We start from the raw sequence: 57671 nt of genomic DNA, 5'->3' as shown, positions 1-57671 counted from the left end.
AACGATCACAATGGGAGATCAAATGCTCGGTTTAATCAATTCAGTCAGATAATAAGAAAATGGGCGTTTTTCAATCAGCCGCGCATGATAAAAAAAGCGGCTTTTTCGAAATCGTCCTTTTTTTTGTAGTATTCCGTAATATCTTCTAACAGCACTTCTAAATCCACCCACGCCTCGATTTTTTCTAATTCAAGCACATATTCGAGCAGCTGCTCATAGGGATCTTCCACTGAGGTGTAGAGGGCTTCAAGCGTTTTTAATTTTAAATAAATGGTTTGAATGTCTACCTTTTCAGATAATTCTTTTCCTTTATGAAGGACGGCTTTAGCTTCTGTGATGTTCCCTGTTTTAAAAAGCGCTCTGACAGACTCGTACACACAATGAAGATATGAGACTGGTGAATTCATTTCAAATTCTTGATTCTTTAATACTTTTCTAAAGTAAAGAAGCGCTTCCTGGTCTTTTTTCTCGGTCGCTTTTAAAAAGCCAAGGTTATAATAAGCGTGGCATAGCAGGTTTTCGTCATGTAGTTGCTGGGTTTTCTTAATGATTTCTTTGAAAAGCTGTTCAGCTTTTTCATAGCGTTCTTGATCAATATAATTCACGGCGAGCAAAAGTTTACAGGTGATTACCTTTTTGATATAGCCGAATTGGTGCAAATAGATGTGTAATGCTTTTTTGACGTATTGGATGGAAAGCGGCGGTGATTTCATCAAGTAATAGGCGCCGGCGGTTTGATAATATAAATCAGCGGCTTCAAACGTATTTTGAATGGCGGCCAGGTACTGTTCAGCTTTTTTAAAATGATGTACTGCATGTTTCGGAGCTGTTTTTACCATCTCGTATAACCCAGAGAAAAAATACAGATAATATTTCAATTCATCATCCATTTTGTCTTCCAGGCCATATAGGTCATCGAACAATGAATCGAGTCCGTTCTGGTTTTCAAAAAGCAGCTGATGGCGGGCCTGAAACAATTGATAACGCATCCAAAGTTTTGTGTTTTTTTTGATCTTCGGAAGGTGCTGGTCAATTTTCTCTTTCAGTGTGCAAACGTGATTCATTTTGCGTTTGCTCATTGCGGAATACCACTCGTCTAACATGTTTAGCATTCTTTTTTCAATAAACTTCGAAATCATTTTCCTACCTCTTTGCTATTGGTAAAATCTATAATTATCATATCATAACTTTTGACGGCTCTCATTGACAGTTGGTTACATTTTAGCGCGGTTGAAAAAGAGATTAATTCATAATATACTTTTCAAATGTACAGATTGGATCTTTGATGATTGCTATACATACTAATGCAGATGAAGGAGATGTCAAGACAATGCTTGATACTCAGCAAATTAAAGAAATTATTCCTCACCGTTATCCGTTTTTGCTTGTGGATCGGATTACGGAAGTTGAAGAGGGCAAACGGGCAAAAGGCTATAAAAATGTAACCGCTAATGAAGAGTTCTTTAACGGACATTTTCCTCAGTACCCAGTTATGCCCGGCGTATTAATCGTAGAAGCACTCGCTCAAGTCGGAGCTGTTGCGATGTTGATTAAAGAAGAAAACCGCGGCAGACTGGCTTTTTTTGCAGGCATTGATAACTGCCGCTTTAAAAAACAAGTCAAGCCTGGTGACCAGCTTCACCTTGAGGTTGAAATCATTCGTGCCCGCGGCACAATCGGGCGCGGAAAAGGCGTTGCCACAGTTGATGGCGAAGTCGTTTGCGAAGTAGAACTGACTTTTGCCCTCGGAGAATAATTAAAAAAAGGCAGATGGCCAGCGGCACATTTGTCTTTTTTTCTTTACAAATATAGAAAAGCAGGTGATTGTATGTGGAATGAATTTAAAGCCTTTGCCATGCGGGGGAATATCGTAGACCTTGCGATTGGTGTTGTGATAGGCGGCGCTTTCGGAAAGATCGTCACATCTCTAGTAAATGATATCATTATGCCTTTGGTCGGTTTGCTGCTGGGAGGGCTTGACTTTTCAGGCCTGTCGTTTACGTTTGGCGATGCTGTAGTGAAATATGGAAGTTTTATACAGACGATTGTGAACTTCTTAATTATATCGTTCTCCATTTTTATCGTCATTCGGACTTTGAATGGGTTAAGGCGCAAAAAAGAAGCAGCAGAAGAAGAGGCTGCGGAGGAAGCGGTGGATGCGCAGGAGGAGCTGCTGAAAGAAATCAGAGACCTGCTGAAGCAGCAAGCAAAGTCGCCGGAATAAAAAAGATGCCGTTAGAAACGGCGTCTTTTTTTATCTCAATTTTCGTTTAGGTTCGTTCTGTGTCCTTCAGTTCTGCAGGGCTTCCTGTTGTTTCAGCGAGATGAATGAGCATTGAGACAGAGGTGCCTGCATCCGGAGTGCTGCTGATCATCAACTCGCTTCCGCAAAAATGTTTCAGCCGCTGATTGATATTTTTCAATCCGACGCTGCGATCAAAATCCGTTGATAAGAGATCTATTTGTTTTTCCGGAGTTATCCCGGGACCGTTATCCTCTACTTTGATGTGATACTCATTTTTGCTTTGTTTTTTAGCTGTCAGTTTGATCCATCCTCCGCCTCTTTTCTTGCTGACACCATGAAGAACGGCATTTTCCACCAAGGGCTGAATCATTAAAGGCGGAAGGATAAAGTCAATGTCTTCATCTATATCGAAAAGAACCTCAAGCCGATTACCGAATCGCGTTTTTTCTATAGAAAGATAGGAATTGATAATCGAAAGCTCATGTCTGAAGGAACTGATGGCTGATGTATTTTGAAAGTCAAAACTCATTCTTAAATAGTTAGTAAATTCCTCTGTTACCTCTCGGGCCTTTTCAATATCCAAATGAGTGAGAGAAATAATCGTGTTTAATACATTATAAAGAAAATGAGGCTTGATTTGCGATTGGAGAAATGCCATTTCCATTCTAGTGGCTTGATTTGCTGTATGTTTCATCATGATCAGGTTTTGAATACGCGCCATAAATTCAGAGTAATGATAAGGTTTTTGCAAAATGTCATTCGCTCCGGCATGAAAAGCCTTGTATTTGTCATGGCCGATAATGGCAGCTGTAATGATCAGAACCGGAAGATCAACCATGCTGAATCGTTCGCGAATTTTCATACAGACTTCGAAACCAGTCATATCCGGCATCATCAAGTCCAAAATAACCAAATCAAGCTTCGTGCAAGAGATGATTTCTAATGCTTCCTTTCCGTTCTTCACAGCAATCACATTGTAGGGCACACCTTCAAGCATATCGCTCAGTATTTTTAAACTGTCAATGTTATCATCGACAATCAGGATGGTTGGAGCGTCAATATGCTCAGAGTAATAAGGCGTGCTAAATGAGATATCTGATAGATCTCTCTCGGATTGTAATTCAGGAAGGCGTTTTTTTGTTTCAGATACAGGTTCATTTTGGGCGATCGGCAAGGTGAAATGGAATGTCGAACCTTTTCCTTCTTCCGATTCGACCCAAATGTCTCCGTTATGGAGCTGAACCAGCTGTTTGACAATGCTGAGGCCAAGACCGGCACCATCGTCTTTATTCTTTTCGGCTTGCTGAAAAGACTCAAAGATGGTTTGGCGATCGGCTTCTGAAATGCCGCTTCCTGTATCCGCTACTGTCACTTTGATCATGTTGTCGTTCAGTCTTGAAGCAGAAAGTGTGATTTGGCCCTCTTTTGTATATTTGATTGCATTGTCTACTAAATTGGTTAATATTTGGCGGAAGCGGTTTTCATCTGCGAGCACTAAAGGAAGATCGTCAGGGATATGGTTCATCATATTCAAGTTTTTATGTCTCGATAAAAGATTGTAGAAATTCATTTCCGAACAAACTAAAGTATAAATATCAACAGGAACCGGGTGGATTTGAAGCATGCCCTGCTTTATTTTTTCTAAATCTAGAATGTCATTTACCAGATTGGACAGCCTGTAGCCCATGCGGATGACGAGCTGCATATTTTCTTTCTCTTCTTCTATCGTTCTTTTTCCTTTGCCGGCCAGCAGGGTCTGGCATATATTAATGATGCTGTTCAGCGGTGTTTTGAATTCATGTGATGTTTTGGCGATAAATTCATCCTTTAGCCGGTCAATTCTGAGCAATTTCCACGACAGCACTTCATTTTCACGGAATGCTCCGGCAAATTGCTGCGCCATCAGCAGAACGATCGCCAGTAAAGCGATAACTGTTGGCAGTGAATAAATCGAATTAAAGGAAAAAGCCGTTTTGCCGCTATAAGCTGAAATGGTGGTTAAAATGACAAAAGCACTCATTGATATAGATGCAATAGTAAGATACAGACTTCCTTCCATTTTGCGGATCGCAGCAATCGTAAAAATATATGTAATATAAACCAGAGTCGAGACGGCTAGCACAGAATGTAAGATGTACGAGGTATGGCCGATAAAACCCACGGTTAAAAAATCTGTGACTAAGACCAGCCCGGAAGAAACAGTGGCAATGCGAATAAAACGCTTTGAAACAATCTCTCTGTAAGCAAAAAAGAGATAGAGAAAAACCGCAATGCTGACGAGCACTGTAGAGATTGCCCTCAATGAATTTAGCAGTGAAAATGAAATTGACGGAAAGAGGAGAAATATAATCCGCTCTTTTCCGATCATCAGAATAATGAACGAAAACAGAAGACACATAACAGAAAAAAACAACAAATGTTTATCTTTTTTTCTTTGCAGGAAAAAGCCCAGAAAATATAATCCGGTAATGAAAAAAGCTGTAATCATGATTGTATCATTAAGAAAGGAAATTTTATTTTCCCGCACTATTTGCTCCTGGGTGCCAAAAGTAATTGGCTTTGCGATTCCCCATCCCGGCGTTTTTCCGAAGTTCGAAAATTGTACGACAAGTTCATTGTCACCCTTATGAAGCGTAAAAAAGCTCGTATATGGGCGGTTTTGTGCCGCAAAATCAGGTTTATTTGAAGGGTTGCCGCTTTGGCCAATGAATTGTCCATTAAAATAGATGCGATTGGCACTGTAAATAAACGACGTGCTGATCCCAAAAACCTGATTGTCTTGCTTTGATCTGATGGTCAGCTTATACGTTCCGTAATCCACATTGATACCCTGCTTGGCTAGCTTCACATTGCTGGGGACATCAACGAAGAGAGGATCTTTTCCTTTTGCTGAGGCGATCTCTTTTGGTGACAGAATCTGATTTGGATACAATGTCCATTCTCCGTTCAGCTGTACATTCCCATCCTTCTGAAAATCCCACTTCTCCAGGTTCATGACCCCATGCCTTGCCGCAGGAAGCGTTGTTCCGGAAAAATGGTCAATGGCAATGAAAACCATAAAAAATGCAGCGTAACCGAAAATAATTGAAGTAAAGATGAATTTTTCTTTCATATTATAGCTCCTTTATTCAAGCAGGCTCATTCTAAATTCCTACCTTTTTATAAATATTGTAAGTGCAAAATTTCAAAAACTACAATAGAAAGAAAAAGAATCCAGATAAAGGGGTTATTTGTCATGATATAATAGAAGTTATTTACTGATATCTCGATTTTACATATAGGGTGGGATGTTTTGTGAAAGCGTTAATTGTTGATGATGAGCACTTGGCATTGCTTCATTTTAAGAAAATGCTTGAACGAACAAACGCCTTTCAATCTATTATGGCGTATCAAGATCCAGTTGAAGCCTTAGAGCATCCTGAGACTCCTGCTGTAGATGCGGTGTTTCTTGATATTGAAATGCCGGGGGTAAACGGCATTGAGCTTGCTGAGGCGATTCAATCGATGAATGAAAACATCCAAGTCGTTTTCATCACGGCTTATAATGAGTTTGCTATCAAAGCGTTTGAGCTGAATGCCATTGATTATTTGCTGAAGCCTGTCATATACAAGCGGCTTGAGACAACTGTTGAACGAATCAAAACGAATAATAAGCTCAGACAAAATGCAGAAAATACCGAGGCGCATTTTTCCATCCAATGCTTTGGGAGCTTGCAGTTTCATCAAACCTTAAAGGATGTCAAAACAAGCATTCCAGTCAAGTGGAGAACGTCGAAAGCACGTGAAATATACTTATTTTTGCTTCACAATCAAGGCCATGTGGTCAGTAAAGACATGCTAATCGATCTTTTTTGGCCTCATTACGATGTTTCAAAAGCAAGCACCCAACTTTACTCCACCATTTACCAAATACGAAAATTATTCAGCCAGATCCCTTTCAGCCAAACTATCGAGAAGACTGATACTGGGTATATTCTTCGGCTTTCAGGCGCAAAAATCGATGTTGTCGAATGGGAAAAATCACTAAAAGGGGCGCCGCCGCTCAATACGGCTACATTACATCTGCACATGGATATTTTCATGTCCTATCAAAATCATTACCTAATGGAGCACGGTTATCTTTGGGCAGAACCGGAAAAGACGCGTCTTTCCCAGCTTTGGCTCGGAAAGGCCTATGAACTGATCGATTATCATATTCATGAAATGAACGATCATCAAGCGATGGACATTTGCCTGCAAGCCGAGAAAATTGAGCCATGCGATCATAAAATTATGCAATACAAGCTGCAGCTATTCAACAAAAACGGGAAGGTAGAAGAGGCGATAAAAGAATATCAGCGTTACAAACAAATGAAGGATCAAATTAATTAAAGAACTCCAAACCAGTATGTGTCGATTGCCTTTCGATGCACACTGGTTTTTTTGTGCACTTAAAGGGAAGGCCCTCGCCATATGTCTCCTGGGTGAAACTTCAACTCTCTCCAATTCACTTCAATCTTACATGATTTCTGAGTTGTACAGAAATTGTATAGTTCCATTTCATACAATGTAGTTTGGTTCGGATGGCAAATCTTAGTTTTGAAACTCATTCGGCATTAGCAGTTCTTTTTGGGGGATGAGACATGATGTTATGGTCTCGCGGATCAATCGGCAAGTGAAAGATAGATAAGAAAGGGAGGAATGAAAAGTTGAGAACGAGGAGTTTTCCCTTAGGGCTGAAAAAAAGCGGGCGGATCGTTATGATCATAAGCCTTGCCATCTTTTTCTTCTTCAGCCAGATCGCCAGCTATACTCTTACAGCACAGGCTGTGGACGTAACGTCAAGTGACAGCCAATTCTTCGATTCGGTAACAGTTAAGGACGCCAAGGGCCAGATTGTTGACGGATCAAAAGGAAACAAACCGGCACTAACACCGGGGGACGAAGTGAAACTGACATATGAATGGTCATTGAAAAAAGACAAAAAAGCAGATAGCGAACAGGATATCAATGTGGAGATACCTAAAAGCTTTACATTTGATAAAGGTGCAGAAGGTGAGATCAAATCTGCTGATCAGGTCATCGGCAGCTATCAAGTGCCGGCGGGCGGCAGCACCATGACAGTAAAATTAACAACTGCATCCGCGGATTCTCCTGATGCCAAGGGGACCATTACACTACCAGCTAAGTTTACTGCAGATGTAAAAGGCGATGAACATACAGCAGCAGCCCTTTTTCAGCTAGGGGGAGGCAAAACCCAGCAGGTGATCATTCCTGTTAAGAAAGAGGAGACACCAGATGCCGAGGCGGAAGAGCCAAAAAACGACTCTTCTGATACTGCGGGTGATCAGGAAGGGAAAGATGACAAACCTGCACCTTCAGTCAGCAAGGATCAAAAAGAGGAAGAACAGCAGCCGTCAGATGACGATAAGAGCGGCGAAGCCTCTAAGAGTGATGATTCAAAAAAAGTGTCATCCTCAAGTCAATCAGCTTTCAAAAGCTTGCAAACTGAAGAAAAACAAATCACGCAAAATATTTTAACTGGCGTGACGTTGACGGACGAAAACGGAAAGCCATATGACAAGGGCAATCGCGCCAATACGAATTCTCCGGTGAAAATTTCAATTGATTGGGCCATTCCCGACAATTTAGGAAAAACAATCAATTCCGGCGATAAATATGAATTTGATTTGCCTAAAGAATTTATTATGCATAATGACATTGTGAACCTGCCTTTAAGCGCCGGAGACACCACATACGGGACATTTTCTATTGATACGAACGGACATGTGGTAATGACATTTAACGGCGAGGTAAAAGACAGTTCTAATGTCAAAGGCACATTGGTTATCAATACGCAGTTCAACGAGAAAAAAATAACGGGTTCGACAACACAAAAGATTCCATTTCCTGTGAATGCCGATACTCCTGAAACAACAGTTTATTTTAAACCCAATGTGAGTAAAACCATTGATAAATCAGGTGTGCTGGATAAAGGCATCAACCCTGGTAAAGTAACATGGACGGTCGATGTCAATAAAAAGTTGGATCAAGTCAAAAATGCCAAACTCACGGAAAGCCTTCCAGATGGCGTAATCTACCGTTCAGTTAAAGTGTATGAACTCAATGTGAACATTGATGGTTCTGTCAGCAGAGGAAATGAAGTTTCTTCCGGCTACAGTGTTGATTCAAAAGGAAATGTCACATTTGACGGGACAATTGATTCAGCATACCGCCTTGTATACGAAACCGACATTGACAATAGTGCGAAGCCGAGTGAAGGCGGAAATGTAACGCTGACGAACAAGGCGGCATTCAGCGGAGACAACCTGGAACCCATTTCTGCCGAAGCCACTGTTGCAGCCAAATATGGAAAAATGATCGCGAAATCATCGACCGGCTATGATGGAGAATCTCAAACATTCAGCTGGGCTCTTTCATACAATTACGGTGAGAAACAGATCGACCAATCCAAGGCCAGCATTAAAGATGCTTTTGGAACTGGCGATTTGCATCTTGTGAAAGATTCTTTGAAGGTTATTCCTATTACCTTTGGACAGAACGGCAGTGAGCAAGCGGGAACGCCTTTAAAGGAAGGCGAGGACTATACGCTGATCGATAATGGAAGCGGATTTGAAGTCAAATTTAATAAAACCATTACCAGCGCGTACAAAATCACATATCAAACAAAGGTCAACAGCGGAGTGATCATTGATAAATCGACAACATACACCAACAGCGTTGTGACCGGAACAGGGGATTCAAAAGAGGCTTCCGGAATAGCCATTCAGCAAAACCTCATCAAAGGATATTCAAACGTAGATTATGAGAAGAAGACGGCTGATTGGACGATTACAGTTAATAAAAATAAATACTTGATGAACAATTGGACTTTGAATGATCAATTTGAAAGCGGCGGAATGGTTCTGCTTGATGAATCGTTCAAGCTTCAAGACACAACGAACAACAAAACATTGCAGAAAGACAAAGACTACACGTTAATAAAAAAACCGGATCATAAAGGCTTTACTTTGGCATTGATCGGGGATTATGCAAAAACAGACAGTCAATTTAAGATCACTTATACGACAACGTTCAATGCCGATTATTCTAACGAAAGCGTTAAGAATACAGCTCAGTCGACATGGACTGATCAAAACGGCAATGAGCGCACGAATAAGGTATCAAGCGGTTTTACGCCGAATCATCAGACTTCAAATAATGGTTTCAAAAACGGATCATATAACGCGGTTTCAAAGGAAATCACGTGGAAAATCGGCGTCAACTATAACGGCGAGCCGACGAAAAACCCTTATATCAAAGATGCCATAACAGATCCTCAGCAATTTGTGCCGGGTTCCGTTGTCGTTAAGAGTTATACGATCAATAAAAACGGCTCGATCACAGAAGGAGACGCGCTTGATCCTTCCAAGTATGATGTCGAAGAGCCTTCTGCAAAAAATGAACGCACGCTGACGGTACACCTTAAAACAGGCGATTCTGTACCATATCTGATTGAGTTTAAGACATCACTCAAAGGACAGGTCATTGATCAGAATCAGTACACAAACAAGGCAACCTACTATAATGACGGTTATGCAGACCGCACACTGACGGGCTCTGTTTCAGTTACGAACGGAGGAAGTCTGGTTTTCAAAGGCGGTAAACAAAATGGAAGCTATATCGATTGGAACATCAATGTCAACTCCAGCCAATCAACGCTGGATGACGTCAAAGTTACTGATACGCCGGATGAAAATCAAATATTAGATGCGGATTCTTTTAAAGTGTATCAAGCAAAATATGATGAAAACGGAGTGGTCAAAGACAGCAGTGGAAATCTGACTGCGGGAGATGTCGAGCTTCAAAAAGACAAAGACTACACGTTAGACATCAAAACGGACAATACAACAGGTGAACAATCGTTTGTCCTGAAATTCATAGGCAGCTATAAACAAATTGACCGCGCCTATGTGATCAAATACCGGTCACTGATTAACATAGCCGGCACGAACGGCCACGTTAAAAATAAGGTGTCCATTTCAGGAACAAATGTGAAGGAGCAGACTCAAGAAAACAGCAGCTCGATCTTTGTTGCCATTTCAAGCGGCGACGGTTCCGGATCCGGAGAAAAAGGAAGCCTGACGATTTTTAAGACTGGAGAGGACGATAAAGCTCTTGAAGGAGCAGAATTCCAGTTATGGTCTGAGGACTCCAAACAGCTCCTCCGCACTGGTACGACGGATGCCGGCGGGAAGCTTACATTCGGAAATATTCGCTACGGTTCCTATGTATTAAAAGAAGTCAAAGCGCCTGACGGATATACCATCAGTGATGCTTATGCAAAAGGAGTCTCTGTTAAGATAGACAGCAACTCCTCCAAGACAGGAGCGCTGCACAAAGTCATAAATCAACAGAACAAGGTGACGCTTATCAAACAAGACGAACAAAACAATCCTTTGGCGGGTGCTGTTTTCAAGCTGGAGAAAAAATCAAATGACGGCACCTATACTCTCATACGAACAGATATAAAATCTGATAAAAACGGAAAAGTAGAAATGAACGGTTTGCCGGCGGGCTACTATCGCTTGACAGAAACACAAGCTCCTGAAGGCTTTATCGTAAATACAAAAGCGATTCACTTCTCAGTCGCAAAGAATGAAAAGAATCAAGTGTCTGACGTTAATTTAGGGAAAATGACCAACTATCAAGGAAAAGTCTCACTGACGAAGGAGAATGCTGAAGGCCAGAAACTTGAAGGCGCAGTATTCAACATTGTCGATCAAGATGGAAAGGTCGTTCAAGAGAAGCTGACTTCAGATAAAGACGGTAAAATCGAGGCTTCGGGTCTTGCGCCGGGACGCTACGCCTTTGTGGAAATAAAAGCGCCAGCCGGCTATGTGCTGAATACAAAGAAAAAAGAATTTACCATCTCAGAATCTGCAGCAGGAAAGCCTGAAGCCGCAGATGCCGGAATCGCCGTTAACGATAAAGGCTCTGTTGAGCTGACGAAGGAAGATGCCGATGGCCAGAAGCTTGAAGGAGCCGTCTTTAAGATTATCGACAAGGAAGGTAATACGGTTCAAGAAGGACTGACCTCAGATAAAAATGGGAAAGTCGCAGCTTCAGCACTTGCACCGGGACACTACGCTTTTGTTGAAACAAAAGCGCCAGCGGGCTATGTGCTGAATACAGAGAAAATTGAGTTTGAGATCTCTGATTCCTCTGAAGGAAAGCCTGAAGCTACAGATGCCGGGATCGCTACTAACCATAAAGGCTCCGTTGAGTTGACGAAGGAAAATGCTGAAGGCAAGAAGCTTGAAGGTGCAGTTTTCAACATTGTCGACGAGGAAGGAAATACGGTTCAAGAAGAGCTGACTTCCGATAAAGATGGAAAAGTAAAGGCTTCGGGCCTTGCGCCGGGACGTTACGCCTTTGTTGAAACGAAAGCGCCAGCCGGTTATGTGCTGAACACGGAGAAAATAGAGTTTACCATCTCAGAATCTGCAGCAGGAAAGCCTGAAGCCGCAGATGCCGGGATCGCCGTGAACTATCAAGGATCGGTTCAGCTGATGAAGGAAGATCAAGATGGAAATGGCTTGGCAGGCGCGGTATTCAAAATCACGGACAGCAATGGGAAAACAGTGAGAGACGATCTAGTCTCAAAAGAAGGCGGCAAAATTGAAGTTGACGGGTTAGCGCCGGGAAGCTATCAATTTATCGAAAAACAGGCGCCAGATGGATATCTTTTATCCGAAAAGCCAGTGTCATTCACCATTAAAGCAGAATATGGCGGCAAACCTGAGCAAGTGAAAGCAACAGCGGTTAATACGAAGAACCTTGTTGTCCTCACCAAAGTGGATCAGCATGATCAGCATAAAGTTCTGCAAGGTGCGGAGTTCAATTTGACAGATGCCAACGGCAAAGTGCTGAAGTCCGGTTTGGTTACCGATGACAAAGGACAAATCACGGTGCACGGCCTTAAAGCTGGCGAATATCAGTTTGTTGAAACAAAAGCGCCTAAAGATTATGAGTTGGACCAAACTCCTATATCGTTCAAGATCACAAACACAGACACGAAAACAGTCGAAATCACCGCGGAAAACATATTGGCACCAGGTGACGTAAATGTGAAAAAAGTGGATCAAGACGATAAAAATACCGTTTTGGAGGGCGCTGAATTCAAGTTATTGGACGAAAGCGGCAAGCCTGTAAAAACTGACGGGTATGGAAAAGAGCTTTCTGAACTCTGGAAAACAGATCAAAATGGGCAGTTCACTGTAAAAGGCCTTGCGCCGGGAAGCTACCAATTGATTGAAACGAAGGCTCCCGAAGGTTATAAACTTGACGAAACACCGATTGAATTCACAATTGAAAAAGGACAGTCAAAAGCTGTTGAGATCGTAGTTTCTAATCAAAAAGTGAAAACACCAGCGCCTGATAAACATGATCATCCTGATAAACCTGCACCGGGTGGAAATGGAAAAGATGATGGAGATCATCCGAATACCAATGGTACAGATGGCAGCTCGGATGGTCAGTCGAACACAGACAAAACCCTTCCAAAAACCGGAGATACAGACAGCATGCTGACAGCAATGATCGGTATCCTGCTGCTTATGGCAGGCGGAGGCTTAGCTGTTGCCTCAAGAAAGAAACAAAGAAAAGGATAAAGTTGAAGGCACCTGATCATCGAAGAATCGATCAGGTGCTTTTTTGAAAAGTGAAAGTGACACGGAGCGTTTTTAGAAGGATGCATAAGAAAGGGTTTTTTGCATGTACAAGAAAATGATCATTACGGTGTTCATCCTTTTCGGACTGCTGCTGATCTCTTCTCCTTATATCAAAGGTGGAATTATAGCTTATCTTAGCAAAAGCCAGAGTGAATCGGCCTTAACTGTGGAGCAGCTGAAAAAAAATAATGAGAGAGAAGCGGAATATGAATTTGATTCAATCGAGCCGCCTGAGTTGATGGATGCTGTAAAGGCCGGCTTTGATCACGATCAAAAAGCGGTTATCGGGCGGATAACAATTAAAAGTGTTGATCTGGAGCTTCCGATCGTAAAAGGCACAACCAATGAAAATCTTTTGATAGGGGCGGCAACAATGCGCCCGGATCAAAAAATGGGCGAGGGAAATTATCCGTTGGCGGGCCATCATTTGAAGCAAAAGAATCTCCTGTTCGGACCTCTGGAAAACATAAAAACAGGTGCACAAATTGTCATCACGGATTTTAAAAAGGATTATATCTATTCTGTAACATCTAAAGACATCATATCGGAAATGGATGCAGATGTAGTTGAGGAGACAAACAAAAAGGAGATTACGTTAATCACATGTGACAAGGCTGTCAAAACTGAAGGGCGCCTTGTTGTGAAAGGGGAATTGGTTGATTCTTTTGGCCATACAAATTAAATATGGAAAAGAAAAGCTGCCGTTTAAAACGGCAGCTTTTTTCATGCAGAACATATCTATTCTAAATGTTTATTGTGATGCTCTTCGGTTCTGTGTCTGTTTTGGGGAACATGCCCCCTCGTATTTATAACTTTTGTTTAAATGCCTCAATGAGTTTTGTTCCTGTATAGCCCTCTTTTACAAGGGACTCGAGAATGGTTTCAGTGCCCTGCTGTTTTCTTGTGACCATTTGTCCGTAGAGTAAAACCTGAATGCTTTCTTCCAGCTTGACGATATTTTTCACTGCTGCTGTCAGCTGGGCGGGGCGATTGCTTTTTTTCGTGATCGTTACAAATACTTTGGCTTCAGATTGGCTGTTTTGAAGCTGTTCAAAAAAAGACAGATGTTCTTTCTGTACAAGCGCCTCAATCAGCCAGTGATTTTCACCGTCTTCTTTATTTATAATCAGTCCGTCAATAAGGGGAAACTGTTCAATTGATTGTTCTTCCTTGTCCACTCGTTCCACATTCAGGTCAACCAGTTTAAAGGTTTTCATTTCTTCTCACCCCGATTACTTCCAAAGTTTTCTTGCCTTCCATTATAACATAAACGTTTTCGAGGAAAAAATCCTGCAATGTTGGGGCTAAAGAATTTTGTATGAGCGAAACATTTAATAATTTCTATTTTTTCATTATACTGTAACTGACTATGGATTACGGAGAGATGTGGTATGAATCAATTTCGTTTAAAAGAAATTTATATTGACGGCGTTCCTTCTGAAAGTCATTTGATTCAAAAGGAAGTAACATATATGTTAAGCCGTAAAGAAGTGTTTGAGGTTCATCTGAACAAAAAAGGAAGAATAAGTTTTTTATACGAAACACAAGATGGCATGGAGCAGTATAAAATCAAGCTGTCAATGCCGGAAAAAAAATTGAGCTTTCAGTGGTTTGCGTGGGATGGCTCTTCCTATGTGCGCATGAATACGCAAAACTGGCTGACAAAGCAAATCTTTTTCCGTTTTTTAAAAAGTACATATTTCTTCAAAGGAAAAAAGCAAAAGATGTTTTTAGCTGAAGGAAAAATGAAAACGAAAGATAAAAACAGAGGCTGAAAGCCATTTTTAAGCGTTTTTCTTTTCTTGTTGCATCATTTACAATACATACAACCGCAAGGAGAGGAGGAATCGCATGTTCAATCAGGTCATGCTTGTCGGACGTCTTACAAAAGATCCTGATCTTCGCTACACTTCCGCCGGTGCGGCAGTTGCACATGTTACGCTCGCGGTGAACCGCAGCTTCAAGAATGCTTCAGGTGAAATCGAAGCTGATTACGTCAATTGCACACTTTGGAGAAAAACAGCTGAAAACACGGCGTTGTATTGCCAAAAAGGTTCTCTCGTCGGCGTAAGCGGACGGATTCAGACAAGAAGCTATGAAAACGCGGAAGGCGTTAACGTGTATGTAACAGAAGTGTTGGCTGACACTGTTCGTTTTATGGACCCTAAACCCCGGGAAAAAGCTGCTGATTGACACCCCCTGCTCCTCCCGTTATCTATCCATTCACTATTATCCGGATCTCCGCATCATCCCCTCAAAATTGACCAGTCGACCAGACTGGTTCTTTCTTTTTGTCCACTTAGGAAAAATTGGTTCTCTCGACGCATTTTTACTTAAAATCACTTATTAATATTGAATAAGATTAAATAAAAACTTATAATTACTTATAAATGATTGCTGAGAAAAGGAATGAGGGCGTGTACCAAGAAGAAAGATTAGTAGCGATTTTGGATTTTTTAAAACAGCATAACCGAATTACAACGGAGCAGATCTGTACGCTCCTGCAAGTGTCAAGGGATACAGCGCGACGAGATCTTGTGAAACTTGAGGAACAGAATGCCATCATCCGCACAAGAGGCGGCGCCATTTTGCCGACTGTGCATCAGAAAATTCAAAGCTATTCCGGCCGCCTGAAAACAGTGTCTGAGGAAAAAAATAAGATCGGCAGGCTTGCAGCATCGCTTATTCATGATGGTGACCGGGTGATTTTAGACGCCTCTACAACTGTTCAGGCATGTGCAAAGCATTTGAATGCGGTTGATTGTACGGTAATCACCAATTCGATTAATCTTGCGGATGTGCTGTCCGATAAAGAGGGAATTGAAATTTATCTGCTGGGAGGCAAGCTGGAAAAGGAGCACCGCTTTCTGTACGGGTCCTCTGTGATTGAAAAGCTCTCAAGCTACCATGTTGATAAAGCGCTGATTGGTGTGGTCGGTATTTCCGAACATGGCATTACAATTGCGCATGAAGAGGATGGCATGGTGAAGCGGAAAATGATACAGCAGGCAAAGCAGGTCATCGCGCTTGCAGATCATTCGAAGCTGGGCAGCACCAGTTTTTATCAGTATGCGGAGCTGAATGAAATCGACCTTTTGATTACAGACAGGCTGCCGAATCAGGCATTTTGTGACTTGCTTGACCGAAACGGCGTTGAGCTTCTCGTGACAGAGCAGGATGAAGGAAAGGACTGACAAACGTGAAATTAATTGCGATTGACTTAGATGGAACCTTACTCAACAGCAAGCATCAGGTAAGCTTGGAAAATGAAAACGCACTGCGGCAGGCGCAGCTGGACGGCATTGAAGTGGTGGTGTCAACTGGGCGCGCTCATTTTGACGTCATGTCAATCTTTGAACCGCTGGGGATCAAAACATGGGTCATCAGTGCAAACGGCGCCGTCATTCACGATCCCGACGGCAGGCTTTATCATCACGAAACGATTGATACGAAACGGGCGTATGACATTCTCTCATGGCTTGAGTCGGAAAACTATTATTATGAGGTATTCACAGGTTCAGCGATTTATACGCCGCAAAGCGGCAGAGAACTTCTTGATGTTGAGCTGGACAGATTCAGAAGCGCAAATCCGGAAGCGGATCTTTCTGTCCTTAAGCAGGCGGCCGAGGTGCAATACAGCCAATCGGGCTTTGCTTACATTAACTCCTTTCAAGAGCTGTTTGAAGCCGATGAGCCAATCGATTTTTATAATATTCTCGGCTTTTCTTTCTTCAAAGAAAAGCTTGAGGCAGGCTGGAAAAGATATGAGCATGCCGAAGATTTGACGCTTGTCAGTTCGGCTGAGCACAACTTTGAGCTTTCTTCCCGAAAAGCTTCCAAGGGGCAGGCGCTGAAGAGGCTTGCGGAACAGCTAAATATTCCGCTCGAGGAAACCGCGGCTGTAGGTGACAGTTTAAATGACAAATCGATGCTGGAGGCTGCGGGAAAAGGTGTAGCGATGGGCAATGCCCGGGAAGACATCAAATCGATAGCCGATGCTGTCACCTTAACCAATGACGAACACGGTGTCGCACATATGATGAAACATTTGCTGTAGGTATATGTGCTGCTCCAAAAGCGCATCCTGTTGATATAACCGGCGTAACGGATTTTTTGGAAATTCGGCGTGACGGCTATGAACGGAAAAAAGCTGGCTCTTTCAGAGCCAGCTTTTTTAGTCATGATTATTGCGCTGTTGCGCTTAATGTAAACAGTTCTTCGAGCTCCTGTGTGGAAAGCTCGGTAATCCAGTTTTCACTTTGGATAATTTGATCGTTCAGGGTTTGCTTGGATTCAAGCATGACATCAATTTTTTCTTCGATTGTTCCTGTCGTAATCATTTTATGAACGTGGACAAAGCGCTCCTGGCCTATGCGGTATGCACGGTCAGTCGCTTGATTTTCAACCGCCGGGTTCCACCATCTGTCATAATGGATGACGTGATTGGCGGCGGTCAAATTAAGTCCGGTGCCTCCAGCTTTGAGTGAAAGAATCAGTGTCGGATATTCTTTCCTTTGAAATTTCTCAACGAGTGTATCCCGCTCTTGCTTGGAGAGACTCCCATTTAAAAATTGCACAGGTTCCCCGAACGTTTTTTCAAGCAGCCGCTTCATCATGTTCCCCATCTGAATGTATTGCGTGAAAATCAGGCAGCTTTCGTTTTGGGCGCGGATCGCTGTCATCAGTTCCAGCAATTTTTCGAGCTTGACTGATCTGCCGGCCAGCAGCTCGGTTTGCTCTTCCTTTAAATAAAGCGCGGGATGATCGCATATTTGCTTAAGCCGTCCAAGCATGCTGAGGATCAGTGCTTTTCGCTGCATGCCGGTCAGGGATGTCATATGGTCAAAAGTGTCTTTGACGAGCTGCTCATAAAGGGATGCCTGCTCGGCTGACAGCGGGATAAATTCTTTTTCTTCCAGCTTCTCAGGAAGATTAAGCGCGACCTCTTCATCCCGTTTCGTCCGGCGGAGAAGGAATGGCCGGATTAATTGCTGAAGCTGTCCGATTCTCTTTTCGTCCCGGTCTTTTTCGATCGGCAGCACATAGCGTTTATGGAAGCCGGTCAAACTGCCGAGGTAGCCTTTATTCATGAAGTCAAAAATAGACCACAGCTCAGTCAGTCGGTTTTCCATCGGCGTGCCGCTCAGCGCGATATGGTGAAGACCCTTCAGCTTCCTGATTGCGCGTGACTGCTTCGTATGCGCGTTTTTAATATTTTGCGCTTCATCAAGGCAGATCGTGTTCCATGTCACAGAAGAAAGCTCTTCAGTATCGGCATGTGACAGTCCATATGAAGTGAGCACCACGTCTGCGTTTTCATAATGCGCTGCGAAATCATCACCCTTTGGCCGGCGCGGCCCATAATGGAGCGCGACAGACAGATCAGGGGCAAAGGTTTGAAGCTCCCGCTGCCAGTTGCCAAGTACGGATGTCGGCGCAATAATCAAATGAGGCGTTTTTTGCCGGCCTATTTCCTTCACGTGAAGGAAATAGGCGATCATTTGAATCGTTTTCCCAAGCCCCATATCGTCAGCCAGACAGGCGCCAAAACCGCTTTCCCGCAGAAACAGCAGCCAGTTCATGCCGTATTTCTGATAAGGGCGGAGCGTTCCTTTGAAAGAAGGACTGACTTCGTGCTCCGGCAGGTTTTCCGCGGCAGTGAGCTTTCGAATCAGTGACCTGAGCTGTTTAGACAGATCAAACTGAATGCCGGCGAAAGCGGATGTATCAATCAGATCCGAATCCTCAAGTCCGCCATCCTGCTGATCCATTAGCTCACGCGCCAGAATATCAGACATGTGGAGTCCCTCTGATTCTGCTTTTTCCATCAGGCGTTTCATCTGTTTGATAAACTGCGGATCGATTTTAACCCATTGCCCGCGGATATTAACAAGGCGCCTGTTGCTGGCGACAAGCTCATTAAATTCAGCCTCAGTCAGTTCAATTCCATTTGTCGCAAACCGCCAGTTAAAATCAAGCAGTGCATTCATGCCGACAAATGACTCGCCGCGCGGGGAGGACGACACCTTTGCTTTCAGCATCATGTTGCTGTCTCTGACAATCTGCCACCAGGACGGCAGGAGGATTTCTACCCCCATATCGACAAGCGCCTCACTTGCTTCTGACAGGAAGATCCAGGCTTCTTCCTCCGAGATCAGCGTTGTCCCGGAATCAAACGACAGCCACGGAACCGTTCTGTGAAAGCGGTCCTGCTCACGCGCGATTTTATCGCTGTACGCCTGCCACGATTTTTTGAGGCTCTTCAGTCCGTCAAAGAATTCTACAGCACCGCTCTTTTTATCGCGTAAAAACATCTCGATCTTCCATTCGTCTCCGTCAAAGTCCGGTTCATTTAAGCGCAAGCCGACAGTAAATGGAGATTGGTCGTCAATCCAGCCAATGCCTTCCAGAAAATCCTCTTCATCAAGAAAATGGCCGCGGAATGTCGTAACCGCAGGCGATTTCTCCTTGATATGTTCCCATTTCTCCCGCAGGTCATCGTCGTACTGGATGTAATCCTGTACGGCAGCGGAAAACCATTCCGCAGTAAAGCCCTCCAGTATATTATCGCGGTCCTTCCAGCGAAAAACACCGTTTGTCCATGCGTCATAGTCAGGCATAAAATCGCCGTCCGCGATAAATTCATAGATGGTCGATGCCGCCTCGATCAGCGGCTCCGTTTCTTCTGTAAGCTGCACGGAGCTGAATGAGTTGAACGAGTTTTTGCCGAGAAGCTCTACAGTCATCCATGGAGATAGCAGGACAGCAGTCGTCCCGATGAAGCTGACATCCTCTAGAAAGGTTCCGTAAAATGAGGATTCATGCCATTGGAACAAATGCTTTTTCATATGGTTGTAGGGAAGAGGCTGCTCATTCTCATCAAAGGCTGAGAGCGTAAATGACCCATCTTCCATTTGTTCGACGTGGATGAGAATTTCTTTAAGACTCGCCATCAATCAACTTTCCTTTCTGCAGTTCTTCTTGAAGCGCACGCAGGCGCTTGTAATGCGAGCTCAGCAGCTGAATATACCGCTCCCACACCTTCTGCTTTTTCGCTTTTTTGTACAGGGTGCGCAATTTTTTCAAATACCGGGCGGCTTCCTTGTACGAGCTGCGGTTCTTCTGATCAATGAAAAAAGCCACTTCTCTATGGTAAGCCGGTATAAGCGCCTCAGGGTCGCTCGCTGCAATTTCCTTGAGCATCATTTTATCCATTTCATTGATGGAAAAGCCGACAAGGCTATGAATTTCAATCCACTCGGCATAGCGTTTTTTTTCATATAAATGATGGCTGTATTCTGTGAACGTATACGGCAGACAGCCCGCGGCAAAGCGTTCAAACAGCGCTTGATCATTGGTTTGCTTCACATAGGCATTCAACAGAAGGAACAGCTCGCCGATCACATCGCGAATCTCTTTAAACGGCTTATCCAGCTTCGTATAACCCATCGCAATTGGTTCAATTTGCTGGTACCATATTTTAAGCCGTTTCCAGTCCTTCTTGGCAGTCATTTCACTCAGCCATTGGAACGTATAAGGGAGCGCTTCCGGCGGGAATTGATCCGCTTCCGCAAAAATAACGTCATCATTCTTTTGCAGGAATTCCAAATGCAGGCGCCCGAATTGCAATTCGGGAGAAAAACGCCGTCCAGCTTCTTTTTTCAATATCTCCTGTTCGCGTGCCACCCATTTTGGCCGCGACAGCAGCGCACTCCAAATTTCACCGAAGACGCGGATGCGTTCATATTGGAAAATTTCTTCTTTCAACAGCAAAGGTCGGATAACATCCGGTGTTTTATCCAAAAACGGATCAAGCGCAAAAGACAGCGCGTACGTTTTTAATTTATCAATAGAGCTGTAGATTGTATCCATCAGCTGTTCAACGTACGGATTGAGGGAATAAAAATCTTGTTCGGGGTTCAGCTTGCCCGCTTCAATCAATGTGAACATGCGAAGCCAAACCGCAATCGCGGAATGAATCTGGTACAGGCTTTTCAGCTCCGGCTTGTTCGGCGCATGTTTTTTTAATGCGGACAGGTAGCCGTAATAGAGGCCCTGCATGTTTTGGCTGCCTTCTGGCGTACGTGCCTGCCAGAGAGAAAACTCTGAATCAAAAAAAGCAAGCCAGCTTGAAAGCGATTCTTCATTAGGCAGCACCTTTTCCTGAAACTGGCGGCGGACGAGCTCTTTGCTTTCCTCAAGCTTTTCCCTCTCGAGCCAATACTCTGTAAAAGTACCCACTCGCTCGAACATTGCATATACATATAAAAACACAGCCAGCATATGGCGGCAGATTCTTCCGGACGGACATGAACAGCCGCTTTTGACTATGACAAACAAGTTCAATGTGACCCGCACAGGCACAACATCCTGCACGTAAGCCGTAACTTCCGTCGGACTCACTGCTTGTAAACGATAGACTGAATCCTGCCGATATAAAATAAGGGCTTTTTTAATCAGCTGAACATTTTCTTCATTGTAAGGAAGAAGTTCTTTTAACTGTTCAGCAGATGCCAGCACATCGTCTTTGGAAATCATATTCTGAAGCATGATTATCGCTCCTAACCGAGTCACGTAATAAAAAGATCCAATTTCTCTATTATATCGCAACACATCGGCCTTAAAAAGTTTTTCCTAAAAAAGGACATAAAAAATGGGATGTGTCGAATGATGTATTAGAGATTGCAAATTGATAACCAGCATCATATAATAATCGTGTTTTCAACTTAATGGAAGCTGAAAGGAATAAAAAGATGAGTGAAAAGAAATTGAATCAAGAAGAATTTCTGAAAATTTTGATGCATGCACATGAAATTGGTGAGCAGTCATCTGAGATGACGACGAAGGAAATGCTTGAAAATTTGATTTCTCATATTAAAAATGGATATGCAACATAAAAATCCCGCACGCCTTTAGCGGGATTTTTTTATGCGAGAGGACGTGACTGCACGAATAAGAGAAAATGAGACAGCACTGTCAACACAGTAAATACAGCGCTTACATAAAAAGTGCTAACATAACGCATTGTAAAAAAATGTCGAATTATGTCACGTGAAAAGCTGGAGAAATGCGGTTTCAACGTTGTATAATCGTAGATGGAAAAGGATGTTATAAGAGATTTGGAGGTATCATGGGAGAATCTACAAGCTTAAAAGAGATATTATCAACGTTAACAAAACGCATACTTTTGATTATGATTGTAACCGCGGCTGCCACTGCTGCCGGCGGACTCATTAGTTTCTTCGCACTTACACCCATCTATGAAAATTCAACTCAGATTCTGGTCAACCAATCGAAAAATGAACGAAAAGAAGTCCAATTTAACGATGTCCAAACCAATCTTCAGTTAATCAATACGTACAATGTCATCATTAAGAGCCCTGCCATTTTAGATGAAGTCATTAAAGAAATGGGCCTGTCGATGACATCCCAAGAACTGAATGACAAAATTACCGTATCCAGCGAACAGGACTCCCAAGTGGTCAACATATCAGTCAGGGATGAAAACGCGGAAACAGCGGCTCATATTGCCAATACTATAGCATCTGTTTTTCAAGACAAAATCACATCTATTATGAATGTTGACAATGTCAGCATTCTGTCAAAAGCCGAGGTCTCAGAACATCCGTCCCCTGTATCGCCAAAGCCGCTTCTAAACATTGCCATCGCGTTTGCGGCCGGATTGGCGGGAAGCATCGGACTGGCCTTCCTGCTTGAGCATTTGGATAATACGATCAAATCGGAAGAGCAGCTCGAATCCTTGCTGGACATACCTGTTTTAGGGACAGTTTCCACCATTGCGAATGAGCAGAAAACAGCAAAGACCTTACAGGGTTTCCAATCTGAAAAAACGGGGAGTGGACATTTTGGCGCTTAAAAAAAGCAGAGACTCGCGGATGCGGAGAAATGTCATTGCAATGACAGAGCCGAAATCCTTGAACTCTGAACAATATCGGACGATTCGCACGAATATAGAATTTGCTTCAGTGGACCGGCAAATGAAATCAGTCATGATTACATCGGCTTGTCCGGGGGAAGGAAAATCAACAACGGCCGCCAATCTGGCTGTCGTATTCGCCCAACAGGGAAAAAAAGTGCTCCTGATTGATGCTGATTTGCGAAAACCAACAGTACATACGGCCTTTTTTCTTGAAAATACGGTTGGCTTAACATCTGTTTTATTAAAGAAAAGCTCTATGGAGCAGGCTGTACAAGCATCGAATGAAAAACATCTTGACGTGCTGACGAGCGGCCCGATCCCGCCAAACCCGGCCGAGCTTCTCTCCTCGAAGTGGATGAAGGAGCTTGCATACGAAGCGTGTGCGGCATATGATATGGTCATTTTTGATACGCCGCCTATTCTTGCCGTAGCAGATGCACAGATTTTAGGCAACGTGGCAGACGGTTCTGTTCTGGTTATTTCAAGTGGGAAAACAGAAAAAGAACAAGCCGCAAAAGCGAAAGAGGCGCTTGAAACGTGCAAAAGCAAGCTCCTTGGGGCGATTATGAACGGCAAAAAGCTTTCGAAGCACTCTGAATACGGATATTACGGAAACAAGGACAATTTCATGCAAAATAAATAACGTGCATCGTGCCCGTTATTTATTTTTGCGAAAAAAGGGGGCTAGGACATGATCGATATTCACTGTCACATTCTTCCCGCATTGGATGACGGGGCAGGTGATTCGGCCGACAGCATAGAAATGGCAAGAGCCGCTGTTCGTCAGGGAATCCGGACGATCATTGCGACACCTCATCATAACAACGGTGTGTATAAAAACGAGCCAGCCGCAGTCAGAGAAGCAGCAAATCAGTTAAACAAACGTTTAATCAAAGAAGACATTCCTTTACATGTGCTTCCGGGACAGGAAATCAGAATCTACGGCGAGGTGGAACAAGACCTTGCCAAACAGCAGCTGCTTTCGCTGAATGATACAAAACACATCTTGATTGAGTTTCCGTTTGATCACGTTCCCCGATATGCGGAGCAGCTTTTTTATGATTTGCAGCTGAAAGGATATATTCCGGTTATCGCCCATCCTGAACGCAACAGGGAAATTCGCGAAAACCCGTCTTTGCTGTATCATCTTGTGGAAAAAGGAGCAGCATCTCAGATTACTTCAGGAAGTCTTGCGGGGACCTTCGGCAAGCAGCTGAAAGCATTTTCTCTCCGGCTGGTTGAAGCCAATTTGATCCACTTCGTAGCCTCAGATGCCCATAATGTGAAAACGAGAAATTTTCACACCCAAGAGGCTCTTTATGTTCTAGAGAAAGAATTCGGCTCGGAACTTCCTTATATGCTGACGGAAAATGCAGAGCTTCTCCTGCGGAATCAGACCATCTTCAGACAGCCTCCGCAACCGGTCAAAAGAAGAAAATTGTTTGGTCTTTTTTAACAGCCGATTCTCATTTCACCACTTTCTTTTTGAGAGCGATATAATAGTGTATTGTATGGTTGAATCACATTTCAGAAATCTGTACAGGCTGTACCCGACAGGCTATGCGGGAGATCATTCGCATTCATGATAGGATGTTCTCATACGATATTACGGAAGCTGCAAAGCAGCAATTTAACTGTTGGAGGGAAACAATGAATATAACAGTCATCGGAACAGGCTATGTCGGTCTTGTGACAGGTGTTTCTCTTTCTGAGATTGGACATCATGTAACCTGCATTGATATTGACGCTCACAAGATTGATGAAATGAGAAAGGGCATTTCCCCCATATTTGAACCAGGTCTTGAAGAGCTGATGAGAAAAAATACAGCTGATGGACGGCTGAACTTTGAAACGAGCTATGAGAAAGGCTTGGCACAGGCAGACATCATTTTTATAGCGGTCGGCACACCGCAGAAAAGCGACGGGCACGCCAATCTGGAGCAAATTACAGATGCGGCCAAACGCATCGCAAAGCATGTCAAACGAGATACAGTCGTGGTAACGAAAAGCACAGTGCCCGTTGGGACAAACGATTTGATTAATGGACTGATCACTGAACATCTAGCGGAGCCTGTCAGTATTTCGGTCGCATCCAATCCGGAATTTTTGCGTGAGGGGTCGGCGATCTATGATACCTTTCATGGTGACAGGATCGTGATCGGGACGGCCGATGAGAAAACAGCAAATACGCTGGAGGAGCTTTTCCGTCCGTTTCAAATCCCGATATACCAAACGGATATCAGAAGCGCCGAGATGATCAAATATGCCTCAAATGCTTTTCTGGCCACTAAGATCAGTTTTATAAACGAAATTTCGAATATATGTGAAAAGGTCGGCGCCGATATTGAAGCAGTCGCGTACGGGATGGGACAGGATAAGCGGATCGGGAGCCAGTTTTTGAAAGCGGGCATAGGCTACGGCGGCTCTTGTTTTCCAAAGGACACAAACGCCCTCGTGCAAATTGCCGGCAATGTCGAGCATGATTTTGAACTGCTGAAATCGGTTATCAAAGTCAACAACAATCAGCAGGCGATGCTGGTTGATAAAGCGCTGAACAGGCTCGGCGGGGTGACGGGAAAAACGATTGCCCTTTTAGGCCTGTCATTTAAACCGAATACCGACGATATGAGAGAAGCGCCGTCAATTGTTATTGCAGACCGTCTCGCTGCGCTCGACGCCCGTATTAGAGCCTACGATCCCATTGCAGTTAGCCATGCAAAGCATGTTCTCCCGCAAGCTGTTGAATATAAAGAGACGATCGAGGAAGCTGTCAAAGGGTCTGACGCCGTCATGATTTTAACCGACTGGGCTGACATTAAACAATTCCCGTTAGCGGCTTATCAGGATTTGATGGAAACGCCGCTCATATTTGACGGCAGAAACTGCTACACATTGGATGAAGCTGCGGCTTCAGAAGTGGAGTATTATTCTGTCGGTCGGAAGGCGGTTGTTCCGTCAGGTGGAATTCAATAGTTGTAAAAGAAAGGCTGGTTGCGCACCAGTCTTTTTTTCATCTATTGCGGGGTGCTGAATACATTTGCTACTATTTAACTATTGTTTGGAAAATTATACAGAAGTAGGGCTTCTTTAAACAATCGTTTGAAAAACATTAGAAGAAACGAAGAAAACCAGAAAATAAAACCTTGGAGATGCCGGAAAAGGAGAGAATCTGATGAATCATCTGCCCGAAAAAATGAGACCGTACCGCGACTTGCTGGAGAAATCAGCGAAAGAATACGTGAAACTGAATGTGAGAAAAGGGAAAACAGGACGATATGACAGCAAAATTGCCGGTGATCCCTATTTCCCCAAGCATGAAACATATCCGACTGACGAAAATGGACAGCCGATGAAGCTTCTGGCGCAGATTAATTTCTCGCACATTCCCCAGCTTGACGGCTACCCTTCTTCAGGTATCCTGCAGTTCTACATTTCTGTTCATGATGACGTCTATGGATTGAATTTTGACGATCGATGTGAACAAAAGAATTTCAGAGTGATCTATTTTGAAAATATCGTAGAAAACGATGACGAGCTTGTTTCTGATTTTTCATTTATTGGCACAGGCGAATGTGATTTTCCGATTTTATCAGAAGCGGCAGTCGAGCCTGTGAAATCTTCGGAATGGGTGCTGCCTACAGATTTTCAATTTGAGCAGTATACGGGCATGGAAACAATGGAGTTCTTTGGTCAGTTCGGCGAGGATGAAGAAGACATTTATAATGAACTGGCTGAAAACGGATTTGGCCATAAAATCGGCGGATACGCTTCTTTTACCCAGCATGATCCACGGGAATACGCATATAAAGAACACACCATCATGCTTTTACAAATTGATTCAGACGATGATATCGATTCAATGTGGGGAGACGTCGGCATCGCCAATTTTTTCATCACACCTGACGATCTAAGGAAAAAAGACTTTTCAAACGTTCTGTACAACTGGGACTGCAGCTAATACAAGCTTTTGATCCAAAGGGTCAGAAGCGGGGAATAATAGAAGCCAAATGACAAAATCAGACATGGCCGAACCGATGAAGAACATAAACATGAACAGAGGCAGATCAACAACATCTGCCTCTTTCAAGTGCCTTTATAACTATGACTTTAGGTGATTTCATTTTAAAAAACGTTTTCATTAGCAGTATAACGAACAAAAACAAGATCAAATACCTACATTTCAAGAGCATTATATGCCTAAATTAAGCCATTTACCCTATTTAAGCCGCCTTCTGGCTATTTTAAAATATAATATATGGAAATAAAGTATGGAAAAGTCTATCTTCATCAGCCCCTCCATACGACTTTTTGAGTATTAAGAGGTGATTCAGATGGGTTATGAAAGTATGCTGGCGGATATCAAAAGTTCGCTCAACGGAAAAATTTCCGACGTGGAAGACAAGATCGAAAAGCTGAAAAAAGCAAAAAAGGACATAGACACACTGCAAGAAGAGGCAATCACTGAAATCAAAGAAATTGTGAAACCGGAATTGGGCAAGCATTGGACGGGAACAAAAGCCGATGATTTCGACAAGGGAAGAGAAGAGGCGAAATCGGAAGCATCTAAGATTGTGAATGATAAATATAACGAGTATATGGCTTCGATTCAAAGCAAAATATTCTGGCTTGAGACAGAGAAATTTGAGCTGAATTTGACAAAAAGTGCAGCGAATGCCGCAGGCGACCTTCTTGCTAAAGGAGAAGATTTCGTAGAAGAAGCAGGAAGACAAATTAGTAAACTAAAATGGTGGTGATCTTTTTTTATGTCAGAAATTAAGCTGAAGTACGACACAGTCATCAAAACATTAGATTCTGTCAAAGATGCGCTTGCTGACGTATCAATCGGCGCCGCAGGATCCAACGGAAAAAACAGCCTCGATTATACGAAAAAATACCATGAGCGTGAGGAGAACATCAAAACCATGCTCGGAGATTACAAAAAAGCGGTACAGAAAAATATCGAGGATACAAAGGATAATGTAGATTCACTCAAAGAGCAGGACGAGGCGATAGCGGTAAAATAGAAAAGAAAGGGCAGTGCGATGAGCAAAGTATTTGAATCTAAATCTTTAATCGAAGAAGCGAAGAGCAGAAAAAAGCAATATGAGACGCTTGAGGAGCAGCTGAATACGCTGAAAAAAGCGTTTCAGGGAGTTGCAGATTTAGGCGACAATTTTAAAGGAAAAGGCGCGGACAATATTAAAGATTTTTTTCAGGGGCAGGCTGAAATCGTCGACAGCTGGCTGACGCTTGTCTCTGCTCAAATTGCGTTTTTAAACGGCATTTCAGGAGATATTAAAGATCAAGAACTCAATGATTCATATGTGGAAACTTCATTTTTGGATCATGAGCTGCCCAATGGAGACCTGAAAGCTTCAGAGATTGTCTCCGCTCATAAAGAAGAAATCGATTCTATTTTGTCAGGCATCAGCGATATTATTGATCTCGACATGTACACGCTTGACGAGTATGCAGATAAGATGGGCGATGCCCAAAAAGTCAGACGTGACACGATCACAGCTGTCGATAAGCTTGATGAATCCCTGACCACTGAATATCAAAATTTAGAATCTCTGGACAACGCAGTGCTCACCAAATATTCTGTTCTCATGCAGGCCACCAGCAATGGGAAGAGCGCATCCCCTATGTACTATGACAAAAAAGCCTTCCACAGCAATGAAGTCTACAAAAGCGTCATTGAAGTAGAAAATCAAGGAACAACATATATCGATGCAAAAGCCCAGCAAGCAGAAGCAAGACGGCTCCAGGAAAAAGCCGAGGAAGAAGCAAACAAACCATGGTACGAAAAAACATGGGATGGAGTTTGCAACTTTACTGGAGAAGTCACTGGCTATTATGATTATAAAAGAGCAACTGAAGGCGTTGATCCGGTTACCGGAGAAAAACTCTCCACCGCAGAGCGTGTGACAGCAGGAGCTATGGCCGCTGCCGGATTCATACCAGTCGTCGGCTGGGCAGGCCGGGCCTTCAAAGGCGGAAAAGCCATCTACAAAACCGGAAAAGCAGCTATCGCGGCTGAACACGCTTTAGACGCCTACAAAACAGGCAAATCCTTAGACATTCTCAAAATGACAGAAATGGGTGCATACGGCCTTGTTGCGTCAAACGGATTCTCAGAAGCCGTCACAGGACGGGATATGTTTGGAAACAAAGTGTCTGAGGAGAAGCGGAAGCAAGGGGCGCTCGAAGCGGCATTGAGCTTGGTTGGAGCCGGTGCATTGGCGAAACACATTGATAAAGGCATCCCGCTTGCAACCCATTCAAAAGTCCAAAAAGCAAACAAAACACTAGAGAAAGTAAAACAATTCAAAGTCCCAACAAACGTCCGCGTGTACGCAGAACGCCCAGTAACTCCGGAGGGCTTCACATTCGGAATCCCGACAGTACGTGTCGATGTGGAAAAGACGGCTGTTAAGGATCTTGGGATTGTGAAGATGGTTAGTAGTGGTAAAGGTATTAAGGGTACGGGTAAGTCATCTAATAAGAATCCATTACCGTCTTGGCTTAAAGAACGGTGGGAAGCAGGAAATAATTTCAATAAAGAAAATCGCCCCCGTTACCCTTATAATGAAGTAGAGCTAGAAGCAAAAGAAGCAGGTGGTAAAAAGTACGTAGTTGATTCATATTCTCCAAATAAGGAGATAGTTTCCAGGAAGTATACTCAACTTAGTGACGTTCAAGAAAAGACAGCACTGAGTTACTTGAACGAGATTACTAAAAAATATTCTTCAGGGTCTAAAATATCAAATGGTCCTTTTAATCCAAAAGCTCTTAAAGGCGGACGACTGAAAGGTGAATTGATATTAGAAGTACCTGTTCAAAATAAAGCTATTCCACAAAAAATTCTTGATGAAGCAACAAAAAATAGGATTATTATTAGGGATATAAATGGGAAGGTGTATAATTGACTATGAAAGTTTATTATTGTGATGAATGGTCGGACATAAAAAAACAGCCTTGGAATATTCTTGATGATTGTACCGCATACTTACATCACCAAAAACATGAACCATATACTGCGGTATTAACCGAAGGCGAAAAACCTAAATATGTTGTAAATGTAACAAATGAATGGGTTTCAGTGGGTTTTTATGATGACTTGACTCGTAAGTATCTGAATTATGATTTTGAAGTTATAAGTGATGGTAAAATCTTCTTAAGAACAGCAATGTATTGGGAATATGATGATGCAACTGATAATGAAGTTAGCAGTTTGATTATAGGCTTTCGCGAAGATGGTCATATAGCAATGGAGAAGACAGATTTCAAGACCGGTTCGGTCGAAGAGCGTGAGACTAGCGACAACCTTAAGAGCAACTGGGATGATTTCCCTAAATTTGGTGAATATAATCACTTGTGCAGAGAGGAAAGATAATATGAGATGCAGCTAATGTTCTCATAACGTTTTTCTGGAAGAATATCAGTTTTAATCCTTTTACAAGTAAGTAGAAAAAAACTAACCTTCCCTCGATTGGCGCTTGCCTCTCGAGGTTTTTTAAACTTAAAATTTTTGCATTGAAACTGATCTATAAGATAATTAGTAAGATGAATATAGATGCAAGGGGCAGCCTTGTAAAATGAAGTTCGTACAGCTAAGTAAATATTATTCATAATCTACATTTTCACCTTTCAGGTCTCCCACTCAAATAGTTGGTTGACAAGTTATCTAAAAACAGACTTTAAGAATAACGGCTCTCTAAAGAGGTTATATAAATGAGAAAACATGTTAAATTAGATGTTCCAAAAGCTAATATACATCCCTTAAGAATAACACAAGGTTGGAAAGTAAATTATAATCATTTTGTTGAAATAGATCCAAGAACATTAGAACCGAATGATGATTCCTGGTTTTTGTTCACAGACAGTTTGTTGCAGCTTTATCATGAACAATCCTCAATAACGCTTGATTTAGGCTGGGTTCCTGACATTTCTCCTGAAGGTAATTATCTGGTTTTACTAGTCAAAGATAATGATTGGGAAGATCCTATTAAAGAATTTTCATCAGATGACTATAAAAAAGTGATTTTATATATTGAATATCATTTAAAACAAGTAACAACTACTTGGTGGAATTAAGTTTAATGATTCTTAATTATGGATGGAATGGTTACTATTTATGGAACATGGAATCAGGTTTATTAATGAATATCCTGAAATTGGTGAGTTGCTTCATCGTCTATTTGTGAATAGGGAATTAGACGAATGGTACAAGAACAAATGCGCAGAGAAAATAAAAGTACCTGATGAATTTAATCAAATAAAAGGTTTGAAAAAAATTGAAGTTAGAGATTTAAACAATCCTTCAGGAGAAATTGATATCCATTTGCAAGATCTTTCTGGGGAAAATGGTTTTCATTTAGAACAGCAAATCAATATGAAAGTATCTAAATTGGTTCCTGTTTATGTATTAGATTATAGTTATTCCCTAAGACACGATTTAATCGATGGCGCTTATGACATTGTAGGTACCGCTGAATCTTTAGAATTCATTCAGGGAACGAACTATATTAATAAAATAATGCAAGAGAAAGGGTTTATTGAACTCAGTTATTTATATGATTACTACGATACTGTGTATGAGTGGAGTGAATTGCCGCATATACAGCCTTTCAACAGGAGATTAACATTAGGAGATGCCTTGTTTACTGATGTATTAGAATTGCTGTAGTTTAAACTTGCCGTGCTGTCATCGGCAAGTTTTTTTACAGTAATGAGGCTTTTTAGAGATAGGCCAATGAAGGACAAGGAGAAGCGGGATGGAAAGAGACCATATTTCTCAATTGCAGCCATTAAAAATCTGCAATGGCTGGTCTGTAGTACTGAACAATTTATGTTCAGAAAAAAGAATGCAAGAAAAATGTGAATTACTAATACTGCAAAATGAAGAACGTAAGGCCTTTATTAAGGTAAGTTATGAAAATAATCAATACCATATCAACGTAGCTGGCTTAAAAACAGATAAGATTTATGAAGATGAGTCTTTTAATGAGATAGAACAATTATTAGAAGAGTTAGAATATCAAATCTGGAGTGTGGGAAGCGGGGTTTTAGAGGGTTTGCAGCCACTAGGCCAACAGATTCCCAATTTTTTAAGGCTAAAGATACCGGCTGGTTGGACTGTTGATTATATTACATTAAAAGATACTGATCCTAAGACGTTAGAGGCAAATGATGATGCTTGGTTATTTGACTTTAATCAAGATCTCCTGCAGATTTCTCATAAGACAAAAAATTTGCTGCTTGACGTAGGGTGGTACCCAGAAGGTGATCCAGCCGGAAGCTATGGGATTGAACTGATAAAAAACGAAGATTGGGAAAATCCTTTAGAGGATATTATGGGTACTGAACTTAAAGAATTAATTAAACAATTGGATTATATTTTTATGAAAGAAATGAAAAATGAATATTAATAAAAAAGCAGGTAGCACTATCTGCTTTCGATTTAACGTAATAGAAAGAACGGAAAAAGATACTGGAGAGAAGTGGTAACGCTACAGTTGTTCTTTAGGTAAGGTGGTATAATAAGTAATGAAATACGGACATTATCATAATCGGGTAAAAGAAGTTATTGACTTTTCCAAAACCTTTAAAGTAGTTACATCAGATGATATTTCTTATTTTACTAAAATTATTAATGATAAAGAAAAAGCTAAATACTATGCTTATGAAGCTGAATTTGGTGAAGACGAATATACGTGGAATGATCTAAGAGAATATGAAATGAGTAAAGTGTGGGACAAATATTACCAACTAATCGATGACCAAAAACCACAAAATTTAGACATATTACTAGATGTTTTTTCTGTAAATGTCAGAAGTGCTACGACTGAACTAAATACTTTTTTTGAAGAGATCGTAGCAGACCTAAATAATTGTGCCATAAATAGAGCAGTAAACGGGATAACAGACAATTTTTTTGAAAAGCTTTTTAAAATTTATAAAGCGGGTTATTTTCCATGTGGTTGGGATGGAGATTATCCTAATGGGAATTATATCGCCCTTGAAAAAAGGTTATAAGCAATAAAGAATCAGTCTATCGAAATGCAGGACAATTGAGCGCGAAGAGAGGGAAACAAGTAAAATGGAAATACATCAAATACACGATTTTCATCTAAAAGATGAATCGGATTTTGTTCAAACACAACAATCCCTTAGAATTCGTATCAACCTATCCAACACGATCCATCCCAACTCCATCAACACCTGCGCAGGCGTCGATCTCGCCTATTGGGAGCAGAACGGAGAACCATACGGAGTGTGCTGTATTATCGTAATTGACGCTGATACAAAAGAAGTCATTGAAAAAGTGCACAGCATGGGGAGAATCAGCGTGCCGTATGTTTCCGGTTTTCTTGCGTTTCGCGAGCTGCCCTTGATCATCGAGGCGGCGAAAAAGCTGGAGACGGAGCCGGATGTCTTCTTGTTTGATGGCAACGGATATCTGCATTACAATCATATGGGCGTTGCCACCCATGCGGCTTTTTTTCTGGGCAAGCCGACGATTGGGATAGCGAAAACCTATCTCAAAATCAAAGGCTGCGATTTCGTGACGCCTGAAATTGAAGTAGGCGCATACACCGATATTATCATTGACGGCGAGGTATATGGACGGGCGCTGCGAACGCGGCGGGACGTGAAGCCTATTTTCTTGTCTTGCGGTAATTATATTGATTTAGACAGCAGCTATCAGATCACGATGAGCTTGATCAATCAAGAAAGCAGGCTGCCGATCCCTGTCCGCCTGGCTGACCTTGAGACGCATGTTTTGCGAACGTTTTATCAGAAAAATCACGTGTAACACTTGGGGCTCTAAGTCATCAAGTGTTTTTTTTGTATGTGTGTGCCCTGGTCTCAAAAACCTTGTCGTCCTTGTGGAGAGGTTTTATTTGAATGTTTTCCGTGTCAAATCGATAAAAGCCTTTAATGGCGCAGACATCCACTTGTCCTTATGCCATGCTAATTGAGTGAAAACGGGGCAATCGCTCTGCCAATTGAGTTCTTTCATCCGGCCTGCTGCAATATCATCTTTTACTGTCATTTCAGGCAAGATTCCAATCCCAAGTCCGGCCATCACGCATTGTTTGATGGCTTCTATGCTGACGAATTCCAATTTGTTAGGATAGATACCGGAGTCATGCAAATTGTTCTCAAAGAGCGTGCGGTACGAGCAGCCGTCCTCTGTCAGCAGAAGAGTTTCGTTTTGAAGATCCTTCAATGTTACTGGTAAATCCGCAGGAAAAGGATGGTCATTAGCAGCCACCATTTTGATCTCATCCTGAATCAAAGATTCAACGTGCAGTGCGTCTTCCATCCGGTTTACATCCAAGATGAAGGTGATATCAAGCTGGCCCTGTAAGAGCTGTTCTTTCGCTTGTTCATTGGAGATATATGGTTTGAATATGAGCTTTACTTGGGGAAAAGCCTGTTTAAATTCTTTTATGATAGGGGGCAGGCGGTATGTGCACTGGCTTTCCGTCGCCCCGATTTTTAAGGTTCCGGTTGTTTCTCTTACTTGATTTGTGGCCATTTTCGCTTCTTCTGTTAACGCAATGATCTTCTGTGCATAAGATTTGAACGTTTTTCCTGCTTCTGTCAAGATAAGCCGCTTGCCGAGCCGTTCAAATAAAGGCGTTCCGATTTCTTCTTCAAGTGATTTGATCTGAGAGGTAACGCTTGATTGTGCATAATTAAGCATTTTGGCGGTTAGGGTGAAGTTTACATGTTCAGCCGCCGTAATAAAGGTGATCAGCTGCTTCAATTCCACTTGTTCTCTTCCTTTCTAAATCGGTTTTAGCGATTGGATTAATCGAAATAATCATCTGTATTGATTGATGAATCCATTATATGATGAAGAAAATCATTCGTAAACAAAGGAGCAGATGCATCATGAAAATTGCGGTTATTAACGGCGGAACTCGGTCTGGCGGAAATACGGATGTTCTTGCGGAGAAGGCTGTTCAAGGATTCGATGCGGAGCACATTTATTTGCAGAAATATCCAATTCATCCAATTGAAGATCTGCGTCACGCCCAAGGCGGCTTTCGTCCTGTTCAAGATGACTACGATTCTATCATTGAACGGATATTGCAGTGCCATATTCTTATATTCGCCACCCCAATTTATTGGTTTGGCATGTCAGGGACATTAAAGCTGTTTATTGATCGCTGGTCACAGACGTTGAGAGATCCGAGATTTCCTGATTTTAAACAGCAAATGTCAGTGAAACAGGCATATGTAATAGCAGTGGGCGGAGACAATCCAAAAATAAAAGGGCTGCCGCTGATTCAGCAATTCGAACATATTTTTCATTTTATGGGAATGTCCTTTAAAGGCTATGTGCTGGGAGAAGGCAATCGTCCAGGCGATATTCTTCGTGATCATCAGGCGCTGTCCGCTGCGAGCCGCTTACTGAAAAGAAGCGATGCGATATGAAGTTTTTGCTGTCGGTCATTGCTGGCTTGCTGATTCTTGCACTCTATTTATTTTGGAAGGTCCAGCCTCCTGTTTGGATACAAGTTGAAACCAATTCGTCCCAGTTGAAGCAATCTGTGAGAATGGCAGGAACCACGCTGCAAGTCAAGCACATGATCAAGAGTGACGCAGGAGAAGAAACAGCTGTCATATCAAACGACATTTCTGGGCCCAAATAAAAAAGCACCTGTCCAGGTGCTTTTTTCTATAAATGAGGAATCACCAGGCCCCCATATAAAAACGCCGCAATAATCAAAAATGCCGGATGCATTTTGAACTTTGTCATGGCAAGGAGGGAGATCCCCGCAATCACAATAGATTGGATCCAGCCGATCGCTTTGATGCCGTCTGCGCCGATTTGCCAGGTAAGAATGAGCATCATGACCGCGATGACAGGCTGGACGGACAGCGTCATGCCTTTGATGACAGGTGATTGGCGGAAGCGCTGGATGATGCGCAGCAGGACGATCAATGCGAGCGCCGACGGTACGACGGTTGCGATCAGGGCAATTAGGAAGCCGAGCCACCCGCCTGCGCTGTAGCCGACATACGCAGCGATTTTCGTGGCGATCGGGCCCGGCAAAGCGTTCGCAAGTGCGAGCATATTTGAGAATTGATCGTTTGAGAGCCAGCTGTATCTGTTTACGACTTCTTCAAACATTAGCGGGATAGACGCTGGTCCGCCGCCATATCCCAGTAGGTTTGCGATAAAAAACGCCATAAATAAATAGATCGATATCATGAGGCTGACATTCCTTTATCTTTTGAATGTTTATTTGTGATTTTGTCTTTCAGTTTAAAATGAAACGCCCCGTACGCTAAGAAAATGATAATGACCAGGCCGGGATTAATCTGTAAAGTTTGCAGGCCGATAAAAGCGATGATAAAAAACAGGATGCCGGTAACCCAGCCGAAACCTTTAAGCGCTTTTTGGCCAAACTCGTACGCCATGATTCCGAGCATTACCGCAATTACCGGCGTGACGGCACCGATCATACCTGCAACAATTGCTGAATGGCTTAACACATTTACAGCCGCAAACAAGCCCACCATCGCAAGACATGTAGGCAGAATGTGGGCGAGGGTCGCCACAACTGCACCTAATGTGCCTTTTAGCTTAAAGCCCAGATAAGCAGCCATTTTGGTGGCAATCGGTCCGGGAAGCGCATTAGCGATTGCTAATATTTCTCCGAATTCATCATCGTCAATCCATTTATATTTATTGACCGCTTCATGGCGGATCAGCGGAATCACGGAAGGTCCGCCGCCGAACCCTAATATGCCGGTGCGAACCATTGCGGCCGTCATATCCCGATAAGGATGGTTTTTCATTCGTTTCTCTCCTTTACAGCTTCATTCCCATACGGCTTTTGTATCGTTTGATCAGCATCTGGCAATCAACACTGACGACGCCTCGCAATGGATACAGCCGTTTTGTTAAAAATTCTTCCATTTCTTGATCGTTGGCAAAGATCCCATGCATATGCAGCTTGCTCGGGCCTGTCATGTGATAAAGGCTGGTGACCGCAGGCTCTTCCTCAAGCTTAAGAGCGACCTCTTCTAAAAATTGCGGTTCTACCTCGACATTGAAAAACACGGAAACATGAATGCCGATTTTAGCGGGATTGATGACAGCGGTGAATTTTTCAATAACACCGGCTTCAATTAATTGGTTGATACGGGCCTGGACGGCGACCCGTGATAAATCGACTCTTTTGCCAAGATCCGTATAAGAAATTCTGCCTTCTTCATGCAAAATCGTGAGAATTTGTTTATCAGTCTCATCAAGTACAAGGTTGGGGATTTGATATTCATGACTCAATTGCTCCACCTGCTTTCGTAGCCTTTTAGCAATCATTTTATCATAAAAGTTACGTATCGAAATAATAATTTTTCATTTGTTTTCGAAATGAATGCGAAAATATCTTATTATTTGCGAAAAGAAGAAAGTTCGTCAGTTTTTCTGCCGGATCAGTAGATGTGAAAAATCAGGCTCCCTATACTGAAGAAAATTTCTTAAAAAGGGGGACTTGTGATGAACAAATCTGTCATCGGTACAAAGCAAATGGTCGTCAGTCCGCATTACCTCGCTTCTCAAGCCGGAAACCGCATACTGGATAAGGGAGGCAACGCGTTTGACGCCGCTGTTGCGGTGAGTGCTTGTCTTGCGGTTGTGTACCCGCATATGACCGGACTTGGCGGGGATTCCTTTTGGCTGACCTTTCACCAGGAAACAAAGGCAGTAAAAGTCTACAATGGCAGCGGCCGTTCAGGAAAAAACGTAACGAGAGATGTATATAAGGGAAAAAGCGCGATTCCGCTGCGGGGGATTGACAGTGCCATTACCGTGCCGGGAATGGTTGATAGCTGGGATGCGGTCCTGAAGGAGTACGGGCATCTGTCTCTTGCAGATGTATTGGAGCCCGCACGCGATTATGCCCAAAATGGGTTTCCTGTATCAGCTGATCAGTGTCGTCACACAGAAAAGAATATTGAATTGCTGGCTTCCACGCCTTACACGGCTGACATCTTCACGAGAAGGGGCAAAGCACCTGTCCCGGGAGAGCGGTTTGTGCAAAAAGAGCTTGCAGACAGTCTGAACTTGATTGCTGAAAAAGGAAGAAGCGCATTTTATGAAGGAGATCTCGCTCAGCGGATTGTCTCACATTTACAGAATAACGGCAGTTACATGACAATCGATGATTTTAAAGCGCATCGGGGTGAGTGGGCAGTGCCTGTATCAAGTGATTATCGAGGATACAGTGTGTATCAGGCGCCGCCGAATTCTCAGGGATTTACCGGTTTATTAACACTGAACATTTTGGAAAACTATGATTTTACCCAAATCGAGCACGGTTCATTTGAGTATTATCATGTGCTTGTGGAGGCGTTGAAAAAGAGTTTTGTAGATCGGAATGCCTTTTTGACTGACCCTGCGTTTGCTGACATTCCGCTTGAAAGGCTTTTAGATAAAAATTATGCGAAACGATTGGCGGGAGAAATCGGCTATCTGGCAGAACCGGCAGAAAGCAGGCCGGTGGGAAGTGATACGGCATATGCGGCCGTAATCGATGCGGATGGCAACGCAGTGTCATTCATTCAAAGCCTGTACTTTGAATTTGGCTCGGCAGTCACTGCCGGTGATACAGGCATATTACTGCAAAACCGCGGATCATTTTTCTCACTGGATGAAAATCATGTCAACACGCTTGAACCGAGAAAGCGCACCTTCCATACGTTGATGCCGGCTATGGTCTGTAAAGGCGGAAAGCCAAAAATTCTGTACGGCACACAAGGCGGCGAAGGCCAGCCGCAGACCCAGACGGCCATCATTACCCGAATGCTGGACTACGAAATGCATCCACAAAGGCAATCAGCGAACCGCGCTGGGTATGGGGCAGAACGTGGGGAGAGGAATACGAAGGTCTCAGAGTCGAGGGCAGATTCACAGACAAAACAATCCAAAAACTGAAAGACAGCGGGCATCTCGTGGAGGTTGTCGGTGACTATGATCCGCTGATGGGACACGCGGCTGCAATCAAAGTTGATGAAGAAGGCTTTCTCCAAGGCGGAGCCGATCCTCGGGGAGACGGAGCGGCTGTGGGGATTTAAATAACTATAGGGTACAAATATAAATCAAAAGCATAAACATAAGGGAGACCTCTACAATGTGGTACATATACTGTTTATCTTCAGGTCTATAATGCCCCTCCATAAAAATTCGTATTGAGTCAATCACAATAAAAAATAAAAGAAGCAAATATTCAACTGGAAAAAAGGAGAGTGAAACCACAAACAAAATAAGTAAAGTGATTTCGATCCATTTGTGTGTATTGCTGACATGCTTATATCGCCAGCCGGATTTATCAATACCGTATTTTTTCTTTATAAAAAATTGAGAGGCGAGACTGATGGTAATAGCGATCAGCATTAAAATCCAAAAGTTTGTCATTCCAATTCCTCCTAATCTACCTTTATACGAAGAAAAAGGAAAAACGTTTCATAAAAGAACACCCCGAGCTTACTCTGGATGTTCTTTTTTTTGATATTTTTTCAGTTATTTACAGGCGATATTTTGTAATCATAAGGTCTTTTTGACTAGTTTCTTCTATTTAAATAGTCCTTCTCTTCAGCTGGGACGAATCAGTGTGAATTCTTCCCCCAGCTTGGCATAGTGATTTCCCGCCAATCGTGAGGCAGGCTTTAATTCATCCGTTAAAATATATCCCTTTTCTGCATCATACACCTTTTCATCTAGGTGGAAGCAGACAACTCTTCCGATGAGCAGATCTGCTGTAGTGATGCCTTGATCATTGTCAAAGGTAATATGCCGCTCTAATTTGCACTCAAAGCGAATGCGGGCTTCCTTAATGCCGGGAACTGAAACAGCTTTGCTTTCAACAGGATGAAGCGAGGTGCGTGTAAGCTCGCTTTCATCCGGCCTTAAGCTTGCAGCTGTTTCATTGATATCTTCAATGATGGCTTCATCACTGACATGAACGACAAATTCTCCGTTCTCCACTGCGTTTCGCGCTGTATCTTTTTGGCGTCCTTCCGTCCTGTTAACAGAAATACTGAGAAGCGGAGGATCTGAGCTGACGACGTTATAAAAACTGAAAGGCGCGGCATTGACCGCTCCTTCTGAAGAAAGTGTTGTCACAAATGCAATGGGGCGGGGAATAACGGTACCTGACAATAGCTTGTATGTGTCTTTGGCACTAAGATGATCAGCTTGAAATATGTACATAGCAACAACCGCCTTTATCGTTAGGATACCTTGATTATAACGAAATGGTTTAAAGGAAACCAAATGATGCGGGTTGCATATGTTATGTCATGACATATATCTAATACAGGGCAAATAAAAAAATAGGCTTCCGTACCTCCGCCGGCAGCCTATTGAAACAATGAAAACTTAGATTATTTGTATTTCTTTTTGACTACCCAGCAATTGCCGTCTTTCCAGTATTCTTTTTTGCTGTCATAATCATCGTGTCTTTTGTAGTCGTCGCAGTGGTGGTGCGGTTTTTTGTAGTATTTCTTATGGGAACGATAAGATTTTTTGTGTGTACGGCATGATTTCTTATAGCTGCGAGATTTTTTCTTGTGAGAACAGTATGACTTTTTGTAGCTGCGAGATTTTTTGTAAGAACGGCAAGATTTTTTATAGCTGCGAGATTTTTTGTAAGAACGGCAAGATTTTTTATAGCTGCGAGATTTTTTGTGAGAACGGTACGATTTTTTGTGGCTGCGTGATTTCTTGTGAGAGCAGTATGATTTTTTATGGCTGCGAGATTTTTTGTGAGAACAGAATGATTTTTTGTGACTGCGAGATTTTTTGTGAGAGCAGTATGATTTTTTATGGCTGCGAGATTTTTTGTGAGTGCGGTGCGACTTTTTATGACTGCGTTTTTTTCCATGAGGCTCTTGGTATAAATAATCCTTTAAACCTTCTTTTTTTGCGGATTTCACCGCTTCTTTGATGTCAGAATGGGAATAGTGGCCCAATTTGAAATCCTCCTTTTAAAAATGATGTTAAGGATGAAGATCCTTACTACCCTCATAGTACGCGCGGTTTTAAAAAGTGTATAAGTGTTCCGCTGAGATCTTATAAAAATAAAAGCCTAATATTTGTAAGGAGGATTATGGATGAAGAATCAATCCAATTTACCGCTTTATCAGCTGTTTGTTCATCCAAAAGATTTGCGTGAATTAAAAAAGGATATATGGGACGATGATCCGGTGCCAGCTGTGATGAAGGTAAATCAAAAAAGGCTGGATATTGATATCGCTTATCGGGGATCACATATCAGAGACTTCAAAAAGAAGTCATACCATATTTCCTTTTATCAGCCGAAAACATTCCGCGGCGCGCGAGAGATTCACTTAAATGCGGAGTATAAAGACCCTTCCTTGATGAGAAACAAATTGTCTCTGGATTTTTTCTCGGAGCTAGGGACACTGTCTCCAAAGGCAGAGTTTGTGTTTGTAAAGGTGAATGGGAAGAATGAAGGGGTTTATCTTGAACTTGAATCCGTAGATGAATATTATTTGGCGAAAAGGAAGCTGGCTGATGGCGCGATTTTTTACGCGGTGGATGATGATGCTAACTTTTCTCTGATGAGCGATTTGGAAAAGGAAACGAAGACGTCGCTGGAGCTTGGATATGAAAAGAAGACAGGGACTGTGGAAGATGATTTTTATTTACAGGATATGATTTTTAAAATTAATACTGTCCCTAAAGCTCAGTTTAAGTCAGAAGTGACAAAACACGTGGATGTCGATAAGTATTTGCGCTGGCTTGCCGGTATTGTATTCACCTCGAACTATGACGGGTTTGTCCACAACTACGCATTATACAGAAGCGGGGAAACCGGATTATTTGAGGTGATTCCTTGGGATTATGATGCGACCTGGGGCAGGGATATCCATGGAGAGCGGATGGCTGCCGATTATGTAAGAATTCAAGGATTTAATACACTAACCGCCCGGATATTGGATGAATCCGAGTTTCGCAAGTCCTACAAGCGCCTGTTAGAAAAAACGCTCCAATCTCTTTTTACGATAGAATATATGGAACCGAAAATCATGGCGATGTATGAGCGGATTAGGCCTTTTATCTTGATGGACCCATACAAAAAGAATGATGTTGAGCGTTTTGACCGGGAGCCGGATGTGATTTGTGAGTATATTAAAAACCGTTCACAATACCTCAAAAATAATTTAAGTATTTTATGAATGTGTGAAAATAGGTATTCTGCTGAAAAAGCGACAATTAGGCTATTGAATTAGTTCAACAAATAAACGTGACACGTATATATGCAATATGTTTATCATCTATGTATAAGTGACTAGGAGGAACTTGAATGAGCAAGAGGAGAATGAAGTATCATTCAAATGATGAAATATCTTATTATAACTTTTTGCATTCAATGAAAGATAAAATTGTTACTGTATATCGTGGAGGTCCGGAATCTAAAAAAGGGAAATTAACTGCTGTAAAATCAGATTATATTGCTTTACAAGCTGAAAAAAAAATAATTTATTATCAGTTGGAGCATGTGAAAAGTATTACTGAGGATACCAATAATAGCACCACAGCAATTGAGACTGGGGAAATGCCCGACGCTGACGATTTTCATAGCTTAATCGGACAATTCATGAACCAATCAGTTCAATTTAATCAAGGGGGTCCGGAATCTAAAAAAGGAAGATTGGTCTGGCTGGGAGATGATTACGCTGCGTTAAACACAAATGAGGATGGGGTAGTGTATTTTAATATCCATCACATAAAGAGTATAAGTAAACATGAGCCCGATTTGAAAATAGAAGGACAGACGCCATCAGGTGTCTTGGAAGCTGATGATTTAAGCGAGGTTTTTAAGAGTCTGACTCATAAATGGGTTTCAATTAATCGTGGAGGTCCGGAAGCCATTGAGGGTATCCTTGTAGATAATGCCGACGGCCATTATACTATAGTGAAAAATCAAGAGGTGCTTCGCATCTATTCTTATCACATAAAAAGCATCAGCTTAGGCCCAAAAGGGTCGTACAAAAAAGAGGATCAAAAGAATGAACAAAGCCAGGAAGACAATAATGATAAGGACAGCAATTCGTTCATTTCATCAAAATCATATAGCTCATCAAAATCATATAGCTCATCAAAATCATCTAAACGATCACTAAAATCTTCAGATTATCAATCATCCAAATCTGGTCGTTCGTCACGTTCAAAAAGTTCATCAAAATCATCTAAACGATCACTAAAATCTTCGGATTATCAATCATCCAAATCTGGCTGTTCGTCACGTTCAAAAAGTTCATCAAAATCATCTAAACGATCGCCAAGATCATCAGATTATCAATCATCAAAATCATACAGCTCATCAGGTTCAAAGAGTTCATCAAAATCATCTAAACGATCACCAAGATCTTCAGATTATCAATCATCAAGATCACCAGGTTATTCAAGTTCAATAAAAAGTTCAGGAAAACAAAAGGAAGATTATAGCTATGAAACGATTGTCAGAACGATAGACTATCACTGGAAACGTAAATTTTAATAGATAATGGAGGAGCATCAGATTAAGTGATGCCCTTTTTCAGTTAAAGGAGGAGAATCGTGAAAGGTTTGAATCAATTCCTTAACACAGATGTTGAGGTTGTCATTTCAGGAGATACAAGGTTTGTCGGCACCCTCATAGATATCGGGCAGGATATTTTTGTTATTTTTGATGGCTGCAATTATCTTTATATTCCCTTGTTGCATCTTCATCAAATAAACAAGGCGAAAATAATGACCAGTACTGAGAAGCCATTTTTGATCAATCCGGAAGATCCAATGATAGAGGCAGAAACTCAAGCTTTTTCATATAGAAATACATTAAACAAGGTCAAAGGCCAGTTTATTGAAGTTTATGTAACTGGGGGTCGATCGATCCATGGGTATGTTACAAATGTTTTAAACGATTATATTGTATTTTTCTCACCTGTATTTAAAATACTTTTTATATCTATGCATCATTTAAAATGGTTTACCCCTTATTCAACTGAACAAACACCGTATACTCTTGACAACTCACAATTGCCTGTCGTGCCTTCCAAAGTTCCTCTTGTGCGTAATTTTGAGGAGCAGATCAAAAAAAATATTGGTGAATTGGTCATATTTGATATGGGAGAGGTGCCAGAAAAAGTTGGTCTATTAAAGGATGTCTCTAATAATATCATTGAGCTTATTAACGCAAGTGGAGAGCCAGTCATTTGGAAGTTAAATCATCTAAAGACAATGCATCTTCCCTAGTGTATACAAAACTGCCCTCTTGAAAAGCAGAAGGCAGTTTTTCGTTTCATACAGTGCTAAAGAAATAACCAACTGATCCAAAAATATAAACATGTTAACGTAAAAAGAACAGTCAGCGGAATGATGATAATGGTCGTTTTTATATATTCGCCCCATGAAATACTTTCATCATGCTGTTTTAATATATGCATCCAAATAAGCGTTGCTAAAGTTCCCATAGGTAATAATAATGAACCGATATCACTGCCGATAATATTTGCCAAGTAGATGATTTTTGTTGTTGAAGGATTCAGGGTCATTTCAGTTAAGGTAAAAGTACTGATCATTAACGCTGGATGGTTGTTAAATAGATTAGAAAAAACTGAAGTAGAGATACCTGATGCGAAAGTTGCGTGGGCGAGGCTTCCAGAAACCACAGGTTCAAAATAATTCACAAGTAACTCAGTGAATCCAATATTATGCAGACCATAAATTAAGACATACATAGTAAAAGCGAATATAAAAATGTGCCAAGGCGATTTATATAACAAGTCTCTTGGGGAGGTTTTGAAATAAATCCATCTCCAGCTCAACAGGATAAAAGATCCGATGACAGCGACTAGAGGAACAGAAATACCGGTATATGATGCTGCAAATAGACTCATTCTGACGAGAAAAACAAATGCAAGCACAAACAACATGATTTTTGTTTGATTTCGTTCTGGTAAAGGAGCTGATGGCGAATGAAGAGGATGGTACCTTCTATGCCGCAGAGACTGAAAATGGCTCGGTATATCTGGCAGGTTCTTGGGAAGACGTTTATAAAAGAACATAAACAGTAGACAGGTCATAAAAATGAGTCCCATCATACTAGGGACAAACATCATGGCAGTGTGAAGATATAGATCCATTCCAATGATTTTGAGAGAAATTAAATTAACAATATTACTTACGCCAATCGGTGCGCTAGAGGCTGTGGCTATTAAAACACCGCTTAATAAATATGGGGCTTTTTGATGTTTTTTTAAACCTAAATATTTTAGTACAAGCAAAAGGATTGGAGTTGTGATCAAAATGCTCCCATCATTATTCAGGAAAATGGTCATGAGAAAGCAGAGCAAATTGGTTAGCCAAAAAAGCTTGATGCCTGAACCCTTGGATTGTTGGAGCAGTTTTGCAGCCACCCAATAAAAGAAACCAAAGCTTTCTAGTGCAATGGCCATAATCATAGTGGCAAGGATTGTAACCGATGCACCCGTGACTTTTGTTCCGATTTCCCCTAAGTCTGCCAATGACACACTTCCGCACAATAAAACCATTAAAGCGCCAAATGTGGCGGGGATAGCTTCATTTAGTCCTTTTGGTCTCCAGAAAATAAAAATCATTGTTACGAAAAAAGCGAGCAATGTGAATATGCCGGTGAACTCAATAATTTACTTCACCTCTCTATCTTTCATTTTTAAAATCAAACTAATGTCCTGCGCTTACTAATGTCCTTGCCAACTATTTGTACTGTATGTATACGTATACTGATATGAAGTTGTACTAAGCGATTATATTAAATTAATAAAATTTCCATAAGAATCCCAAAAGAAAAAAGAGATTGCAAGTATCGTTCATGTACCTGCATCACTCTCTTTAGTTCTTGTCTGCTGACAATTTGAAATATGAATAAAATGCTTTATAAGCGGATTATGATTGTCTTTACGGTAAGCGATAACCCATTCGGCATTAAGCTGTATTTGGTCCATTTTTCGATAAGTAACATCCAAATTAAATAATTTTTTGGCTGAGGAAGGAACAAATGTCATACCAATTCCGGCGCTGACTAAACCAATCACCATTTGATATTCTGTGGCTTCCTGGACAATGTTGGGTCTGAAGCCCGCTTGTTCACAGAACTGAATAAAATCCATGTATAGAGTAGGCCATGCTTCTTTAGCAACAGTAATAATTGGTTCATCTCTTAAATCCTCAATCGTAATTGATTCCTTAGAAGTCAATGGGTGTTGCTTAGGCAAAGCTAAAACACAAGGGCTGCTTTGGGCGGTTTCGATATGTAAAGCTGTATGCTGTAAGGGAGGATGAAGTATACCAATATCAATGTTGCCCTTTAGTAGCTCCTCTTGCTGCCTAGACGAGGATATTTCACGCAGTTCTATTTTCACAGATGGGAATTTTTTACGATATTCCCGGACAATCGGCGGCAGAAATTCATATGTAGCTGATCCGACAAAACCGATTACGAGAAGGCCTTGCTCGCCGCGGGCCGTCCGCTGTGCCAGTTCAATTCCTTGTCCGATTTGCATCAATGCCATGCGGCAATGATTTAAAAAGATTTCTCCTGCTGCGGTAAGCTCGACAAATCGTTTTGTCCTTTTCAGAAGCGTAACTCCGACTTCTTCCTCCAGCTGTTTGATCTGCTGGCTGAGAGGAGGCTGCGTCATGTTCAGCCGCCGGGCAGCCTTTCCGAAATGAAGCTCTTCGGCTACTGCGATAAAGTATTGAAGATGGCGAAGCTCCATTCAATATGCATTCCTTTCCATAGGTTAATAATTCGTATTACATATTAATCATAAGGCGAATCGATATTGGAGGTCAATTTCCAAAGAGTGTATAGTGAAACTTATCACAAGATATTTAAAATTTTACGTTTAAAATGCATAATAAGGAGTGAGGGTGTTGACAAAAGCAACAAAAGAACAAAAATCCCTTGTGAAAAACAGAGGGACGGAGCTTGTTGTTGATTGCTTGGTGGAGCAAGGTGTCACACATGTATTTGGCATTCCAGGTGCAAAAATTGATGCGGTATTTGACGCTTTACAAGATAAAGGACCTGAAATTATCGTTGCTCGGCACGAACAAAACGCAGCATTCATGGCCCAAGCAGTCGGCCGTTTAACTGGAAAACCGGGAGTCGTGTTAGTCACATCAGGACCGGGTGCCTCTAACTTGGCAACAGGCCTGCTGACAGCGAACACTGAAGGAGACCCTGTCGTTGCGCTTGCTGGAAACGTGATCCGTGCAGATCGTTTAAAACGGACACATCAATCTTTGGATAATGCGGCGCTATTCCAGCCGATTACAAAATACAGTGTAGAAGTTCAAGATGTAAAAAATATACCGGAAGCTGTTACAAATGCGTTTAGGATAGCGTCAGCAGGGCAGGCTGGGGCCGCTTTTGTGAGCTTTCCGCAAGATGTTGTGAATGAAGTCACAAATACGAAAAACGTGCGTGCTGTTGCAGCACCAAAACTCGGTCCTGCAGCAGATGATGCAATCAGTGCGGCCATAGCAAAAATCCAAACAGCAAAACTTCCTGTCGTTTTGGTCGGCATGAAAGGCGGAAGACCGGAAGCAATTAAAGCGGTTCGCAAGCTTTTGAAAAAGGTTCAGCTTCCATTTGTTGAAACATATCAAGCTGCCGGTACCCTTTCTAGAGATTTAGAGGATCAGTATTTTGGCCGTATCGGTTTGTTCCGCAACCAGCCTGGCGATTTACTGCTAGAGCAGGCAGATGTTGTTCTGACGATCGGCTATGACCCAATTGAATATGATCCAAAATTCTGGAATGTCAATGGAGACCGGACAATTATCCATTTAGACGAGATTATCGCTGACATTGATCATGCTTACCAGCCTGATCTTGAATTGATCGGTGACATTCCGTCCACGATTAATCATATCGAACACGATGCTGTGAAAGTGGAATTTGCAGAGCGTGAGCAGAAAATCCTTTCTGATTTAAAACAATATATGCATGAAGGTGAGCAGGTGCCTGCAGATTGGAAATCAGACAGAGCGCACCCTCTTGAAATCGTTAAAGAGTTGCGTAATGCAGTCGATGATCATGTTACAGTAACTTGCGATATCGGTTCGCACGCCATTTGGATGTCACGTTATTTCCGCAGCTACGAGCCGTTAACATTAATGATCAGTAACGGTATGCAAACACTCGGCGTTGCGCTTCCTTGGGCAATCGGCGCTTCATTGGTGAAACCGGGAGAAAAAGTGGTTTCTGTCTCTGGTGACGGCGGTTTCTTATTCTCAGCAATGGAATTAGAGACAGCAGTTCGACTAAAAGCACCAATTGTACACATTGTATGGAACGACAGCACATATGACATGGTTGCATTCCAGCAATTGAAAAAATATAACCGTACATCTGCGGTCGATTTCGGAAATATCGATATCGTAAAATATGCGGAAAGCTTCGGAGCAACTGGCTTGCGCGTGGAATCACCAGACCAGCTGGCAGATGTTCTGCGTCAAGGCATGAACGCTGAAGGTCCTGTCATCATCGATGTCCCGGTTGACTACAGTGATAACATTAATTTAGCAAGTGACAAGCTTCCGAAAGAATTCGGGGAACTCATGAAAACGAAAGCTCTCTAGCACTCTGCGCATCATCACGACACTGTTTTATGAACAGCACTAAATAATAGGAGTGAAGGGAAATATGAAACGAGAAAGCAACATTCAAGTGCTCAGCCGCGGTCAAAAAGACCAGCCTGTGAGCCAGATTTATCAAGTATCAACAATGACTTCTCTATTAGACGGAGTATATGACGGAGATTTTGAACTGTCAGAGATTCCGAAATATGGAGACTTCGGTATCGGAACCTTTAACAAGCTTGACGGAGAGCTGATTGGGTTTGACGGCGAATTTTACCGTCTCCGTTCAGACGGAACCGCGACACCGGTCCAAAACGGGGATCGTTCTCCGTTCTGTTCATTTACGTTCTTTACACCGGACATGACGCACAAAATTGATGCGAAAATGACACGCGAAGACTTTGAAAAAGAGATCAACAGCATGCTGCCAAGCAGAAACTTATTTTATGCAATTCGTATTGACGGATTGTTTAAAAAGGTGCAGACAAGAACGGTAGAACTTCAAGAAAAACCTTACGTGCCAATGGTTGAAGCGGTCAAAACACAGCCGATTTTCAACTTCGACAACGTGAGAGGGACGATCGTAGGTTTCTTGACACCAGCTTATGCAAACGGAATCGCCGTTTCAGGCTATCACCTGCACTTCATTGACGAAGGACGCAATTCAGGCGGACACGTTTTTGACTATGTGCTTGAGGATTGCACGGTTACGATTTCTCAAAAAATGAACATGAATCTCAGACTTCCGAACACAGCGGATTTCTTTAATGCGAATCTGGATAACCCTGATTTTGCGAAAGATATCGAAACAACTGAAGGAAGCCCTGAATAAAAGAAAAAAAGAAAGCCCCTTTTACAGGGCTTTCTTTTTATTTGGCTCTTTTCCTGATTTTAGATAAAATAACATCAAAACAGTAAAGGTGTGGTCTGATGAAAATATTGGTTTTGGCAGTTCATCCTCATATGGAGACCTCAGTTGTCAATAAGGCGTGGGCTGAGGAATTGAGTAAACATGACAATATCACAGTACGGGATCTTTATAAGGAATACCCGGATGAAGAAATAGATGTTGCGAAGGAACAGCAGCTGTGCGAGGAATACGATCGGATTGTCTTTCAATTCCCGCTATATTGGTACAGCTCTCCGCCGCTCTTGAAAAAATGGCAGGATCTTGTGCTGACTTACGGCTGGGCTTTTGGTTCAGAAGGAAATGCCTTGCATGGCAAGGAGCTGATGCTGGCTGTATCAACAGGGAGCGAAGCGGAAAAATATCAAGCGGGCGGAGCAAATCATTACTCGATCAGTGAGCTATTGAAACCATTTCAGGCCACGAGTAATCTGATCGGCATGAAGTATCTGCCTCCATATGTGTTCTATGGCGTGAATTATGCAGCTGCAGAGGATATTTCTCACAGTGCAAAACGGTTAGCCGAATACATCCAGCAGCCTTTTGTTTAAAAATCCGGCAGCTCAGACAGGTTATTTTCCTTGATGCCGTCCGGTTCACTTCGCAAAATGTCACGCCCGTATTTATGGAAGACATCAACATGAGCGAGTTTTCCTGATTTTGCTTCTGACAGCGCAGTAGGGTAGTCGAGCTCTCTTCCTGTATTGGTTTTCACTGCGATAATATTGTCTTCCTCATTTCTTCTAACCGCAATAATTTCTTCTTTTCCAGATGGAACATTTTCTTGATCGACAGTTGTTTGCCGGGCTTTATACGATTCATATGCTGCTTCAAATTGATCCATATTTACACCTCCGCTTTTTAGCGTGAACAAAAATGTCGATGATCATGTAAGGTTTAGACACAGCATACGACAATATTTCCTGAGAAATATCTTGGGAATGTGACAAATCAATTCATAATAAAAGGGATTCCGCATAAATGCGGAATCCCTCTCAGTTATTTTGTCATGTGTAAATCCTTTGTTTTCATATAACCTGTCGCACCGCCGTAATCAACGAATACCCAATCAAAATCAAAACCGCCTTTATTCGTTTTACTCCAGCCTAAAAAAGAAACGCTTGTGTCTGCTGGAAGAGTCTTAATGCTCTTTCCATCAGCGGAAGTATATACTTTTGTTTTGGTTTTGGTTTTTACCGTTGTCGCTGCTTTTACAATGTAATGAGTGGAGACAAATCCTATTTTTCCATTTTTATACTGAACCTTTGCCCAGTCAGCATTTGAGAAGGAAATCAGCTTTAAGCTATCTCCTAGGTGCAGCGTATCGGCTTTCTGGCTTGATGCGGAAGGCTTCGTTCTGACATTTAGAGCCTCTGCTGATACCAAATAAGAATCAATCGGATAACTGTATAAATCATCAATGCTTACCGTTGTTTCTGGCTGTTGAGCATGGATCGTTCCAGCGCCGCCAGCAGCCGCCGCAGTCATTCCAGCCGCAAGTGCTAATGTTGAAAATATTTTTGTTGGTTTGTTCATGCCGTTCCTCTCCTCACGTAAGAGAAATAATTCATTCTATATCTCTATTCACGTTATCGCAGGTTCCTAAACATCAGACAATTATTTTTGTGTTTCTAGTTTGAGAGGCGCGGATATTGTTTTTTGCACTTTTTTTCCGTGCAAAATATCATCTGCTGCTTCTGTAGCCAATTTACCGATTAATTCAGGCTGCTGAGCTACGGTGGCTGACAGCTTTCCGTCTTTAATGGAAGCGAGCGCATCTTTATTGCCGTCAAAACCGATCACCAATATGTCTTTCCCCGAGCTGTTAATTGCCTCTAGAGCACCGAGCGCCATTTCATCGTTGTGAGCAAAAACAGCTTGGATATCAGGATGTCCCTGCAGCAGGTTTTCCATGACAGTCAGGCCTTTCGTGCGGTCAAAGTCAGCTGATTGTTTTGTGACAACATGGAGCTTTTGGTCTGCGATGTTATGGAATCCTGAGCCGCGTTCCCGTGTGGCAGATGCGCCGGGGACGCCTTCAAGCTCTGCCACCTTTGCTCTTTTTCCAAGTTTGTCGGCAATAAACGCCGCGGCCATTTCACCGCCTTTTACATTATCGGAAGCAACGAGGGTTTCAACTTTTCCTTGTTCGGCAGATCGATCGATTGTTACGACGGGCACACCGACTGCGTTTGCAGATTCTACTGCCGTTGAGATCGCCGAAGAATCAGTCGGGTTGATTAATAATGCATCAACACCTTGCTGAATTAAATCTTCCACGTCACTCGTCTGTTTCGATGAATCATTTTGTGCATCAACAATGATGACTTTCATTCCCCGTTTTTTAGCTTCTTTTTCGATACCCTTTTTTAATGAGACAAAAAAAGGATTATTAAGTGTTGAGACGGACAAGCCAATGGTGAATTCCTTTTTGTTCCCCGAGTTTGACGGCTTTGCCCATTGGGGAGGCTCAAGCGAACAGGCGGTTAACAAAAATAATGATAACGTTAAAATGACGGATACAGCCTTTTTCATGTGAAAACCCTCCTAAGCTGACTTCTTGCGGTCTAATAATACCGCAATCAAGATAACAATCCCTTTGACAACCAGCTGATAAAATGATGAGACGCCAAGCAGATTAAGTCCGTTATTAAGTGTGCCGATGATCAGTACCCCGATTAACGTGCCGACAATGCGTCCTCGGCCGCCAGAAAGACTTGTTCCGCCTAAGACGACTGCCGCGATAGCATCAAGTTCGTACGATTCCCCCGCAGTCGGCTGGGCCGAATGCAGGCGGGAAGTCAATATGGCACCTGCAAGAGCGGATAAAAGCCCGGCTAAAGAATAGATCATCACTTTCACGCGCGTCACTTTGATGCCTGAAATGAGCGCGGCTTTCTCGTTGCCGCCGATTGCGTACGTCCGGCGTCCGAATGGTGTTTTATGAAGAAGCACCCAAAGGATGACAAAGGCAAGAACCATCGTAATCGCCGGTACAGGAATGCCTAAAAAGTAACCGCGTCCGAACATCTGAAAAGCGTAGTTTGTGCCAAGTCCGGTAATCGGATTTCCATCTGTATACACTAGCGTCAGTCCGCGAAACACAGTCATGGTCGCAAGCGTGGCGATAAAGGGCGCCATTTTTCCTTTAGTAATCAATAATCCGTTGATCATGCCTAGTACGGCACCAATGATACAGCCAAGGATGATCGCGAGAACCGGATCGACACCGGACACAATCATCCCCGCAACTAAAGCACTGGACAGGGCAAGAATAGCGCCGACAGAAAGATCAATGCCGCCTGTCAAAATGACAAAGGTCATCCCGAACGCAATTAATCCGTTAATGGCGACCTGGCGAAGCAGGTTTAAAATATTCAGCGGTTCAAGAAAGCTGGGATTTAAAATAGATACAATGATAACGAGAATAAATAAACCAAGAAACGGGCCGAGTTTTTGCATGACTCCGTCGAAGTGAATCCGTTTTTGTTCTGTTTGCAGTTGTTCCGTTTTCATATTACCGCCCTCCCGTGGCAAGTGTCATAATTCGTTCTTGTGTTGCTTCTCGCGCATGGATTTCTCCGCTGATTTTGCCTTCATGGACAACGATAATCCGATCGCTCATTCCCAGAATTTCAGGCAGCTCTGATGACACCATGATGATAGCGACGCCGCGTTCGGTCAGCTCATTCATCAGCGTATAAATCTCTCGTTTGGCGCCAACATCCACACCTCTGGTTGGCTCATCCAAGATAAGCACTTTCGGTCCGATGCCGATCCACTTGGCTATCACCACTTTTTGCTGGTTTCCTCCTGATAAATGGCGTGCGTGCGTTTCCGGTGATGCTGTTTTGATAGTGAGGCGTTTGATTAACAGATCGACAAATTCAGCCTCCCGCTTATGATCAATGAGACCCTTTGGTGAGAAGCTGGACAGATTGGGCAGGGCAATATTTTCGCGGATCGAGGTGTCGAGCAGGAGCCCTTCATCCTTGCGATTCTCTGTAATAAAGCCGAGACCTTTTTTCACGGCTTCCTGCGGGTTCTTAATAGCCGTTTTTTTCCCAGCGATCCATATCTCACCCGTGTCCAGCCTGTCAACGCCGAACAGCGCTCTCATCATTTCTGTCCGGCCGGCTCCCATTAATCCTGAAACACCGACGATCTCACCGGAACGCACATAGAAGCTGACATCCTCAAAACTCCCTTTTACGGAGGCATTTTTCACCTCGAATACTTTGTCACCGAGAGAAGGAGTGCGTTTTGGATATCGTTCAGTCAGCTCCCGTCCGACCATTTTTTTGACGACTTCATCAAAATCAGTTTCTGAGATGTTTGTTGTATCTACCGTTTTTCCGTCACGCATGATGGTAATTCTGTCGCAAATCGCAAAAATTTCTTCCATGCGATGCGAAATATAGACAATGGAGACGCCGTTCTTTTTTAACGCTGTAATGACCTCAAAGAGCTTGCTGATTTCACGTTCAGTCAACGCTGCGGTCGGTTCATCCATAATGATGACCTCGGCATTTGTCATAAGCGCTTTTGCGATTTCGATCATTTGCTGCTGTCCGACGGAACATTCGCCGGCTTCTTGATCAAGAGAAAGAGAGACGGAGAGTTTGTCAAACTGCTCCTTTGCTAGCGCTTTCATTTTTCTTGTTTGTAAGACGCCCAGCTTGGAGGATATCTCTTTACCGATAAATAGATTCTCAAGAACGGTCATTTCCGGCCAGATATTCAATTCCTGATGGATAAAGGCTATTCCATGCTGTTCCGCTTCTTTTGGATTGGAAAAATACGTTTCGTTTCCGTTTATGCTGATTTGACCATGATCCGATTTGTGCAGGCCTGTCAAAATGTTCATAAGCGTGGACTTGCCGGCGCCGTTTTCTCCCATTAATGCGTGAACCTCGCCAGGCATGAGCTGAAAGGAAACACCTGACAGCACCTGGTTTTTTCCGAATGCTTTATGAATGTCTTTCATTTCAATCTGCATGTTTCATCCTCCTTTCTAGAAAAGCACACCCGCCTGCAGGATGCAGTTGGCATATGGTGTGAATTCTCCTGTTCTTATGACTGCCTTTGCTTCTTTTGTCAGCAGCTTAAACTCCTCGTGAGAAAGGTATTCAATCTCTTGTTCAGAGAAAAGATTTTCTAGAAATTTCGCATTCTCCTGATTGGATGCTTTTATGTCAGCTGCAGCAATGACTTTTTCGATGACCATCTCGTCAGCGAGCACTGCCGCTGTATCTTGGAAAGCCGGAAGGCCCGGCTTCAGTGAAAGATCAATTTTCAAAACGCCGTCAGGAACCGGCAGTCCGGCATCCGCGATGACAATTTTATCAGTGTGGCCAAGGTCGGCTAAAATCTTGGCAAGATGGCTGTTCAGTATACCGTGTTTTTTCATGACAGCAGCTCCTCTACTTTATTTCTTGTCGGCATTCCGCCTTGGGCACCGAAGGAACAGACAGAAAGGGAAGCGGCACGATTGGCAAACCGCAATGCGGCTTCAATGTCTTTTCCCTCAGCCAGGGCCACGGCAAATGCTGCGTTAAACGTATCACCGGCTCCGGTTGTATCAACGGGCTCTACAGGGAAGGACGGGATGAGCACCTCTTTGCTGCCAGCCGAATAGCGGACGCCTTGTTTTCCTTCCGTAATAAAGAGCTTTGCCGGATAAAGCGCCAGAGCTTCAGAAATGGTAAGCTCAGGGAATAAAATCGAAGCCTCGTGTTCATTTGGCGTCAGATAGGTGGCGTGATCAATTGTTTCCTGCTTGAGCGGGCGGGCCGGTGCTGGGTTTAGCATGATCGGGATATCATGAGAATGGCAGTATTTGCACACCTCATCAACCGTTTCTTCTGGGATCTCCTGCTGAATCAGCACCATATCGACCTTTTCAATCTGTTCGAGCGCGTTTAACGCATACGCTGGGGTGATGTCATCGTTCGCGCCTTTGACAACGACAATGCTGTTGTCGCCTTCAGCAAGCACAATATGAGCGGTTCCGCTTTCCGTATGTGTAACCGGTTCCATATAGTCAGTGCAAACGCCGTTAGCTTTGAGATTATTCAAAATAGCTGTTCCATAATGATCGTCTCCGACCTTGCCGACCATAAACACTTGCGCCCCAAGTCTGGCTGCGGCAACGGCCTGATTTGCTCCTTTGCCGCCCGGCACAGTCTGAAATGACGTGCCAAGAACCGTTTCACCGGCTTTTGGGCGTTTGTCCGAGGTGACCACTAAATCCATAGAACAGCTACCAATCACACAAATATTACGCATCTTAATCTTCCTTTCTTGTCGTCTTTCTTCCTATATAGGTGACAGGCATTTGAATTGCCGTTTCTGCCAGCGGCTGTTTTTTGATGATACCCAAAAGCAGTTTGGCAGCTTCTCTCCCCATATCATATGCGGGCTGTTTAATTGTAGAAAGTGGCGGGAACAGAAGTCCGCTTTGCGGAATGTCATCATAGCCGATAATTTGAATGTCCTCCGGCACGTTTTTTCCGCGCCGCAATGCTTCATGTAAAACGGCAGCGGCTTGAATATCATTACTCGCGATCACACCATCTGTCGCTGGATAAGCGGCAAACAGCTCCTTCGCCATCGATTGTGCATCTTTAATTGAAAATGAAGCCGTCTCAATGACCTGAAAATCAACTTCAGCCTGCTTTAAGATTTCCAAAGCACCGTTAAATCGGTCTTGAGCGGTCGGCAGGTGAGCGGGTCCTCTCAAGAGCGTAATGCGCTGGCTTTTTCCGTGAATGATAGCCTGAGCGGCTAACTTTCCTCCTGTATAGCCGTCACTGGACACAGAAGGAGCCCCTTCAAGTGTTCTGTCCAGAAAAACAACTGGATAATTCATGCCGCTGTATTCCTCGAGATCCGGGTAATTTGTTGCGGCAATAATGCCTGCGACATGATTTTGCTTAAAGGTTTGAAGGTATTCAAGTTCTTTTTTCAATTCCTCGTCACTGTTGCCGAAAATAAGGCGATAGCCTTCCCGGTTCAATTCATCCTCCGCACCGCGGGCAAGCTGGGGGAAGAAAGGGTTTGTGATATCCGGGAGCAAAAGTCCGATCAGTCGGGATTCTCTTTTATATAGAGATCTGGCGACTTCATTCGGGTAATAGTTCAGCTTCGCCATCGCAGCTATGACACGCGTTCGCGTTTCTTCGTGTACATAGCCGTTATCATTCAGGACGCGGGAAACCGTCGCAACTGAAACGCCCGCCGCTCCGGCGACATCTTTAATTGTAGCCAAAACAGCTCCTCCTTGTTTATGTAACCGTTTACATAGATAGATTATCATGAACAATCCGAAGTTAGCAATAAAAATATCAAAAGAAATCTACTTGTAAATTGTATATATAATTGAAAAATTTAAGGTTTTCACTCTTTTTTTGACAAAGTCTTCACAAATATGGATGAAGATTTCTTGAACAAATATTAAGTTTTATTAAAATTGTTTCAAAGTCATGCGTTTAGACCTGTAAATGGTGAGAAACAGAAAAGACTATCATCCCAGAAAATGTTTAATTATGTTAGAGAATTCGGACTCGTATGTTTAGCGTTTTCATGGCTGGTCCCATTAGTCATTTTGGAATGGGCCTAATATTGCCGCTTCCATGCAGAAAGGATGACATTATGACCTTGTCCTTAAGAAACAGGATAAAACTATTTTGTGTTCATAAGAACCGGAAACACGCATGATAGCAGGAGATGCTTGATAACACAGGCTGAAAAAAGATTGATTTGAAATGCATATTAAATACAAACAGCGGGGTGTGACTATACGTCCAGAAGGATATCAGGAGAAAAATGAAAGCGCATTCTCTTTGGTTTTTAAAAAAAGTGATAAGGTGTAAGTCCTGCTGTTTTCCAAAAATAGAAAACAGTTTGTAGGTATAAAATCTCTTTCAAAAGAGAAGTTTGGCTTAGTCGATTAGGGAAGATTATGTTACATAATGCCGATTGAGAATTCATAGTGATTCTATATACTGATGAATGAATTTACAACAATATAGAAGGAGATGTCGAAAAGCAATGTGGTTACTCATTATAGCCTGTGCTGTCATACTGGTCATCGGAATATTAGAAAAACGACGACATCAGAAAAACATTGATGCCCTCCCTGTTCGGGTGAATATTAACGGCATCCGCGGAAAATCGACTGTGACAAGGCTGACAACCGG

57 protein-coding genes and 2 pseudogenes (2 of these 59 cut by a window edge) are annotated in these 57671 nt (G+C 42.6%); 36 read left to right on the top strand and 23 right to left on the bottom strand.

Going from position 1 to position 57671, the window contains the following annotated elements; translation table 11 throughout:
• Positions 1–52, top strand: the final stretch of a protein-coding gene (gene flhP / locus KXZ66_RS19190; RefSeq protein ID WP_014478212.1) for a flagellar hook-basal body complex protein FlhP. The gene continues 758 nt to the left of window position 1, outside the view; only the last 52 of its 810 coding nucleotides appear in the window; its start codon lies beyond the left edge, outside the window; its stop codon occupies positions 50–52.
• 22 nt (positions 53–74) lie between these two features.
• Here the strand turns inward: flhP and rapD are convergent, their stop codons facing one another.
• Positions 75–1139, bottom strand: coding sequence for an aspartate phosphatase RapD (gene rapD, locus KXZ66_RS19185; RefSeq protein ID WP_153255433.1), 1065 nt, complete (start codon positions 1137–1139; stop codon positions 75–77).
• Positions 1140–1330: 191 nt separating this feature from the next.
• On the opposite strand from rapD, the gene fabZ reads away from it, so the two are divergent.
• Together fabZ and mscL are read left to right on the top strand one after the other, a co-directional pair.
• Entirely contained in the window at positions 1331–1756 is a 426-nt protein-coding gene (gene fabZ, locus KXZ66_RS19180) for a 3-hydroxyacyl-ACP dehydratase FabZ (RefSeq protein WP_003221796.1), read from the top strand.
• 72 nt (positions 1757–1828) lie between these two features.
• Entirely contained in the window at positions 1829–2224 is a 396-nt protein-coding gene (gene mscL, locus KXZ66_RS19175) for a large conductance mechanosensitive channel protein MscL (protein ID WP_021445844.1), read from the top strand.
• Between the two features lie 46 nt (positions 2225–2270).
• Here mscL and KXZ66_RS22685 read toward each other — a convergent pair whose 3' ends face one another.
• Together KXZ66_RS22685 and KXZ66_RS22680 are read right to left on the bottom strand one after the other, a co-directional pair.
• The gene (locus KXZ66_RS22685; RefSeq protein ID WP_257475338.1) at positions 2271–3242 is read right to left on the bottom strand and encodes a histidine kinase; all 972 of its coding nucleotides are present in this window, start codon (positions 3240–3242) and stop codon (positions 2271–2273) included.
• A gap of 177 nt (positions 3243–3419) precedes the next feature.
• Positions 3420–4733: pseudogene (locus tag KXZ66_RS22680) on the bottom strand (ATP-binding protein); the annotation flags it as partial.
• 806 nt (positions 4734–5539) lie between these two features.
• Between KXZ66_RS22680 and KXZ66_RS19165 the strand changes: the two are divergent.
• The 3 genes from KXZ66_RS19165 (at position 5540) to KXZ66_RS19155 (ending at position 13639) form a co-directional block, all read left to right on the top strand.
• A complete protein-coding gene (locus KXZ66_RS19165) occupies positions 5540–6616 on the top strand; it encodes a response regulator (protein ID WP_032727028.1) in 1077 nt (358 codons plus the stop codon).
• Between the two features lie 317 nt (positions 6617–6933).
• On the top strand, positions 6934–12897 hold the full coding sequence (locus tag KXZ66_RS19160; RefSeq protein WP_219144698.1) for a SpaA isopeptide-forming pilin-related protein: 5964 nt from the start codon (positions 6934–6936) through the stop codon (positions 12895–12897).
• Between the two features lie 103 nt (positions 12898–13000).
• The gene (locus KXZ66_RS19155) at positions 13001–13639 is read left to right on the top strand and encodes a class A sortase (protein WP_032727025.1); all 639 of its coding nucleotides are present in this window, start codon (positions 13001–13003) and stop codon (positions 13637–13639) included.
• 124 nt (positions 13640–13763) lie between these two features.
• Here the strand turns inward: KXZ66_RS19155 and KXZ66_RS19150 are convergent, their stop codons facing one another.
• Positions 13764–14174 carry a YwpF-like family protein gene (locus KXZ66_RS19150; RefSeq protein ID WP_003227794.1) on the bottom strand — a complete coding sequence of 137 codons (411 nt, stop codon included), beginning with the start codon at positions 14172–14174 and terminating at the stop codon, positions 13764–13766.
• 174 nt (positions 14175–14348) lie between these two features.
• On the opposite strand from KXZ66_RS19150, the gene ywpG reads away from it, so the two are divergent.
• The 4 genes from ywpG (at position 14349) to ywpJ (ending at position 17014) form a co-directional block, all read left to right on the top strand.
• Positions 14349–14732 carry a DynA interaction protein YwpG gene (gene ywpG / locus KXZ66_RS19145; RefSeq protein WP_003227796.1) on the top strand — a complete coding sequence of 128 codons (384 nt, stop codon included), beginning with the start codon at positions 14349–14351 and terminating at the stop codon, positions 14730–14732.
• Between the two features lie 76 nt (positions 14733–14808).
• Positions 14809–15150: a single-stranded DNA-binding protein SsbB gene (gene ssbB / locus KXZ66_RS19140; RefSeq protein ID WP_014478203.1), complete on the top strand. Its 342-nt coding sequence runs from the start codon at positions 14809–14811 to the stop codon at positions 15148–15150.
• Positions 15151–15374: 224 nt separating this feature from the next.
• On the top strand, positions 15375–16151 hold the full coding sequence (gene glcR, locus KXZ66_RS19135) for a transcriptional regulator GlcR (RefSeq protein WP_003244075.1): 777 nt from the start codon (positions 15375–15377) through the stop codon (positions 16149–16151).
• A 5-nt stretch (positions 16152–16156) separates the two neighbouring features.
• On the top strand, positions 16157–17014 hold the full coding sequence (gene ywpJ / locus KXZ66_RS19130; RefSeq protein WP_095252517.1) for a phosphatase YwpJ: 858 nt from the start codon (positions 16157–16159) through the stop codon (positions 17012–17014).
• A 127-nt stretch (positions 17015–17141) separates the two neighbouring features.
• Here ywpJ and KXZ66_RS19125 read toward each other — a convergent pair whose 3' ends face one another.
• A complete protein-coding gene (locus tag KXZ66_RS19125) occupies positions 17142–19910 on the bottom strand; it encodes a DEAD/DEAH box helicase (RefSeq protein ID WP_064671494.1) in 2769 nt (922 codons plus the stop codon).
• Positions 19897–21507: an SWIM zinc finger family protein gene (locus tag KXZ66_RS19120; RefSeq protein WP_151870004.1), complete on the bottom strand. Its 1611-nt coding sequence runs from the start codon at positions 21505–21507 to the stop codon at positions 19897–19899. The genes KXZ66_RS19125 and KXZ66_RS19120 overlap by 14 nt, the downstream gene beginning before the upstream one ends.
• A gap of 203 nt (positions 21508–21710) precedes the next feature.
• On the opposite strand from KXZ66_RS19120, the gene KXZ66_RS19115 reads away from it, so the two are divergent.
• The 16 genes from KXZ66_RS19115 (at position 21711) to KXZ66_RS19040 (ending at position 33716) form a co-directional block, all read left to right on the top strand.
• Positions 21711–21854, top strand: a complete 144-nt coding sequence (locus tag KXZ66_RS19115; protein ID WP_003242876.1) for a YwzD family small protein — start codon at positions 21711–21713, stop codon at positions 21852–21854.
• 233 nt (positions 21855–22087) lie between these two features.
• Positions 22088–22834, top strand: a complete 747-nt coding sequence (tkmA, locus tag KXZ66_RS19110) for a protein-tyrosine kinase activator TkmA (protein ID WP_003227811.1) — start codon at positions 22088–22090, stop codon at positions 22832–22834.
• On the top strand, positions 22824–23540 hold the full coding sequence (ptkA, locus tag KXZ66_RS19105) for a tyrosine-protein kinase PtkA (protein ID WP_038829857.1): 717 nt from the start codon (positions 22824–22826) through the stop codon (positions 23538–23540). The genes tkmA and ptkA overlap by 11 nt, the downstream gene beginning before the upstream one ends.
• A 48-nt stretch (positions 23541–23588) precedes the next feature.
• On the top strand, positions 23589–24353 hold the full coding sequence (locus tag KXZ66_RS19100; RefSeq protein ID WP_021480777.1) for a tyrosine-protein phosphatase: 765 nt from the start codon (positions 23589–23591) through the stop codon (positions 24351–24353).
• Positions 24354–24547: 194 nt separating this feature from the next.
• Positions 24548–25870, top strand: a complete 1323-nt coding sequence (gene uglF, locus KXZ66_RS19095) for a UDP-glucose 6-dehydrogenase UglF (protein ID WP_151870005.1) — start codon at positions 24548–24550, stop codon at positions 25868–25870.
• Positions 25871–26069: 199 nt separating this feature from the next.
• Positions 26070–26855: a YwqG family protein gene (locus KXZ66_RS19090; protein WP_003227819.1), complete on the top strand. Its 786-nt coding sequence runs from the start codon at positions 26070–26072 to the stop codon at positions 26853–26855.
• Between the two features lie 49 nt (positions 26856–26904).
• Positions 26905–27012, top strand: a complete 108-nt coding sequence (locus KXZ66_RS19085; protein ID WP_145924792.1) for a hypothetical protein — start codon at positions 26905–26907, stop codon at positions 27010–27012.
• 216 nt (positions 27013–27228) lie between these two features.
• The gene (locus KXZ66_RS19080; RefSeq protein ID WP_010332155.1) at positions 27229–27651 is read left to right on the top strand and encodes a YwqH-like family protein; all 423 of its coding nucleotides are present in this window, start codon (positions 27229–27231) and stop codon (positions 27649–27651) included.
• 9 nt (positions 27652–27660) lie between these two features.
• Positions 27661–27921 carry a YwqI/YxiC family protein gene (locus KXZ66_RS19075; protein WP_003221757.1) on the top strand — a complete coding sequence of 87 codons (261 nt, stop codon included), beginning with the start codon at positions 27661–27663 and terminating at the stop codon, positions 27919–27921.
• 18 nt (positions 27922–27939) lie between these two features.
• Positions 27940–29826, top strand: coding sequence for a ribonuclease YeeF family protein (locus KXZ66_RS19070; RefSeq protein WP_151870006.1), 1887 nt, complete (start codon positions 27940–27942; stop codon positions 29824–29826).
• A 2-nt stretch (positions 29827–29828) separates the two neighbouring features.
• Positions 29829–30293, top strand: a complete 465-nt coding sequence (locus tag KXZ66_RS19065) for a hypothetical protein (RefSeq protein WP_021480770.1) — start codon at positions 29829–29831, stop codon at positions 30291–30293.
• 338 nt (positions 30294–30631) lie between these two features.
• The gene (locus KXZ66_RS19060; protein ID WP_021480769.1) at positions 30632–30994 is read left to right on the top strand and encodes a hypothetical protein; all 363 of its coding nucleotides are present in this window, start codon (positions 30632–30634) and stop codon (positions 30992–30994) included.
• Positions 30995–31034: 40 nt separating this feature from the next.
• Positions 31035–31586 (top strand): hypothetical protein, encoded by a 552-nt coding sequence (locus KXZ66_RS19055; protein ID WP_064671652.1) that lies wholly within the window; start codon positions 31035–31037, stop codon positions 31584–31586.
• Positions 31587–31674: 88 nt separating this feature from the next.
• Entirely contained in the window at positions 31675–32328 is a 654-nt protein-coding gene (locus KXZ66_RS19050; RefSeq protein WP_151870007.1) for a hypothetical protein, read from the top strand.
• Positions 32329–32446: 118 nt separating this feature from the next.
• Positions 32447–32935 carry a hypothetical protein gene (locus tag KXZ66_RS19045; protein WP_076457492.1) on the top strand — a complete coding sequence of 163 codons (489 nt, stop codon included), beginning with the start codon at positions 32447–32449 and terminating at the stop codon, positions 32933–32935.
• A 64-nt stretch (positions 32936–32999) separates the two neighbouring features.
• Positions 33000–33716 (top strand): endonuclease V, encoded by a 717-nt coding sequence (locus KXZ66_RS19040; RefSeq protein WP_151870008.1) that lies wholly within the window; start codon positions 33000–33002, stop codon positions 33714–33716.
• Positions 33717–33800: 84 nt separating this feature from the next.
• On the opposite strand, the gene KXZ66_RS19035 is transcribed toward KXZ66_RS19040, so the two are convergent.
• Positions 33801–34682: a LysR family transcriptional regulator gene (locus KXZ66_RS19035; RefSeq protein WP_003243262.1), complete on the bottom strand. Its 882-nt coding sequence runs from the start codon at positions 34680–34682 to the stop codon at positions 33801–33803.
• A 122-nt stretch (positions 34683–34804) separates the two neighbouring features.
• Here KXZ66_RS19035 and KXZ66_RS19030 point away from each other — a divergent pair, with 122 nt between their 5' ends.
• Positions 34805–35350, top strand: coding sequence for a flavodoxin family protein (locus KXZ66_RS19030; protein ID WP_077670991.1), 546 nt, complete (start codon positions 34805–34807; stop codon positions 35348–35350).
• Positions 35347–35568 carry a hypothetical protein gene (locus KXZ66_RS19025; RefSeq protein ID WP_151870009.1) on the top strand — a complete coding sequence of 74 codons (222 nt, stop codon included), beginning with the start codon at positions 35347–35349 and terminating at the stop codon, positions 35566–35568. Before KXZ66_RS19030 ends, KXZ66_RS19025 begins: the two co-directional genes overlap by 4 nt.
• A gap of 26 nt (positions 35569–35594) precedes the next feature.
• On the opposite strand, the gene chrA is transcribed toward KXZ66_RS19025, so the two are convergent.
• Genes chrA through chrS form a run of 3 tightly spaced genes read right to left on the bottom strand, consistent with a single transcriptional unit; the run spans position 35595 to position 37211 of the window.
• Positions 35595–36131, bottom strand: coding sequence for a chromate resistance efflux protein ChrA (chrA, locus tag KXZ66_RS19020; protein ID WP_101501543.1), 537 nt, complete (start codon positions 36129–36131; stop codon positions 35595–35597).
• Positions 36128–36721, bottom strand: coding sequence for a chromate efflux transporter subunit ChrB (gene chrB / locus KXZ66_RS19015; protein WP_015251064.1), 594 nt, complete (start codon positions 36719–36721; stop codon positions 36128–36130). The genes chrA and chrB overlap by 4 nt, the downstream gene beginning before the upstream one ends.
• Before the next feature lie 13 nt (positions 36722–36734).
• Positions 36735–37211 (bottom strand): chromate efflux transcriptional regulator ChrS, encoded by a 477-nt coding sequence (gene chrS / locus KXZ66_RS19010; RefSeq protein ID WP_014478181.1) that lies wholly within the window; start codon positions 37209–37211, stop codon positions 36735–36737.
• A gap of 213 nt (positions 37212–37424) precedes the next feature.
• On the opposite strand from chrS, the pseudogene ggt reads away from it, so the two are divergent.
• Positions 37425–39001 (top strand): annotated as a pseudogene (ggt, locus tag KXZ66_RS19005) (gamma-glutamyltransferase).
• 4 nt (positions 39002–39005) lie between these two features.
• Here ggt and KXZ66_RS19000 read toward each other — a convergent pair.
• The 3 genes from KXZ66_RS19000 to cotG form a co-directional block, all read right to left on the bottom strand.
• Complete coding sequence (locus KXZ66_RS19000; protein ID WP_125121108.1) at positions 39006–39341, bottom strand: DUF4181 domain-containing protein; 336 nt, start codon at positions 39339–39341, stop codon at positions 39006–39008.
• 177 nt (positions 39342–39518) lie between these two features.
• A complete protein-coding gene (locus KXZ66_RS18995) occupies positions 39519–40136 on the bottom strand; it encodes a flavin reductase family protein (RefSeq protein ID WP_151870011.1) in 618 nt (205 codons plus the stop codon).
• A gap of 173 nt (positions 40137–40309) precedes the next feature.
• Positions 40310–40897, bottom strand: a complete 588-nt coding sequence (gene cotG, locus KXZ66_RS18990; RefSeq protein ID WP_080009846.1) for a CotG/ExsB N-terminal domain-containing protein — start codon at positions 40895–40897, stop codon at positions 40310–40312.
• Positions 40898–41038: 141 nt separating this feature from the next.
• Here cotG and cotH point away from each other — a divergent pair, with 141 nt between their 5' ends.
• From cotH to KXZ66_RS18975, 3 genes are all read left to right on the top strand, one after another.
• Positions 41039–42127 (top strand): spore coat protein CotH, encoded by a 1089-nt coding sequence (gene cotH / locus KXZ66_RS18985; protein WP_014478176.1) that lies wholly within the window; start codon positions 41039–41041, stop codon positions 42125–42127.
• Between the two features lie 128 nt (positions 42128–42255).
• Entirely contained in the window at positions 42256–43452 is a 1197-nt protein-coding gene (locus KXZ66_RS18980; RefSeq protein WP_151870012.1) for a spore coat protein CotH, read from the top strand.
• 59 nt (positions 43453–43511) lie between these two features.
• A complete protein-coding gene (locus tag KXZ66_RS18975) occupies positions 43512–44189 on the top strand; it encodes a DUF2642 domain-containing protein (RefSeq protein ID WP_017696595.1) in 678 nt (225 codons plus the stop codon).
• Between the two features lie 56 nt (positions 44190–44245).
• On the opposite strand, the gene KXZ66_RS18970 is transcribed toward KXZ66_RS18975, so the two are convergent.
• Together KXZ66_RS18970 and alsR are read right to left on the bottom strand one after the other, a co-directional pair.
• On the bottom strand, positions 44246–45574 hold the full coding sequence (locus tag KXZ66_RS18970) for an arsenic transporter (RefSeq protein WP_015251069.1): 1329 nt from the start codon (positions 45572–45574) through the stop codon (positions 44246–44248).
• Positions 45575–45784: 210 nt separating this feature from the next.
• Entirely contained in the window at positions 45785–46693 is a 909-nt protein-coding gene (alsR, locus tag KXZ66_RS18965) for an acetoin biosynthesis transcriptional regulator AlsR (protein ID WP_003227859.1), read from the bottom strand.
• Positions 46694–46850: 157 nt separating this feature from the next.
• Between alsR and alsS the strand changes: the two genes are divergently transcribed.
• The 3 genes from alsS to KXZ66_RS18950 all read left to right on the top strand — a co-directional run bounded on the left by alsS (position 46851) and on the right by KXZ66_RS18950 (position 50021).
• Positions 46851–48563 (top strand): acetolactate synthase AlsS, encoded by a 1713-nt coding sequence (gene alsS / locus KXZ66_RS18960; RefSeq protein WP_219144697.1) that lies wholly within the window; start codon positions 46851–46853, stop codon positions 48561–48563.
• A 64-nt stretch (positions 48564–48627) separates the two neighbouring features.
• Positions 48628–49395: an acetolactate decarboxylase gene (gene budA, locus KXZ66_RS18955; protein WP_003244457.1), complete on the top strand. Its 768-nt coding sequence runs from the start codon at positions 48628–48630 to the stop codon at positions 49393–49395.
• Between the two features lie 98 nt (positions 49396–49493).
• Complete coding sequence (locus tag KXZ66_RS18950; protein WP_015714827.1) at positions 49494–50021, top strand: NAD(P)H-dependent oxidoreductase; 528 nt, start codon at positions 49494–49496, stop codon at positions 50019–50021.
• Here KXZ66_RS18950 and KXZ66_RS18945 read toward each other — a convergent pair.
• The 8 genes from KXZ66_RS18945 to KXZ66_RS18910 all read right to left on the bottom strand — a co-directional run bounded on the left by KXZ66_RS18945 (position 50018) and on the right by KXZ66_RS18910 (position 56740).
• A complete protein-coding gene (locus KXZ66_RS18945; RefSeq protein WP_003227867.1) occupies positions 50018–50314 on the bottom strand; it encodes a DUF3892 domain-containing protein in 297 nt (98 codons plus the stop codon). The two genes, KXZ66_RS18950 and KXZ66_RS18945, sit on opposite strands and share 4 nt — an antisense overlap.
• A gap of 155 nt (positions 50315–50469) precedes the next feature.
• Positions 50470–51006: an SH3 domain-containing protein gene (locus tag KXZ66_RS18940; protein WP_151870013.1), complete on the bottom strand. Its 537-nt coding sequence runs from the start codon at positions 51004–51006 to the stop codon at positions 50470–50472.
• Positions 51007–51087: 81 nt separating this feature from the next.
• The gene (gene rbsB, locus KXZ66_RS18935) at positions 51088–52005 is read right to left on the bottom strand and encodes a ribose ABC transporter substrate-binding protein RbsB (RefSeq protein WP_151870014.1); all 918 of its coding nucleotides are present in this window, start codon (positions 52003–52005) and stop codon (positions 51088–51090) included.
• A gap of 12 nt (positions 52006–52017) precedes the next feature.
• Positions 52018–52986, bottom strand: coding sequence for a ribose ABC transporter permease RbsC (gene rbsC / locus KXZ66_RS18930; RefSeq protein ID WP_003227873.1), 969 nt, complete (start codon positions 52984–52986; stop codon positions 52018–52020).
• Position 52987: 1 nt separating this feature from the next.
• On the bottom strand, positions 52988–54469 hold the full coding sequence (gene rbsA / locus KXZ66_RS18925; RefSeq protein ID WP_151870015.1) for a ribose ABC transporter ATP-binding protein RbsA: 1482 nt from the start codon (positions 54467–54469) through the stop codon (positions 52988–52990).
• A gap of 15 nt (positions 54470–54484) precedes the next feature.
• Complete coding sequence (rbsD, locus tag KXZ66_RS18920) at positions 54485–54880, bottom strand: D-ribose pyranase (RefSeq protein ID WP_021480755.1); 396 nt, start codon at positions 54878–54880, stop codon at positions 54485–54487.
• Positions 54877–55758, bottom strand: a complete 882-nt coding sequence (gene rbsK, locus KXZ66_RS18915; RefSeq protein ID WP_031315363.1) for a ribokinase — start codon at positions 55756–55758, stop codon at positions 54877–54879. The genes rbsD and rbsK overlap by 4 nt, the downstream gene beginning before the upstream one ends.
• 1 nt (position 55759) lies before the next feature.
• Positions 55760–56740: a LacI family DNA-binding transcriptional regulator gene (locus tag KXZ66_RS18910; RefSeq protein ID WP_015714821.1), complete on the bottom strand. Its 981-nt coding sequence runs from the start codon at positions 56738–56740 to the stop codon at positions 55760–55762.
• A gap of 782 nt (positions 56741–57522) precedes the next feature.
• Between KXZ66_RS18910 and pgsB the strand changes: the two genes are divergently transcribed.
• On the top strand, positions 57523–57671 hold the beginning of the coding sequence (pgsB, locus tag KXZ66_RS18905; RefSeq protein WP_003227883.1) for a poly-gamma-glutamate synthase PgsB. Its footprint extends 1033 nt past the window's final position; 149 of the gene's 1182 nt are visible here — the first part of the coding sequence; the start codon lies at positions 57523–57525; its stop codon lies beyond the right edge, outside the window.

Source organism: Bacillus sp. LJBS17 (assembly GCF_019334685.1).
Taxonomy (GTDB): Bacteria; Bacillota; Bacilli; order Bacillales; family Bacillaceae; genus Bacillus; species Bacillus subtilis.
The sequence above is the reverse complement of the archived record's forward strand: the minus strand, read 5'-3'. Positions and strand labels throughout refer to the sequence as shown.

Bases quoted from the DNA above. Each gene is read 5' to 3' on its own strand.
- rbsA (WP_151870015.1), bottom strand. From the start codon at position 54,469: ATGCAGATTGAAATGAAAGACATTCATAAAGCATTCGGAAAAAACCAG.
- KXZ66_RS22685 (WP_257475338.1), bottom strand. From the start codon at position 3,242: ATGCTTGAAGGTGTGCCCTACAATGTGATTGCTGTGAAGAACGGAAAG.
- KXZ66_RS19070 (WP_151870006.1), top strand. From the start codon at position 27,940: ATGAGCAAAGTATTTGAATCTAAATCTTTAATCGAAGAAGCGAAGAGC.
- KXZ66_RS19045 (WP_076457492.1), top strand. From the start codon at position 32,447: ATGAAATACGGACATTATCATAATCGGGTAAAAGAAGTTATTGACTTT.
- KXZ66_RS19125 (WP_064671494.1), bottom strand. From the start codon at position 19,910: ATGGCGAGTCTTAAAGAAATTCTCATCCACGTCGAACAAATGGAAGAT.
- KXZ66_RS19085 (WP_145924792.1), top strand. From the start codon at position 26,905: ATGACAAAATCAGACATGGCCGAACCGATGAAGAACATAAACATGAAC.
- KXZ66_RS18950 (WP_015714827.1), top strand. From the start codon at position 49,494: ATGAAAATATTGGTTTTGGCAGTTCATCCTCATATGGAGACCTCAGTT.
- KXZ66_RS19100 (WP_021480777.1), top strand. From the start codon at position 23,589: ATGATCGATATTCACTGTCACATTCTTCCCGCATTGGATGACGGGGCA.
- KXZ66_RS19000 (WP_125121108.1), bottom strand. From the start codon at position 39,341: ATGACAAACTTTTGGATTTTAATGCTGATCGCTATTACCATCAGTCTC.
- chrA (WP_101501543.1), bottom strand. From the start codon at position 36,131: ATGATATCGATCTATTTATTTATGGCGTTTTTTATCGCAAACCTACTG.
- rbsD (WP_021480755.1), bottom strand. From the start codon at position 54,880: ATGAAAAAACACGGTATACTGAACAGCCATCTTGCCAAGATTTTAGCC.
- rbsB (WP_151870014.1), bottom strand. From the start codon at position 52,005: ATGAAAAAGGCTGTATCCGTCATTTTAACGTTATCATTATTTTTGTTA.
- mscL (WP_021445844.1), top strand. From the start codon at position 1,829: ATGTGGAATGAATTTAAAGCCTTTGCCATGCGGGGGAATATCGTAGAC.
- KXZ66_RS19050 (WP_151870007.1), top strand. From the start codon at position 31,675: ATGGAAAGAGACCATATTTCTCAATTGCAGCCATTAAAAATCTGCAAT.
- KXZ66_RS19025 (WP_151870009.1), top strand. From the start codon at position 35,347: ATGAAGTTTTTGCTGTCGGTCATTGCTGGCTTGCTGATTCTTGCACTC.
- KXZ66_RS19060 (WP_021480769.1), top strand. From the start codon at position 30,632: ATGAGAAAACATGTTAAATTAGATGTTCCAAAAGCTAATATACATCCC.
- KXZ66_RS19090 (WP_003227819.1), top strand. From the start codon at position 26,070: ATGAATCATCTGCCCGAAAAAATGAGACCGTACCGCGACTTGCTGGAG.
- rbsK (WP_031315363.1), bottom strand. From the start codon at position 55,758: ATGCGTAATATTTGTGTGATTGGTAGCTGTTCTATGGATTTAGTGGTC.
- KXZ66_RS19115 (WP_003242876.1), top strand. From the start codon at position 21,711: ATGAGTGAAAAGAAATTGAATCAAGAAGAATTTCTGAAAATTTTGATG.
- KXZ66_RS19120 (WP_151870004.1), bottom strand. From the start codon at position 21,507: ATGCTTCAGAATATGATTTCCAAAGACGATGTGCTGGCATCTGCTGAA.
- budA (WP_003244457.1), top strand. From the start codon at position 48,628: ATGAAACGAGAAAGCAACATTCAAGTGCTCAGCCGCGGTCAAAAAGAC.
- KXZ66_RS19075 (WP_003221757.1), top strand. From the start codon at position 27,661: ATGTCAGAAATTAAGCTGAAGTACGACACAGTCATCAAAACATTAGAT.
- ywpG (WP_003227796.1), top strand. From the start codon at position 14,349: ATGAATCAATTTCGTTTAAAAGAAATTTATATTGACGGCGTTCCTTCT.
- KXZ66_RS19155 (WP_032727025.1), top strand. From the start codon at position 13,001: ATGTACAAGAAAATGATCATTACGGTGTTCATCCTTTTCGGACTGCTG.
- tkmA (WP_003227811.1), top strand. From the start codon at position 22,088: ATGGGAGAATCTACAAGCTTAAAAGAGATATTATCAACGTTAACAAAA.
- KXZ66_RS18980 (WP_151870012.1), top strand. From the start codon at position 42,256: ATGAGCAAGAGGAGAATGAAGTATCATTCAAATGATGAAATATCTTAT.
- rapD (WP_153255433.1), bottom strand. From the start codon at position 1,139: ATGATTTCGAAGTTTATTGAAAAAAGAATGCTAAACATGTTAGACGAG.
- fabZ (WP_003221796.1), top strand. From the start codon at position 1,331: ATGCTTGATACTCAGCAAATTAAAGAAATTATTCCTCACCGTTATCCG.
- KXZ66_RS19080 (WP_010332155.1), top strand. From the start codon at position 27,229: ATGGGTTATGAAAGTATGCTGGCGGATATCAAAAGTTCGCTCAACGGA.
- rbsC (WP_003227873.1), bottom strand. From the start codon at position 52,986: ATGAAAACGGAACAACTGCAAACAGAACAAAAACGGATTCACTTCGAC.
- KXZ66_RS18945 (WP_003227867.1), bottom strand. From the start codon at position 50,314: ATGGATCAATTTGAAGCAGCATATGAATCGTATAAAGCCCGGCAAACA.
- KXZ66_RS19030 (WP_077670991.1), top strand. From the start codon at position 34,805: ATGAAAATTGCGGTTATTAACGGCGGAACTCGGTCTGGCGGAAATACG.
- uglF (WP_151870005.1), top strand. From the start codon at position 24,548: ATGAATATAACAGTCATCGGAACAGGCTATGTCGGTCTTGTGACAGGT.
- alsR (WP_003227859.1), bottom strand. From the start codon at position 46,693: ATGGAGCTTCGCCATCTTCAATACTTTATCGCAGTAGCCGAAGAGCTT.
- KXZ66_RS19065 (WP_021480770.1), top strand. From the start codon at position 29,829: ATGAAAGTTTATTATTGTGATGAATGGTCGGACATAAAAAAACAGCCT.
- ssbB (WP_014478203.1), top strand. From the start codon at position 14,809: ATGTTCAATCAGGTCATGCTTGTCGGACGTCTTACAAAAGATCCTGAT.
- KXZ66_RS19055 (WP_064671652.1), top strand. From the start codon at position 31,035: ATGGAACATGGAATCAGGTTTATTAATGAATATCCTGAAATTGGTGAG.
- cotH (WP_014478176.1), top strand. From the start codon at position 41,039: ATGAAGAATCAATCCAATTTACCGCTTTATCAGCTGTTTGTTCATCCA.
- KXZ66_RS18995 (WP_151870011.1), bottom strand. From the start codon at position 40,136: ATGTACATATTTCAAGCTGATCATCTTAGTGCCAAAGACACATACAAG.
- KXZ66_RS19040 (WP_151870008.1), top strand. From the start codon at position 33,000: ATGGAAATACATCAAATACACGATTTTCATCTAAAAGATGAATCGGAT.
- KXZ66_RS19150 (WP_003227794.1), bottom strand. From the start codon at position 14,174: ATGAAAACCTTTAAACTGGTTGACCTGAATGTGGAACGAGTGGACAAG.
- chrB (WP_015251064.1), bottom strand. From the start codon at position 36,721: ATGAAAAACCATCCTTATCGGGATATGACGGCCGCAATGGTTCGCACC.
- KXZ66_RS18940 (WP_151870013.1), bottom strand. From the start codon at position 51,006: ATGAACAAACCAACAAAAATATTTTCAACATTAGCACTTGCGGCTGGA.